The organism is Streptomyces sp. NPDC051561 (genome assembly GCF_044454195.1).
In the GTDB taxonomy this organism is placed as follows: Bacteria; Actinomycetota; Actinomycetes; order Streptomycetales; family Streptomycetaceae; genus Streptomyces.
On sequence record NZ_JBITDM010000020.1, the window covers coordinates 1 to 57671 of the forward strand.

41 protein-coding genes, 2 tRNA genes, 1 pseudogene and 1 riboswitch (1 of these 45 running past the window's edge) are annotated in these 57671 nt (G+C 70.3%); of the genes and pseudogenes, 13 read left to right on the plus strand and 31 right to left on the minus strand.

Annotation, left to right across the window (positions count from 1 at the left end; translation table 11 throughout):
• Nucleotides 1-116: 116 nt before the first annotated feature.
• The 6 genes from ACIA73_RS32050 to ACIA73_RS32075 form a co-directional block, all read right to left on the minus strand.
• The gene (locus ACIA73_RS32050) at nt 117-512 is read right to left on the minus strand and encodes a nuclear transport factor 2 family protein (RefSeq protein ID WP_399442384.1); all 396 of its coding nucleotides are present in this window, start codon (nt 510-512) and stop codon (nt 117-119) included.
• Nucleotides 513-599: 87 nt separating this feature from the next.
• Nucleotides 600-2105 (minus strand): FAD-dependent monooxygenase, encoded by a 1506-nt coding sequence (locus ACIA73_RS32055; RefSeq protein ID WP_399442385.1) that lies wholly within the window; start codon nt 2103-2105, stop codon nt 600-602.
• Nucleotides 2102-3034, minus strand: a complete 933-nt coding sequence (locus ACIA73_RS32060; RefSeq protein WP_399442386.1) for a DMT family transporter — start codon at nt 3032-3034, stop codon at nt 2102-2104. Before ACIA73_RS32060 ends, ACIA73_RS32055 begins: the two co-directional genes overlap by 4 nt.
• 39 nt (nt 3035-3073) lie before the next feature.
• On the minus strand, nt 3074-3502 hold the full coding sequence (locus ACIA73_RS32065) for a nuclear transport factor 2 family protein (RefSeq protein WP_399442387.1): 429 nt from the start codon (nt 3500-3502) through the stop codon (nt 3074-3076).
• Between the two features lie 201 nt (nt 3503-3703).
• On the minus strand, nt 3704-4306 hold the full coding sequence (locus ACIA73_RS32070; RefSeq protein WP_399442388.1) for a flavodoxin family protein: 603 nt from the start codon (nt 4304-4306) through the stop codon (nt 3704-3706).
• 53 nt (nt 4307-4359) lie between these two features.
• Nucleotides 4360-5070, minus strand: coding sequence for an AAA family ATPase (locus tag ACIA73_RS32075; protein ID WP_399442389.1), 711 nt, complete (start codon nt 5068-5070; stop codon nt 4360-4362).
• 298 nt (nt 5071-5368) lie between these two features.
• Between ACIA73_RS32075 and ACIA73_RS32080 the strand changes: the two genes are divergently transcribed.
• A complete protein-coding gene (locus ACIA73_RS32080) occupies nt 5369-5941 on the plus strand; it encodes a TetR/AcrR family transcriptional regulator (RefSeq protein ID WP_399442390.1) in 573 nt (190 codons plus the stop codon).
• Between the two features lie 183 nt (nt 5942-6124).
• Here ACIA73_RS32080 and ACIA73_RS32085 read toward each other — a convergent pair.
• Nucleotides 6125-6207, minus strand: a tRNA-Leu gene (locus tag ACIA73_RS32085).
• 420 nt (nt 6208-6627) lie between these two features.
• Between ACIA73_RS32085 and ACIA73_RS32090 the strand changes: the two genes are divergently transcribed.
• Both ACIA73_RS32090 and ACIA73_RS32095 read left to right on the plus strand, forming a co-directional pair.
• Nucleotides 6628-7404, plus strand: coding sequence for an ABC transporter ATP-binding protein (locus tag ACIA73_RS32090; protein ID WP_399442391.1), 777 nt, complete (start codon nt 6628-6630; stop codon nt 7402-7404).
• Between the two features lie 187 nt (nt 7405-7591).
• Nucleotides 7592-10129: an ABC transporter permease gene (locus ACIA73_RS32095; protein ID WP_399442392.1), complete on the plus strand. Its 2538-nt coding sequence runs from the start codon at nt 7592-7594 to the stop codon at nt 10127-10129.
• A 103-nt stretch (nt 10130-10232) separates the two neighbouring features.
• Here ACIA73_RS32095 and ACIA73_RS32100 read toward each other — a convergent pair whose 3' ends face one another.
• The 9 genes from ACIA73_RS32100 to ACIA73_RS32140 all read right to left on the minus strand — a co-directional run bounded on the left by ACIA73_RS32100 (nt 10233) and on the right by ACIA73_RS32140 (nt 21147).
• Complete coding sequence (locus ACIA73_RS32100; protein ID WP_399442393.1) at nt 10233-11450, minus strand: phospholipase D-like domain-containing protein; 1218 nt, start codon at nt 11448-11450, stop codon at nt 10233-10235.
• A 164-nt stretch (nt 11451-11614) separates the two neighbouring features.
• Entirely contained in the window at nt 11615-12919 is a 1305-nt protein-coding gene (locus tag ACIA73_RS32105) for a class I SAM-dependent methyltransferase (protein WP_399442394.1), read from the minus strand.
• A 228-nt stretch (nt 12920-13147) separates the two neighbouring features.
• Nucleotides 13148-14554: an NAD(P)/FAD-dependent oxidoreductase gene (locus tag ACIA73_RS32110; protein WP_399442395.1), complete on the minus strand. Its 1407-nt coding sequence runs from the start codon at nt 14552-14554 to the stop codon at nt 13148-13150.
• Between the two features lie 358 nt (nt 14555-14912).
• The gene (locus tag ACIA73_RS32115; protein WP_399442396.1) at nt 14913-15833 is read right to left on the minus strand and encodes an exopolyphosphatase; all 921 of its coding nucleotides are present in this window, start codon (nt 15831-15833) and stop codon (nt 14913-14915) included.
• On the minus strand, nt 15830-16372 hold the full coding sequence (locus ACIA73_RS32120; protein ID WP_399442397.1) for a DUF501 domain-containing protein: 543 nt from the start codon (nt 16370-16372) through the stop codon (nt 15830-15832). Before ACIA73_RS32120 ends, ACIA73_RS32115 begins: the two co-directional genes overlap by 4 nt.
• 79 nt (nt 16373-16451) lie before the next feature.
• A complete protein-coding gene (locus tag ACIA73_RS32125; protein ID WP_399442399.1) occupies nt 16452-16925 on the minus strand; it encodes a septum formation initiator family protein in 474 nt (157 codons plus the stop codon).
• A gap of 232 nt (nt 16926-17157) precedes the next feature.
• Entirely contained in the window at nt 17158-18450 is a 1293-nt protein-coding gene (eno, locus tag ACIA73_RS32130) for a phosphopyruvate hydratase (RefSeq protein ID WP_399442400.1), read from the minus strand.
• A gap of 368 nt (nt 18451-18818) precedes the next feature.
• Nucleotides 18819-19517, minus strand: coding sequence for a transglycosylase family protein (locus ACIA73_RS32135; RefSeq protein ID WP_399442401.1), 699 nt, complete (start codon nt 19515-19517; stop codon nt 18819-18821).
• A gap of 4 nt (nt 19518-19521) precedes the next feature.
• Nucleotides 19522-19724: riboswitch (cyclic di-AMP (ydaO/yuaA leader) on the minus strand.
• A 298-nt stretch (nt 19725-20022) separates the two neighbouring features.
• The gene (locus ACIA73_RS32140) at nt 20023-21147 is read right to left on the minus strand and encodes a transglycosylase family protein (RefSeq protein ID WP_399442402.1); all 1125 of its coding nucleotides are present in this window, start codon (nt 21145-21147) and stop codon (nt 20023-20025) included.
• Nucleotides 21148-22000: 853 nt separating this feature from the next.
• Here ACIA73_RS32140 and ACIA73_RS32145 point away from each other — a divergent pair.
• A complete protein-coding gene (locus ACIA73_RS32145) occupies nt 22001-23260 on the plus strand; it encodes a cytochrome P450 (protein ID WP_399442403.1) in 1260 nt (419 codons plus the stop codon).
• 162 nt (nt 23261-23422) lie between these two features.
• Here ACIA73_RS32145 and ACIA73_RS32150 read toward each other — a convergent pair whose 3' ends face one another.
• The 3 genes from ACIA73_RS32150 to ACIA73_RS32160 form a co-directional block, all read right to left on the minus strand.
• On the minus strand, nt 23423-24442 hold the full coding sequence (locus tag ACIA73_RS32150) for a nucleoside triphosphate pyrophosphohydrolase (RefSeq protein ID WP_399442405.1): 1020 nt from the start codon (nt 24440-24442) through the stop codon (nt 23423-23425).
• 94 nt (nt 24443-24536) lie between these two features.
• On the minus strand, nt 24537-25277 hold the full coding sequence (locus tag ACIA73_RS32155) for a SurA N-terminal domain-containing protein (RefSeq protein ID WP_399442406.1): 741 nt from the start codon (nt 25275-25277) through the stop codon (nt 24537-24539).
• A 78-nt stretch (nt 25278-25355) separates the two neighbouring features.
• Nucleotides 25356-26360 carry a glycosyltransferase family 2 protein gene (locus tag ACIA73_RS32160; RefSeq protein ID WP_399442407.1) on the minus strand — a complete coding sequence of 335 codons (1005 nt, stop codon included), beginning with the start codon at nt 26358-26360 and terminating at the stop codon, nt 25356-25358.
• 123 nt (nt 26361-26483) lie between these two features.
• Between ACIA73_RS32160 and ACIA73_RS32165 the strand changes: the two genes are divergently transcribed.
• A complete protein-coding gene (locus tag ACIA73_RS32165) occupies nt 26484-29285 on the plus strand; it encodes a YfhO family protein (protein WP_399442408.1) in 2802 nt (933 codons plus the stop codon).
• Nucleotides 29286-29493: 208 nt separating this feature from the next.
• Here ACIA73_RS32165 and ACIA73_RS32170 read toward each other — a convergent pair whose 3' ends face one another.
• From ACIA73_RS32170 to ACIA73_RS32190, 5 genes are all read right to left on the minus strand, one after another.
• A complete protein-coding gene (locus ACIA73_RS32170) occupies nt 29494-29850 on the minus strand; it encodes a GtrA family protein (RefSeq protein ID WP_399442502.1) in 357 nt (118 codons plus the stop codon).
• A gap of 119 nt (nt 29851-29969) precedes the next feature.
• Complete coding sequence (locus tag ACIA73_RS32175) at nt 29970-30899, minus strand: class I SAM-dependent methyltransferase (RefSeq protein ID WP_399442409.1); 930 nt, start codon at nt 30897-30899, stop codon at nt 29970-29972.
• Nucleotides 30900-31082: 183 nt separating this feature from the next.
• On the minus strand, nt 31083-32666 hold the full coding sequence (locus ACIA73_RS32180) for a protein kinase (RefSeq protein ID WP_399442410.1): 1584 nt from the start codon (nt 32664-32666) through the stop codon (nt 31083-31085).
• Nucleotides 32663-33478 carry a hypothetical protein gene (locus tag ACIA73_RS32185; protein ID WP_399442411.1) on the minus strand — a complete coding sequence of 272 codons (816 nt, stop codon included), beginning with the start codon at nt 33476-33478 and terminating at the stop codon, nt 32663-32665. The genes ACIA73_RS32180 and ACIA73_RS32185 overlap by 4 nt, the downstream gene beginning before the upstream one ends.
• 158 nt (nt 33479-33636) lie before the next feature.
• The gene (locus ACIA73_RS32190) at nt 33637-35751 is read right to left on the minus strand and encodes an N-6 DNA methylase (protein WP_399442412.1); all 2115 of its coding nucleotides are present in this window, start codon (nt 35749-35751) and stop codon (nt 33637-33639) included.
• A gap of 230 nt (nt 35752-35981) precedes the next feature.
• Here ACIA73_RS32190 and ACIA73_RS32195 point away from each other — a divergent pair, with 230 nt between their 5' ends.
• Nucleotides 35982-36875 carry a DUF4352 domain-containing protein gene (locus tag ACIA73_RS32195; protein ID WP_399442413.1) on the plus strand — a complete coding sequence of 298 codons (894 nt, stop codon included), beginning with the start codon at nt 35982-35984 and terminating at the stop codon, nt 36873-36875.
• A 105-nt stretch (nt 36876-36980) separates the two neighbouring features.
• Here the strand turns inward: ACIA73_RS32195 and ACIA73_RS32200 are convergent, their stop codons facing one another.
• The 4 genes from ACIA73_RS32200 to ACIA73_RS32215 form a co-directional block, all read right to left on the minus strand.
• Nucleotides 36981-37727 (minus strand): HNH endonuclease family protein, encoded by a 747-nt coding sequence (locus ACIA73_RS32200; RefSeq protein WP_399442503.1) that lies wholly within the window; start codon nt 37725-37727, stop codon nt 36981-36983.
• Between the two features lie 399 nt (nt 37728-38126).
• Nucleotides 38127-41675, minus strand: coding sequence for a transcription-repair coupling factor (gene mfd / locus ACIA73_RS32205; protein ID WP_399442414.1), 3549 nt, complete (start codon nt 41673-41675; stop codon nt 38127-38129).
• Nucleotides 41676-41944: 269 nt separating this feature from the next.
• Nucleotides 41945-44539 (minus strand): ABC transporter permease, encoded by a 2595-nt coding sequence (locus tag ACIA73_RS32210; protein WP_399442415.1) that lies wholly within the window; start codon nt 44537-44539, stop codon nt 41945-41947.
• Nucleotides 44536-45354, minus strand: a complete 819-nt coding sequence (locus ACIA73_RS32215) for an ABC transporter ATP-binding protein (protein ID WP_399442416.1) — start codon at nt 45352-45354, stop codon at nt 44536-44538. Before ACIA73_RS32215 ends, ACIA73_RS32210 begins: the two co-directional genes overlap by 4 nt.
• A gap of 242 nt (nt 45355-45596) precedes the next feature.
• Here ACIA73_RS32215 and ACIA73_RS32220 point away from each other — a divergent pair, with 242 nt between their 5' ends.
• Nucleotides 45597-47279: an MDR family MFS transporter gene (locus ACIA73_RS32220; RefSeq protein WP_399442504.1), complete on the plus strand. Its 1683-nt coding sequence runs from the start codon at nt 45597-45599 to the stop codon at nt 47277-47279.
• Between the two features lie 200 nt (nt 47280-47479).
• Here ACIA73_RS32220 and ACIA73_RS32225 read toward each other — a convergent pair whose 3' ends face one another.
• The 3 genes from ACIA73_RS32225 to ACIA73_RS32235 form a co-directional block, all read right to left on the minus strand.
• Complete coding sequence (locus ACIA73_RS32225; RefSeq protein WP_399442417.1) at nt 47480-48367, minus strand: cellulose-binding protein; 888 nt, start codon at nt 48365-48367, stop codon at nt 47480-47482.
• Nucleotides 48368-48651: 284 nt separating this feature from the next.
• Nucleotides 48652-51468, minus strand: a complete 2817-nt coding sequence (locus ACIA73_RS32230; RefSeq protein WP_399442418.1) for an SUKH-4 family immunity protein — start codon at nt 51466-51468, stop codon at nt 48652-48654.
• A gap of 7 nt (nt 51469-51475) precedes the next feature.
• Nucleotides 51476-52459 (minus strand): SMI1/KNR4 family protein, encoded by a 984-nt coding sequence (locus tag ACIA73_RS32235; RefSeq protein ID WP_399442419.1) that lies wholly within the window; start codon nt 52457-52459, stop codon nt 51476-51478.
• 706 nt (nt 52460-53165) lie between these two features.
• Here ACIA73_RS32235 and ACIA73_RS32240 point away from each other — a divergent pair.
• The 6 genes and pseudogenes from ACIA73_RS32240 to ACIA73_RS32265 form a co-directional block, all read left to right on the plus strand.
• Nucleotides 53166-53654: pseudogene (locus tag ACIA73_RS32240) on the plus strand (YwqJ-related putative deaminase); the annotation flags it as partial.
• A 10-nt stretch (nt 53655-53664) separates the two neighbouring features.
• On the plus strand, nt 53665-54183 hold the full coding sequence (locus ACIA73_RS32245) for an SUKH-3 domain-containing protein (RefSeq protein ID WP_399442420.1): 519 nt from the start codon (nt 53665-53667) through the stop codon (nt 54181-54183).
• A gap of 108 nt (nt 54184-54291) precedes the next feature.
• Nucleotides 54292-55629, plus strand: coding sequence for a sensor histidine kinase (locus tag ACIA73_RS32250; RefSeq protein ID WP_399442421.1), 1338 nt, complete (start codon nt 54292-54294; stop codon nt 55627-55629).
• A 99-nt stretch (nt 55630-55728) separates the two neighbouring features.
• Nucleotides 55729-55800: transfer RNA gene (locus ACIA73_RS32255), tRNA-Gln, on the plus strand.
• 112 nt (nt 55801-55912) lie between these two features.
• On the plus strand, nt 55913-57361 hold the full coding sequence (glmU, locus tag ACIA73_RS32260; RefSeq protein ID WP_399442422.1) for a bifunctional UDP-N-acetylglucosamine diphosphorylase/glucosamine-1-phosphate N-acetyltransferase GlmU: 1449 nt from the start codon (nt 55913-55915) through the stop codon (nt 57359-57361).
• 124 nt (nt 57362-57485) lie between these two features.
• Nucleotides 57486-57671 carry the 5' portion of a ribose-phosphate diphosphokinase gene (locus tag ACIA73_RS32265; protein ID WP_399442423.1) on the plus strand. The gene runs 792 nt beyond the window's last position, so 186 of the gene's 978 nt are visible here — the first part of the coding sequence; its start codon is at nt 57486-57488; its stop codon lies beyond the right edge, outside the window.

Genomic DNA, 57671 nt, shown 5'->3' on the forward strand with positions numbered 1-57671 from the left:
GATGAGACGTCGAACACCTCCCTCAACGGCACGGGAGCCCTGTCCGTTGCTCACACCGGCCCATCACCCGATCAGTGGCCACTCTGAAAACACTCACTGACCGGGCACGGTCCGGATCAGTGCTCCTTGCCGAGCTGAGCGCTGAAGACCCCGTGGTGGAAGTACGCCGAAGCCTCCGCGATCAGGCCTTCGTCATCAAGTCGGTAGACGGTGATGCCCGACCAGTTGACCGGGTTGCCCTCGGTGGAGACGACCGCTCCGCGCCAGAGCACCGCGGTCTGGCCGCCGGTGGTGAAAGCCTCGACCGGGGTGATGCCCAGGAACGGGTCGAAGAGCGGAATCACCTTGCGGAGCCTGGCCAGGATCGCTTCACGGCCACGGATGGGCTCGCTGCCGACCGGGTCGTGGAACAGGCCGTCCTCGGCGAACGCCCCGGCCCAGAGCTCGGCATCGGCAGCCTGGGAGCCGGCGTAGAACTGGTGAACAGCCTTGGGCATGGCGGGAAATGTCATGTGATTCTCCTTGTTGCGCAGAATTAACGGCGAGCCCACACGGTCACGACCGTGCGGAAACCCGATGACGACAGAGTGGAAGTGCGGTTACGGCAGCGCGGACGCCGTCTGCCGGTGCGCCGCGGCGGGGACGGTCGCGTCCTGGTGGCGCAGTACGTGCGCGACCCGGCGGTCAGGACGTACCAGAAGCCCACGAGCCCCTTCGGGCACGGTGATCCGGCCGTCGGCCGGGCGGGGGATGCGGAGCACGTCCCGCACCGGAGGAATCGAGGAGCCGTTCTTCGGCACTCCGGTTTCGGCGCCGTCGAACAGCAGCAGGGTGGAACCGTCGATGCGGTCACTCGGGGCGAGGAACGGAACCGCTCCCTCGGCGGTCCTGATCCGGGTGGGCACCCGCGCCCCGGCGGTCAGTTCATAAGGGGCGCCGGGGCGGCTCTCCCGGCCGGGATACAACTGGCTCCAGCTCAGAGCCAGTTCATCGACTTCGTCCTGGACCGTCAAAGCGGTCGTGCCGTTCCCCGGCACATTCTCCGCCGCGTTCCCCGCCCGAATTCGCTCCACGAGCGGTGCGAGGAAAGTGGTCCGCCCCACTTCCGCCGCGAAGGGACGGCGTTCGGCATCGTATCCGGCGAGTACGCTCGAATCATCTTTCTTCAATGCTTCGAGAAGGCGCCAGGCCAGGGAAACAGCATCCCCGATACCGAGGTTGAGCCCTTGTCCACCGGCGGGGGTATTCAAGTGCGCGGCGTCACCGGCCAGTACGACATTACCGGCCACGAATCTTTCTGCAACCCTCAGTTCGACGGAATAGTGGCTCGTACGCGTGGCTTTTGCCAGTCGTAGCCGGTCACCGAATCCCAGTGTCTCGATGGCCTCGCCGATTTCGCGCCAGGGCACCTGTGCCCCACGCTCCAGCGACAGCCCGGAGACCACGGGCCCGGCCATGAGTACCTGGTCGCCCGGGATCGGCATCATGGTGACCATGCCGGTCAGCCCGACGTGCACCCCGACCTCGTCCCGCCCGACGAGCTCCTGCGGGACTCCTTCGACCAGCAGGTAGCTCGTGGTCAGGCTGCGGCCGGCCATCGCGATTCCCAGCGCCTGCCGGACGGCGCTGCGTGGCCCATCGCTGCCGACCAGGTAGGAACAGCGAACAGGTTCACGTCCGTCGAAGCGGACCGTGATCCCGGCCTCGTCGGCCTGGTGGGACAGATAGCCCACACCGTGATCGATCCGCGCACCGTGGGCGACCGCGTACTTTTCGAGCAGCCCTTCCAGGACCGGCTGCGGAAGGTTGCGGTACCCGTCCAGATAGCTGTCCAGCCCGGTCATTTCGGCGGCGTACTTGTCCGCCCCGTTGACGTGGAAGGCGAACCGCTCCAGGGGAATGCTGCGGGCACGTACGTCGTCCAGCAGGCCGAAGGAGTCGAGGAGTTCCAGCGTGGGGGCGTGCAGCACCACCGCCTTCGGCCGGTCGCCGCGGTCGGGCCTGCGCTCCACGGCCAGCACCTTCACCCCGGCCCGGGACAGCAGGCCCGCCAGTACCAGACCGGTCGGTCCCGCCCCGACCACGACGACGTCGACGTCCTTCATGACTGGGCCGCTGGTGCTGGTGTGGGTGCCGGTGCTGGTGTGGATGCCGGTGACGGTTCGGCCCTGGTGAAGAAGCGGCCCAGGATGTCCGGGTTTGCGACCAGGATGATCGCGGCGCAGACCAGCAGTCCGCCGAGCAGCTGGAGCGGGGTGAACCGCTCGCCGACCGCCACCCAGCCGAGCAGGGCCGCGGTGACCGGGTTCATCAGGGTGAGCGGCGCCGTCAGGGAGACCGGCAGCCGCTGGACGCCCGAGAGGTAGAGGGCGAAGCCGAGCGCGCCGACCCCGAAGGCCGCCCAGGCGAGGCCTGCCAGCTGCACTCCGGAGAAGCTCGGCGGCGCACCCTCGAAGAGGAACGCCAGCGGCAGCAGGAAGACGGCGGCACCCAGCAGGGTCCAGCCCGCCGTGGTGAGGCTGTGCACCCCCTCCGGGCGACCCCACTTGCGGGCCAGCACCGTACCGACACCCATGCTGGACGCGCTGCCGATGCCCGCCAGGATGCCGATCGCGTCCAGTTGCGCCGAGCTGCGCAGCACGAGGAGCGCGACGCCGACGACTCCGACCAGACAGGCGATGTAGTGGTGCGGCCGGATCTTCTCCTTGAGGACCACCGAGGCGACCGCGATCGCCACCAGGCTCGACATCGCGTTCAGCGTGGCGGCGACGCCGCCGGGCAGCCGCTGCGCGGAGATCAGCAGCAGCACGGTGAACAGGCCCATGTTGAGCGTGCCGAGCACGAGCGACTTCCACCACCACGAGCCGCGGGGCAGCGCGGGGCGGATCGCCAGCAGCAGGATGCCTGCGGGCAGTACCCGGAAGAAGCCGTCCCAGTAGGGCGTGGGCGGCAGGAAGTGGGCGGCGACGAAGAAGAGGGTGCCGCCGATGGCCGGCCCCAGTCCGGTGCGGACGAGGAGTGCTGAGTTTTTCATCTGGTGGGCTCCGTGGGAGGTGCGGCCGGTCGCTGGATCTCAGGCGTGGGCGACGAAGGCCTCGGCGATGGCATGGCTGTCCTCGTACATGTGATAGCGGCGGATGCGGCCGCCGGAGATCGTGAAGTGGAGCGCGTAGTGATTGGTGAACTTCCGTTCGGTGGCGAGCACTTGGAAGACACACCTGGCCATCACCACGGCGTCCTCGCCCTGCGCCAGCCGTCCGGTGATCTCGAACGACTCCGGCGCCGAGAGGACCTGGCCGAAGGTGCCGAAGAACTCGGCGATCTGATCCTTGGTGGAACGCACGCCGGTCCAGGGGACGTTCGGTGCGCCCAGGACGCGGAAGTCGACCTCGTCGGCGAACAGCGCGACGGTCGCCTCCAGGTCGCCGGAGCCGAAGGCGGCGAAGAAGGCGTCGACGGTTTCAGAGGTGGCCTGCGTGGCGGAGCCCTGAGTAACGGACATGAGTTTCCCTCCCGTTGGGTGATGCGGTGACGCGTGAGCACGTCGGCGCGTGAGCGCGGGACGCGTGAATGCGGCGGCGCGTGAATACGGCGGCGCGTGAATACGGCGGCGCGTGAATACGGCGGCGCGCAGATGCGGTGACGCGTGAGTCACGTGCGTGCGGTGAAGCGTGAGTACGGTGAAGCGTGAGTGCGGTGCCGCTCAGGCCGCCGTCGCGGCCAGCGCCTCGCGGCCCGCCAGGACGACCGCGGTGTGCCGGGCCACCCGCTCGCCCAGGTACTCGGCCGTGGCGATGTCGGCCTTGGAGACGGCCTCAGGGGGCAGGTCTGCCGGGGTGCTGGCCGCGGCTCCGTTGAAGTACCCGAGACGGTTGAGGTCGTTCTCGCTCTCGGTGCTGGTGTGCCAGCCCGGCAGCAGGCCGAGATTCACCCAGTTCATCTGGTGCTGGGCGCCCAGGGTCGCGAAGTAGCCCAGGGTCGAGTGCTTGTCGCCGGCCTTGCACGCCGCGTTGGTGAATCCGGCGCCGACCTTGTCCGACCACACCTCGGCGACCCAGCGCTTGCTGGTGGACTCGGCGAAGACATGGAACTTTCCGGCTGCCGAGCCCATGTAGGTGGGAGAGCCGAAGACGATCGCGTCGGCCGCGTCCAGCACCTGCCACTGCTCCTCGGTGATGGTGTCGACGCGGATCAGGGTGACCTCCGCCCCGGCCTCGACCGCTCCGGCCTCGACCGCCTTCGCCAGTACGGTCGTGTGGCCGTACCCGGAGTAGTAGGCGATGGCTACCCGCGGCTTCTTCGTCATGATGGTCTTCCTCACTGGAATACGTACTTCAGTTCGAATAAAGAGAAAACGACTCAGGCGGGAACGGCGGTCCGCTCGGTCTCCATACGGAAGTCCTGGCGCCCGTAGTCCTGCCAGGCGTGCTCGATGGCCTCGTCCACGTCCATCACCGGAGTGAGCCCGAAGATGCCGGAGATGGTCCGCAGCCGCTCCGGCATCGAGCCGCTGACCACGTGGTACGGAATCTCCAGCTCATCGAGCGTCTGCAGCAGCATCGTGTCGATGGTGGCCCGGAACCCCTCGTTCATCGGGCGGTGGCCGTCGGCGGCGATGGGCAGTTCGTGCTGGAGGTGGACATAGGCGTCGAAGGTGTTCTTCACGTGCGCCTTCAGGGCGTGGCCGTACTGCTCGACGACCTTCCCGAAGAACCGCATCTCCTCGGAGAGTTCGGTCGCCCGTCCCCCGGCGTTGTCCGCCGTGGCGTTGGGGTTCATGCCGTGAATGACCCGGCCCGCCCCGTACAGCCACTCCTGGAGGGAGGACCCGTCCGAGATGAACCGGTCGCCCAGCAGCGCCTCCTGGACCGCTCGGCCGGTGTGCCTGCGGAGCATCAGCTGAAGGAACTCGGCCGGCGCCACATCGGCGAGCGCCCTTCCGGGGAACGTCTCCGGCAGGATCTCCCGGATCGTCCGCGCCAGAGTGCGCGGAACCCCGGTGTAGTGCGACAGAGCCATCACCGTCGAGGTCTTCCCGGCGGAGTACGTCCCCGATATCGAGATCTTCACTGGCAGCCATCCCTTGGTTCATGGACACAGGACTCCCCACGAGGAGGCGACCCATCCAACCTGTTGGTTGGATATTGGCATGCTTTTCGGCTCGCCGTCCAACCTGTTGGTTGGGATCCTGCCACACCCTTCGCGGAACCGTCCAACCTGTTGGTTGGTCATGGCCAACCCTTGACCAAGCCATGACGAATCCCGGGGGGCCCCGGGCGCCGCACACGCCTCGCCCACCCCGTGGAGGCGCGACGCAAACTTTACGAAGATTCCAACCAACCGGTTGTAAGGCCCTACTCTGGGTCACATGGGACGCGATACAGAGAAGACGAAAAGGCTGCTGCTCGACGCCGCACGAGCCGAGTTCGCGCAGTACGGAATCGCCGGCGCGCGGGTGAACCGGATCGCCGAGAACGCAGGCATCAACAAGGAGCGCATCTACGGGCACTTCACCAGCAAGGAAGGACTGTTCCAAGCGGTGCTCGCCGAAGCCATGGCCGAGCTGGCCGAGGCCGTGAGGCCGGGCGAGGGGCCGGTGGGCGAGTACGTCGGGCGGATCTTCGACTACCACCGCAGCGATCCGACGCTGCTGCGGCTGCTGATGTTCGAAGCGCTCCAGCACGGCAACACACCGCAGGAACAGGACTCGTCGCGCGCCGAGTGGTACACCAGCGCTTCGAGGGCTCTGGCCACCACCACCGGCTACTCCCCCGCCATGGCCAACCAGCTGCTGCTGACCCTGATCGGGCTCGCCGCATGGCCGGTCGCGATGCCCCAGCTGGCCGAGTTCGCGCTGGCCGCGCAGGGCGACAGCGCACCGGGAGACGTCGACCTGCGCGAGTTCCTGATCTCCTTCGCGGAACGCGGCACGGCGCTCTGAGCGGAGCGCCCGCACTCCGCACCGGGCCCACCGCATTCGCACGTCCCGTCGGGCGGCGCAGAGCATGGGGAACGTCAGGGACCTCAGCAGCTGCGGCGCCCGACGGGACGAACACTCCCGGGCCCACGCACCACCGGCAGGCCGGTCGCCCGCCCGCGGCCTCCGGCCGCCAGGCAGAAGATGTGCCCGGAACCGGACTCGAACCGGTACGCCCCCGAGGGGCAGCGAGGTTTAAGCTCGCCGTGTCTGCATTCCACCATCCGGGCAAGGCGCGCGGGCCGCGACAATGGCTCAGAGCCTATCCGGCGGCATCCCCCGAACAGCGGCAGATCGCCCCAACGCTGTCTTATTTTATGGGCGCTTGATGGACCGTCATACATGGGTCACCCGCCTCGCTGCCCGCCCGAGCTGGTAGGGAGCCGTACCGCCCGCTGTCGGTGCATGCACGGGAATGACGGAAAGTAGCCCTCTTGTGCACGGGTCGGTACGGAGAGAAAGCGTTTCCCACGGCCGCCCGCCGACCCCGCCCCCACTCTCGGGGTCGCCGTCATACTCAAGGAGGACCCGGACCTCCTGGGGTCCGACCGGAGAGGGCCCCGGGAACGGGCACGCGGGCTGACTCGCGGAAGTAAAAGCGACGTGAGGATGGGAGACGTCCCCCCAAGCGTCCCGACAGGAGCACCACCGTGACCACGTACCCCCATGCCACGCAGCACCGCGCCACGGCGGTCGCGGCCCGCGCCACCGAACTCTCCAAGGTCTACGGGCACGGCGAGACCCAAGTCGTCGCGCTCGACCGGGTCTCGGTCGACTTCCGGCAGGGCGAGTTCACGGCGATCATGGGCCCCTCGGGCTCCGGCAAGTCGACGCTGATGCACTGCGTCGCCGGTCTGGACTCCTTCTCCTCCGGTTCGGTGCGCCTCGGTGAGACCGAGCTCGGCACCCTCAAGGACAAGCAGCTCACCCAGCTGCGCCGGGACAAGATCGGCTTCATCTTCCAGGCGTTCAACCTGCTGCCCACCCTGAACGCCCTGGAGAACATCACGCTCCCCATGGACATCGCCGGCCGCAAGCCCGACCAGGCCTGGCTGGACAAGGTCATCGAGATGGTCGGCCTGTCCGGGCGCCTCAAGCACCGGCCCTCCGAGCTGTCCGGCGGCCAGCAGCAGCGCGTCGCCGTGGCGCGTGCCCTGGCCAGCCGCCCGGAGATCATGTTCGGCGACGAGCCGACCGGAAACCTGGACTCCCGCTCGGGCGCCGAGGTGCTGGGCTTCCTGCGCAATTCGGTACGTGAGCTGGGCCAGACCGTCGTGATGGTCACCCACGACCCGGTCGCCGCCTCCTACGCGGACCGCGTCATCTTCCTCGCCGACGGCCGCATCGTCGACGAGATGCTGCACCCCACCGCCGACGGCGTCCTCGACCGCATGAAGGACTTCGACACCAAGGGCCGCACGAGCTGACCGGCTCCACCCGCCGGCCGGCCCCGGCTCCGCCCACCCGGGGCCGCACGAGCCGACCCCGGCTCCGCCCCCCCCCAAGGGCCGTACGAGCTGACCACCCGCTCCGGCTCCCCGGGACCCGCGTGCCGTGATCGGCGCCGGCCCCTCCCCCACTCAGGCTTCTCGAACCCTCCAGGACGTAACTCCCATGTTCCGCACCGCCCTGCGCAATGTGCTCGCGCACAAGGCCAGGCTGCTGATGACCGTGCTCGCCGTCATGCTCGGCGTCGCCTTCGTCTCCGGCACCCTGATCTTCAGCGACACCCTCCACAACGCCTTCCGCCAGCAGTCGGGCAAGGGGCTCGAAAAGGTGGCCGTCGGCATCAACGACTACGGCACCCCCGCCGACGCCGCCGAACAGCGCCCCGGCATCAGCCAGGCCCAGCTCACCAAGATCGCCACCGTGCCCGGCGCCGACAACGTCACCGGCTCCGTCGAGGGCTTCGCCGGTGCCGCCGACCGCGACGGCAAGCTCATCGCCCAGGGCTGGTCCAACAAGGGCGGCAACTTCTACCCCGGCAAGGACGGCAAGGACTGGCGCTACGCCTTCCCCGGCGGCCACGGCCCGGCGAACTCCGGCGAGATCGCCCTGGACACCAGGACCGCCGAGAAGGGCGGCTACAAGGTCGGCGACAAGATCCGCATCGCCACCAACCGCCCGGTGAAGGAGTACACCCTCTCCGGTGTCTTCACCACCGACCAGGGCACCGTGAACTCCGGCGGCAGCCTGGTGCTGTTCGACAACAGGACCGCGCAGGAGCTCTTCCTCAAGCCCGGCTTCTTCTCCTCGGCCACCGTGACCGCCGAGCCCGGCACCGAGCAGGGCGCACTGCAGGACGCGATCGTTCCGCTGGTGTCCAAGGACGCCACCGTGCAGACCGGCAAGCAGCTCGGTGACGCGGAGGAGAAGGTCGTCGCGGAGTCGACCAAGACCCTCACCCAGATCCTGCTGGGCTTCGCCGGGATCGCGCTGTTCGTCGGCGTCTTCCTGATCTCCAACACCTTCACCATGCTGGTCGCCCAGCGCACCAGGGAACTCGCGCTGATGCGGGCGGTGGGCGCCTCCCGCAAGCAGATCACCCGCTCGATCCTGGCCGAGGCCGGAATCGTCGGCCTGATCGCCTCGGTGATCGGCTTCGCCATCGGCATGGGCATGGCCGCGGGCCTCGGCCCGGTGATGGACGCCATGGACGCCCAGCTCCCCTCGGGCCCGCTGGTCATCGGTGTCACTCCGGTGCTCGCCTCGCTCGCCGTCGGCGTACTCATCACCATGTTCGCCGCCTGGCTGCCCGCCCGCCGGGCCGCCAAGATCCCGCCGGTCGCCGCGATGAACAGCGTGCACGCCACCCCGTCCATGAAGTCCCTGGTGGTACGGAACGTCATCGGCGCCATCATCACCGCCATCGGCGCGGTCACCGTCGTCGGCGGCGCGGCCGTGGGCAAGGAGACCGGCCGGCTGCTCATCGGCGGCGGCGCGTTCCTCGCCCTGATCGGCATCATCATCCTGATCCCACTGCTGTCGCGGCCGGTGATCGCCCTGGTGCGCCCGCTGCTGCACCGCGTCTTCAAGATCTCCGGCAAGCTGGCCGGGCTGAACTCGGTCCGCAATCCGCGCCGCACCGGCGCCACCGCCTCCGCGCTGGCCATCGGCCTGACCCTGGTCACCGGCCTGACGGTGCTCGGCGTGACCATGGGCCAGGCCATCGACAAGCAGACCACCGACGTGGTCACCGCCGACTACATGGTCAACATGGCCAACGGCTCCTCGCTGGACAAGTCCGTCGTCGAGACGCTCGCCAGGACGAAGGGCGTCGCAGCGGTCTCCCCGCAGCAGTTCGGCTCCCTCAAGGGTGCGGGCGACACCTACCAGGACGCGGTCGGTGTCACCCCCGGCGACGTCGAGAAGGTCCTGAAGCTCCCTGTGGTCAACGGCTCGCTGAGCCCTCTGGCCCGCGGTGAGGTCGCCGTCGACGAGAAGACCGCCAAGGCCGAGGGCTACCGGGTGGGCCAGACCCTGGACCTGGCCTACGAGGACGGCAAGAAGACCAAGCTCACCATCGGCGGCATCTACGGCCGCAACGAGTTCGTCTCCGGCATGCTGATCGACACCAAGCTGCTGACCGCGCACTCCCAGGACCCGCCCACCTACTCGGTGTACGTCGCCATGGACGGCGGCCCCAGCGCGGCCAACGAGCAGACCCTGGTCGACTCGCTCGGCAAGAACCCGGCGATCGTCTTCATGGACAGCGCCGACATCCGCAACGTGTTCGGCGGCGTCGTCAACCAGATGCTGAACATCATGTACGGCCTGCTCGCGATGGCACTGGTCATCGCCGTGCTCGGGGTCGTCAACACCCTCGCGATGTCCGTCTTCGAGCGCCAGCAGGAGATCGGCATGCTGCGGGCGATCGGCCTGGCCCGCACCAAGGTCAAGACCATGATCCGCCTGGAGGCCGTGGTGATCTCGGTGTTCGGCGCGGTCGTCGGTGTGGTCCTGGGTACGTTCCTGGCCTGGGCCATCGGTCAGACCATCAAGGACCAGGTCGTCGGCTACTCGCTGGTCATCCCGTGGGACCGGATCGGCATCTTCCTGCTGCTGGCCGGCGTGGTCGGCGTACTGGCCGCCATGTGGCCCGCCCGCAGCGCGGCCCGGCTGAACATGCTGTCCGCCATCAAGGCGGAGTAGCCCGGGACACGGGACACGGGGCGGCCCCCGCGACGTACACACACGTACGTCGCGGGGGCCGCCTCCTTTGTCCGCCGGGTGTCCCGCCGGGTGTCCGCCGGGGTCAGGAGCCCTTGCAGTAGCTCATGATCTGGGCGTGGTTCGCCTTGAACTGGTCGTAGAGCGCCGCGTTGTCGATCTTCAGCAGCGTCTCGTCGTTGGCGCGCAGCGCCGCGTAGCTGTAGTTGTGACTGCCGGTGAAGACCAGCTTGCGGCCGGTCTTGCCCTCGTAACTGCCGTTCACCAGAACGTACTTGGAGTGCAGTCCGACCGGGTTCTTGCCAGGGCGGGCCTCCGCGCACTCGACGCGCTCGGTGAGCTTGCCCGCCAGGATGGAGGAGACGTCCGCGCTCATCGACGTACCGCCGTCGTTGGCGAGGATCACCTTGCAGCCGGCCGACTTCATCGACACCAGCTTCTCGGCGACCTCACGGCGCGAGAAGAGGTTGGCGGCCACCCGCACCTCGGTGCCCGCGCCGCAGTCGACGTTGCCCAGGATGAGCGAGACGGTGTCGGTGGAGGCGTCGTCGTTCCACTTCTTGCCCGCGGCTTCCTTACGGGGGAAGAAGTAGGTCTTGTAGGCGCCCGCGGAGGGGGTCTTGTAGTAGTCGTTGTTCACCTGCCGCTTCGACAGGTCGGCGAAGTAGTTCTGATATACGCCGTACAGGGCGGCGTCGACGATCGTCACCGCGTTGTTGAACAGGTCGGTGCGCTGCAGGCTCGTCATGTTGGCGGAGGCCTGCACGACCACGTTCTTGGTGCCGCCGGTCTCGGAGAACAGCCAGAACTTGTTGTGGTTGATCGAGCCGTCGCCGGAGCCCGACACCAGCTCGCGCGAGCCGATGCAGCCGCGGTTGACGCCGCAGTTGGTGACGAACGAGCCCTTGGACTGGTCCGTGCCGAGCGCGGTCTTCAGGGCGTTGTACTGGCCACCGTCACCGGTCGCCGCGTTGTCGATGACGATCTTCACGTTGACGCCGCGCGCCTTGGCGTCCGCGAGGGCGCCGGAGACCTGGGTGTCGGTGAAGGAGTAGAGCCCGGCGGTGATGGTGGAGCCCGCCGGGGCCCCGGTGATCAGGTTCTTCACGTGGTCGCGGATCCGGCTCTGCGCGGCGCTGTCGCCGGCCGGGTCGTTGAAGGTCGCGCCGGTGGTGACGGCTGCCGCCGCCTCGGGCGCGCCGCCCGCGAAGGCGGTGCTGACCGGTACCGCGAGTGCCACCACGGCGGCTCCCGCCCCCCACAGCCACATCCGCTTCGTCCGCGCGTGCTTCGGGTGCTGCACGTCGCATCCCCTCTTTCTCTGACGTGTGCAGAAACGGCCCGTTAAGGCCAGAAACGACGGAACTCCACGCCCCGGAGTCCCGAAAGGACTCTTGGAGCACGGAGTTCCGCAATCTCTGAACATATCTGTGTCAGAAACGGAAGGAAGGTATCTCCCCCAGGTGGTTACGCACTCCTTTCACTCCACACACGGGCCCGCAGTGGCATCCCGGACGTCCCCGACGACTCGGGCCTCACCGCCAGCACCTGGTTCACACCGATCTTGTTTCGCTCGAAGGAGAGCGCGGAGGCCGCCATGTAGAGCCGCCAGACGCGGGCCCGGCCGGGGGTGACCATGCGGCGGGCGGCGTCCCAGTTCTTCTCCAGGCGGGCCACCCAGTGGCGCAGCGTCAGCGCGTAGTGCTCACGGATCGACTCCAGGTCGCGGACCTCGAAACCGGCCTCCTCCAGCAGCTCCACGGTCCGCCCCACCGGGGCGAGTTCACCATCGGGGAAGACGTACCGGTCGATGAACTCGTCCACCTGGTACGCCCCTTCGTCGCCCACCGGGCGCCGGGCGATCTGGTGGTTGAGCAGCCTGCCGCCCGGCTTCAGCAGGGCGTACAGATCGGCCGCGTACTCGGCGTACTGCACCGAACCGACGTGCTCGGCCATCCCGATCGAGGAGATCGCGTCGTAGGGGCCGTCGCATACGTCGCGGTAGTCCTGCACCCGGATCTCGATGCGGTCGGTGAGCCCCTCCTCGGCGATCCGCTTGCGGGCGTACGCGGCCTGTTCGGTCGACAGGGTGACGCCGGTGACCTGGACGCCGTACTGACGCGCCGCGTGGATCGCCATCGACCCCCAGCCGCAGCCGACGTCCAACAGCCTCTGCCCGGGCCCCAGTTCGAGCTTGCGGGCGATCAGGTCGAGCTTGTCGCGCTGGGCGTCCTCCAGGGTGGCGGACTCGTCGGGGAAGTAGGCGCAGGAGTAGACCATGGACGGGCCGAGGACGAGGGCGTAGAAGTCGTTGCCCACGTCGTAGTGGTGGCTGATGGATTCCTTGTCGCGGCGCTTGGTGTGCAGCGGTCCGGTGTGGCGGCGCAGTTCCTCGGCGGGTGCGGGCGGCGGCGGCAGGGGGCCGCCCAGCTTGAGCAGTTCCCTGGCGGCGGCGCGCAGGGCGGGGTCGCGGAGAGGGTGGACGGAGCCCTTCGCTTCGTCGTCGCGTTCCCAGATCAGCCCGGCGAGGACGCCCAGGGCCTCGTACAGATCCCCCTCGATGTCCAGCTCACCGGCCACCCAGGCACGCGCGAGCCCCAGCTCGCCGGGCTTCCAGAGCAGCCGACGCAGCGCCTTGCGGTCGCGTATCACCAGGACGGGTGCACCCGGTGGTCCCGCTTCGCTGCCGTCCCAGGCGCGGATGCGGACCGGGAGCGGGGTGGAGAGGAGTTCCTCGGCAAGAGTGGTCAGCCGCTGCGCGGCATCGGCCATGGTGCACACCTCCGTTGTCTTCGTCGACGTACCTCTCGAATAACACCGGAGGACGGCTGCCGCATCCCGGTTCACGGCAACGAGAAGGCAAAGTGGATGGCCAGTGCATTTAAAACTGTGCGCGGGCGTTTCCTGCGAAGGGACGGCGGTACGCCGAAGGGGCCGCCCGCACCACGGATGGCGGGCGGCCCCTTCGGGACGTGCGTGACTACGGGCGGGGCCGGGGCGTCAGGACGCCTTGGCCTCGGTCTTCTCGGGCTGCGCGGCGGCCGGGACCTTCACCGCGTCGACCGGACGGGGCGCCGGCTTGGCGGCCTCGTAGAACTCCTCGCGAGGAGTCTCCATGGCGCCGAGCGAGACGACCTCGCGCTTGAGGAACATCCCCAGCGTCCAGTCGGCCAGCACCCGGATCTTGCGGTTGAACGTCGGCATCGCCATGCCGTGGTAGCCGCGGTGGGCGTACCAGGCGAGACGGCCCTTGAGCTTGATCTTCATCTTGCCCATGACGATCATCGCGACGCCCTTGTGCAGGCCGAGACCCGCGACCGCGCCCTTGTTGGCGTGGCTGTACTCCTTCTGCGGGAAGCCCCGCATGCCGGAGACCACGTTGTCGCCGAGGACCTTGGCCTGACGCAGCGCGTGCTGGGCGTTCGGCGGGCACCAGGCGTTGGGGTTGCCGGCCTTGCGGCCGACCATGTCCGGGACCTGGGCGTTGTCGCCGGCGGCCCAGATGTAGTCGCTGCCCTGGACCTGGAGGGTGGCCTGGGTGTCGACGTGACCACGCGGGCCGAGCGGCAGACCGAAGCGGGAGAGCGCCGGGTTGGGCTTGACGCCCGCGGTCCACACGATGGTGTTGGACGCGACCTCGACACCGTTGTTCAGCTTGACGTCGCCGTCGATGCAGGAGTCCATGCCGGTCTTGAGGTAGACCTCGACACCGCGGGACTCCAGGTGCTTCTTGCCGTACTCGCCGAGCTTGGGACCGACCTCGGGGAGGATCTTGTCGGCGACGTCGACGAGCAGGAAGCGCATGTCGTCGCGCGACACGTTGCTGTACTGCTTGGCGGCGTCGCGGGCCATGTCCTCGACCTCGCCGATCGTCTCGGCACCGGCGAAGCCGCCACCCACGAAGACGAAGGTCAGCGCCTTGCGGCGGACGTCCTCGTCGGTCGTGGAGTCGGCCTTGTCGAGCTGCTCGATGACGTGGTTGCGCAGACCGATGGCCTCTTCGACGCCCTTCATACCGATGCCCTGCTCGGCGAGGCCGGGGATCGGGAAGGTGCGCGAGACCGCGCCCATGGCGATGACCAGGTAGTCGAAGGGCAGCTCGTAGGCCTCGCCGACGAGCGGCGAGATCGTGGCGACCTTGCGGTCCTGATCGATGGTGGTGACGCGACCAGTAAGCACCTCGGCCTTGGGGAGGACGCGTCGCAGCGGTACGACGACGTGCCTCGGCGAGATGTTGCCGGCGGCGGCTTCGGGCAGGAAGGGCTGGTAGGTCATGTACGAGCGCGGGTCGACGACCGTGACGGTCGCTTCCGCATAACGCATCTTCTTGAGAATGCGTCGTGCCGCGTACAGGCCTACGTACCCACCGCCTACTACGAGGATCCTGGGACGCTCCGTGGTGCTCATGCAATCGAGTATCCACCCCCTCCGAGGGGGTACCTCGTGAGCCCCTTCACAAGCTCCGCGACCCCCTCTGCTACACTCCGCCGCCCGCGTGACATTGATCATGCCGCGAAGGGGAACCATTGCACACAGTGAGGGCCCGAAAACCGCTCCCCAGCAGGCCCGATGGCCTCTCGTGCCCACTGGACCACTTATCTTTTTCCTACGCCGACCACCCGCCCGGAACCGTCCGTTATGCACGCACTAGGGCCGTCCGGCCCGCCCGAGTGGCCCAGGCGCGTAAAAAAGGGGCCCGATGGGCCCCTTTTCCTTGTGAAGAAGTTCACGAAGTTCGTTCCGCGCGGTGCCGGGCGGGCCTCCGTCAGGCGATCGACCAGCCGATGCCGTCCAGAATGTCGTGCTCCGAGACCACCACTTCGCCGGCGCCCGTCCGCTCCATGAGGGCGAGCAGGATGAGCGAGCCCGCGACGATGACGTCGACCCGGCCGGGGTGCATGGCGCCGACCGACGCCTTCTCCTCGTGGGTGGCGGCGATCAGCGACTCGGTGATCTCACGGACCCGCTCGTACGGGATCCGGGAGTGGTGGATGGCCCGGGTGTCGTACTCGGGCAGCCCCAGCGCGATCGCGGCGACCGTGGTCACCGACCCGGCGAGACCGACGAGCGTACGGCCGCCCCCGTCCAGCGGGACGCTCTGCCCGGCCAGATCCAGGGCCGCCTCGATGTCGGCACGGATCGCGGCCACCTCGAACGGGGACGCCGGAGCGGCGGGCGAGTGCCGCTCGGTCAGCCGTACGCAGCCGATGTCGACCGACCGCGCGGCCTCCACCGACTCCCGGCCCGCCACGATCTCGGTGGACCCGCCGCCGATGTCCACCACCAGATAGTCCTGGCCGCTGCCCGCCAGCTCCTTGGTCGCCCCGGTGAAGGAGAACTCCGCCTCCTGGTCGCCGGTGATCACCTCGGGCTCGACGCCCAGGATCTCCAGCACCCCACTGACGAACTCGTCCCGGTTCTCCGCGTCCCGGGACGCGGAGGTCGCCACGAAGCGGACCTTCTCCGCCCCGAGCGACTTGATGATCTCCGCGTACTCACGGCACGCGGCGAAGGTCCGCTCCAGCGCCTCGGGCGCCAGCCGTCCGGTCCTGTCCACGCCTTGGCCGAGCCGGACGACGGTCATCCGCCGGTCCAGGTCGACGAGCTCACCCGTCACGGGGTCCGCGTCGGCGACCAGCAGCCGGATCGAGTTCGTACCGCAGTCGATGGCCGCGACGCGCGTCACTTGTCACCCTCCGTCGACTTGTCGGCACAAGGGGTCACGCACGCGCCCTTGGCCCACCACTCGGGCAGCAGCGCGAGCGCCTCGTCACCGAAGGGGTTCACACCGGGGCCCGCGACCAGCGAGTGGCCGACCAGTACGTGCAGGCACTTCACCCGGTCGGGCATCCCGCCGGCGCTCGGAAAGCCCACCAGCTCCTCGATCTCGTCGCGCCGCTTCAGGTAGTCCTCGTGCGCGGCCCGGTAGGTGTCGGCCAGCTCCTGGTCCGTGGACAGCCGCGCCTGCATCTCCTTCATCAGGCCGGAGCCCTCCAGAGTGCCGATCGCGCCGGTCGCCTTGGGGCAGGTCATGTAGTACAGCGTCGGGAACGGCGTGCCGTCCTCCAGCCGCGGGGCCGTCTCGACCACGTCCGGGTTGCCGCAGGGGCAGCGGTGCGCGATGGCGCGCAGCCCGCGCGGCGGGCGGCCCAGCTGGAGCTTGAACGCCTCGATGTCCCTGTCGGTGGGCTCGGTGCGCGGCGTGGTCGGGGGCGGGGTGTCCATGCGTGCCTTCTGTCGCTTCTGTTCTGCCGGTGAGGGGTGGTGCGGTGGTACGGGGAGGGGGCCGGTCGGCGTTCCGGGGCTACGGCTCCTGGCGGTCGGCCTCGTCGACGCCGCCCCAGAGGTTGGAGTACCAGGGCTGGTCGGCCGCCTCGTCGTGGCCGGGCCGCTGGGGGGCACCCGCGTTCGGGTCGTACACCGTGAAGCCGGTCTCGCCGGGCTTCACATAGTGAAGGTGCTCACGGGAGAGCCGCACGATGTACGCGTCGTCCTGGAGCCTGGCCTTGGCGTCGCGCAGCTGCTCCACCCGGCGCTCCGCCTCGTTCCTGGCCTGCTCGGTGTCATTGATCTCGGTGCGCTGGGAGAAGTACTGCCGTATCGGATAGGCGAGCGCCACCACCAGCGTGCACATCACCAGGACCAGCAGCGCGGCACGGCCGGTGAGCCGGGAACGGCGGGCCTGCCGGCGGGTCTGGGAACGGTAGACACGGGCGGCGGTCTGCTCGCCGAGCAACCGAAGCCTGGTCGTGGTGGAGAACCGGTCCTTGCCTGCCACTGCCTGCCGCCTCCCCGATGCCTCTGTACGCACCTACGTCCCCGGACACGGTACGGGACCGTGGCCGGGGACGTAGGGACGACTGGCGTGCCAGCCGGGGCGCTTAAGAGGTCTTGGCCTCAGCTGCGCCTATTGGTTGTCAGAGCGCTCTGCGTCACTAGTTCGCAGAGCGCTGAGCCTGACTAGTTCGCAGAGCGCTGAGCCTGACTAGTTCGCAGAGCGCTGTGCCTGACTAGTTCGCAGAGCGAAACCGCGGGAACGCCGAGCGACCGGCGTACACCGCGGCGTCGTCGAGGATCTCCTCGATGCGCAGCAGCTGGTTGTACTTGGCGACGCGGTCCGAGCGGGCCGGGGCGCCGGTCTTGATCTGGCCGCAGTTCACCGCGACCGCGAGGTCGGCGATGGTGACGTCCTCGGTCTCGCCGGAACGGTGCGACATCATGCACTTGAAGCCGTTGCGCTGGGCGAGCTCGACGGCGTCGAGGGTCTCGGTCAGCGAACCGATCTGGTTGACCTTGACGAGCAGCGCGTTGGCGGAGCCCTCGTCGATGCCGCGGGCCAGACGCTCCGGGTTGGTGACGAAGAGGTCGTCGCCGACGATCTGGACCTTGGCGCCCAGCTTGTCGGTGAGGACCTTCCAGCCCGCCCAGTCGTCCTCGTACAGCGGGTCCTCGATGGAGACCATCGGGTACGCGGAGACGAGCTCCTCGTAGTACTCGGTCATCTCGGCGGCCGAGCGGGACTTGCCCTCGAACTCGTACTTGCCGTCCTTGTAGAACTCGGACGCGGCGACGTCGAGCGCGAGCGCGATCTGCTCGCCGGGGATGTAACCGGCCTGCGTGATGGCCTCGACGATCAGGTCGAGCGCGGCGCGGTTGGACTCCAGGTTCGGGGCGAAGCCGCCCTCGTCGCCCAGGCCGGTGGACAGGCCCTTGGTCTTCAGCACCTTCTTGAGGGTGTGGTAGACCTCGGCGCCCCAGCGAAGGGCCTCGGAGAAGGACTCCGCGCCGATCGGGGCGATCATGAACTCCTGGATGTCGACGTTGGAGTCGGCGTGCGACCCACCGTTGAGGATGTTCATCATCGGGACGGGCAGCAGGTGCGCGTTCGGGCCACCGAGGTAGCGGAACAGCGGCAGGTCCGAGGCCTCGGACGCGGCGTGCGCGACGGCGAGGGAGACACCCAGGATGGCGTTGGCGCCGAGGGAGCCCTTGTTCTCGGTGGCGTCGAGGTCGAACATCGCCTGGTCGATCAGGCGCTGCTCGGTCGCGTCGTAGCCGACGAGCTCCGGGCCGATCTGCTCGATGACGGCGAGGACGGCCTTCTCGACACCCTTGCCCATGTAGCGGTTGGGGTCACCGTCACGAAGCTCGATGGCTTCGAAGGCACCGGTGGAGGCGCCGGACGGAACAGCAGCACGACCCGTGCTGCCGTCGTCGAGGCCGACCTCGACCTCGACCGTGGGGTTGCCTCGGGAGTCCAGGATTTCCCGGGCTACGACGACGTCGATGGACGGCACGAGCATCTCCTTATGGGATGTGACGCGTAAGGGGCGCCCGCTGAGGGCGCGCAGTGCAGGGTCGCTTTCGGCCTTGCGACAAGAGCCTAACGTGACCGGGGCCATCGGCCAGCCGATCGACCGTCCCGTGGGACGAAAAGATGCCTGAATGCCTGTAATACAGGACGAAAGACTCTGTGCGTCGCAACTTTCCGTGGCCCGCGCGTTCACCTTGTGTACGGATGCGGGCCGCGAGACGCAGCGGATCGAGACGCAGCGGATCAAGGCGTAGCGGATACGGAAAAGACCCCGGCCCGGCGCGTACGGGGGGAAGTCGCGCCCGGCCGGGGTCCGGCATGGGGGTCGGCGGGGGTGGGCCGCCGCCCCCACGGGGGTCAGCTCAGGTGGAGCTGCTGACCCGGGTAGATGAGGTCGGCGTTGGAAACGACGTCCTCATTCAGGTCTGCGATGTGCTGCCAGCCGCCCTTGACGCCCTTGGCCTCGGCGATCTTCGAGAGGGTGTCGCCGGACTTGACCTTGTACTCGCCGTCACCCTTCTTGATCTGGCCACCGGCCTTGGACTCGACCTTGGGGACCTCGACCTTGGGGGCCTGGCGGGTCTCGCTGCGGGAAGCGGGCGCCTCTTCGCGCTTCTTCTCCACCTTCGGGGCGGACTGCTTGGCGGAGCCCGAACCGGTGCTGACGCCCGGGTCGACACCGTCGTTGCTCAGGTTGCCGGCGCCGGCGCAGGCCCAGGCACCCGGGCCCTGGATGGCGAGCAGCTTCTCGGCCGCGGCTATCTGCTGGCCCTTGGAGGCCTGGTCGGCGCGCGGGGCGTACTGGGTACCGCCCGCGGCGGCCCAGGAGGACTGCGAGAACTGCAGACCGCCGTAGTAGCCGTTACCGGTGTTGATGGACCAGTTGCCGCCGGACTCACACTGGGCGACAGCGTCCCAGGTGTCGACGGAGGCGGCGGAGGCCGAGGTGGCCCCCATCAGCGGAGCGGCTACCGCCACACCGGCGACACCGGCGTAGGCGGCGACGCGGGTGGCCTTGGACGCACGGCGGTGCTTGCCCTTGCTGAAAAGCGACATGGAAATATCCCCTCACCGACGCCTTCGAGGTGAGCTGTCGGGTTCGGGCTGTGAGTTCGCCCGGCCGCTTCGCGTCCCGCAACTGCCTTACCGGCACTCGCGTTCCACTCTTCGGCTTCACCCCAAGCCGTTCCTCGCACGTCCTTCGACGTCCGGGCCCGGCACTTACCTTGGGTCCCCCGCTCCTGCCTACGGCGCTTACGCGACGACTGCTCCCGAGGCCCGCCGGCAGGATTCGGCGTGACGGGCTCCGGTGCTCACCGGTGGCGAACGAGGACGACCGTAAACACACAAGTCCCCGATGTTCAAAGACGAACATCGGGGACATCTCACCCCTACTTGCCCTTCCGCACCGCCCGTTTATGCAGGTCAGAAGGGCCACGGCAGGAGCACCCGGACGGGACACGCCAGTTGGGGCGAAGAGACTCATGTCTCACTCGCACGAAACCGGACATAAACCCTCGAACTACCCGAGTTTTGTGAACGTTTCCGGGTTGCTTACGGGTTACTTCGCGCCCAGCTCAAGGTGCTGGCCAGGCAGGATGAGGTCCGGGTCGCCACCCAGCTCGCCACGGTTGGCCTCGTAGAGCGCCGCCCAGCCGCCGGGCACCTTCTCCTCGTCGGCGATGTGCCAGAGGTTGTCACCGGCCCGCACGGTGTACGTCGCTTCCTCGCCGGGCCCCGCGGGGGACTTGCCGCCCCCGCGCGAGGCGTGGCGGCCGGACTCGCGGTCGTCGGCGCCGGGAGGCGCGGTGGGGTCGGCGGACGGGTCGGCCGACGGATCCTGGGTCGGGTCCTGGGCCGGATCCTGCGACGGGTCGGCCGACGGATCCGCGGAACTGCCCGTTCCGGGAAGGGAGTTCTCCGGGGCCGGCGTACCGCGGTGCTTGCCGTTGCCCGTGGAGGCGTCCGGCTGGCCCGGGGTGGCGGGAGTCTCCGTGCCGGGCGTGGCACCCGGAGCGGGCCGCCCGGTGCTCGGGTCGGCATCCGGGTCCGTGCCCTCGCCCGGAGTCGCGTTCGGGCCCGTGCTGGGCGAGACGCTGGAGCCGGGGGTGGGCTCGGCGGGAGTGGTGGGAGTGGCCGGTGCGGTGGCCCCGCCGGACGGAGTACCCGCGTCCGGCGTGCCGTCCTGGGCGTCCCCGTCGGTCGGGTGCCCGGCCGGCGGTCTGGTCTGCGCACCGGAATCCGTACCGGCGTCCGCGCCCGGGTCGGCGGCGTCCACGCCCCCCGTACCGGAACCGGAGGCATTGCCACCGCCCGGCGCCAGGCCGGATATGACCGCACAGCTGGGCCACGCCTGCGGGCCCTCGGCCGCGAGCATCTTCTCGGCGACCCTCACCTGCTGCGCCCGGCTCGCGAGGTCGGCCTGCGGCGCGTACTCCACGCCGCCGTACTGCTCCCACTTCTCCTGCGAGAACTGGAGCCCGCCGTAATACCCGTTGCCCAGGTCGGCACTCCACATGCCACCGCTCTCGCACTCGGCGACGCGGTCCCAGGTGTTCGCATCCGCCGCCGAGGCGCTGGTCGCACCCAGCAGCGGAATCGCGAGCGCGGACCCGGTCACCCCGGCCGCGACGATGAGAGCGGGTGCCTGACGCGGACGACGGTGCCGACCGTTCCCGGAACGCATGCGGTTGCCTTTCAGCTGACGACGACTCGGATTTCGGACCATGACTACCGAGTCGCCCGTGAACGTAGCCCTACTCGAACACCCGTCACAAGTCGATGCAGTGCAGATCACGCGAAGGTCACATTGCTGAACAAGCGTCAGATCCTGTGTGCTTCAGCCCACCTCGCGCCGTACGAAAAGCGCGCGACGTCCGTCCATGCCGCGCCCATCAGGCAACTTCGGGCGCAGCAGCCCCAAAGCGGTGTCGCACCGCGATAGTGAGCGGCGGAATCGCCGGACGACGGTGTGCCGGAACTCCTCGGCTGCTCGCGTGCAGCGTGCCCAGGACCACGGGCCAGCGTGCCCAGGACTACGGGCCACTACCCCGACTGCCATGACATCAACTGCCGTTTCCTGATGGGGTGCCGTGCCCTGATGTCGGGTCCCGAAGAGCCCCTTGCGCCCGTCACGTGACATGGCGGCCGGCCCCTCGCCGCCTCTGCTCGGCGGCCCTTTCGCCCAACTCGATGACACGGCGCTCGTACGTGCTGTTGTCACCGGGATGGCTGCGACCCCGGTCCGTGGCCTGTCTGCGACAAGCCGGTCCGTCCCGGGGCGGCTTTCGAGAGCCCCGGAGACTGCTTTCTCTACGTACTTGCCGAAGAGAGTGACTGAAAGGTGGCTCTTGAGCCGGCCTTCGCAGATTCCGCCCTGGGCTATGAGACCGAAGCCGCGAGCTGATTAACCGATCCCCCACGTCGCACACCACACATACGGTCGAACTCACAAACGCATTCGCGTGGAGTACGGCACATCGTGGGCCGCCCGTCGCACTGCCGAAGCCCCGTGTCAGCGGGCCGGGTACCGTCGTGGCGTGAACACGCTGCATCCCACGCCGGAACTCTTCACCTGGGAGTTCGCCACCGACCCGTATCCCTCGTACGCATGGCTGCGAGAGAACTCCCCCGTCCACTGGACCACCCTGCCCAGCGGAGTCGAGGCGTGGTTGGTCACCCGGTACTCCGATGCGCGGCAGGCGCTCGCCGATCAGCGGCTGAGCAAGAACCCCGCCCACCACGCCGAGGACGCCGCGGGAAAGAGCAGGACCGGCATCCCTGGCGAACGCAGCGCCAACCTCATGACGCACCTGCTCAACATCGATCCCCCGGACCACACCCGGCTCCGGCGGCTCGTCTCCAAGGCGTTCACCCCACGCCGAGTCGCGGAGTTCGCGCCCCGGGTGCAGGAGTTGGCAGACGAACTCCTGGATCAGTTCGTGGCCAAGGGCGAAGCCGATCTCATTCACGAATACGCATTCCCGCTGCCCATTTACGCGATTTGCGATCTCCTGGGTGTGCCCCGTGAGGACCAGGACGACTTCCGCGACTGGGCCGGAATGATGATTCGCCACGGGGGTGGGCCGCGGGGCGGGGTGGCGCGATCCGTGAAGAAGATCCGGAATTACCTTGCCGAGTTGATTCACCGTAAACGTGAAACCCTCGGGGCCGACGGGTCGGAGGACGACCTGATCTCCGGATTGATCCGGGCCAGCGATCACGGCGAACACCTCACCGAGGAAGAAGCCGTGGCCATGTGCTTCGTGCTTCTCTTCGCGGGATTCGAAACCACTTTGAATCTCATCGGCAATGGGGCACTCGCCCTCATGAAGAACCCCGCACAGAGGAGCCTTCTCCAGGAGAGTCTCGACCGTGGCGAAACGGCTCTACTGGAAACGGGGGTCGAGGAACTGCTCCGATTCGACGGCCCGGTGGAGATGGCCACGTGGCGATATGCGACGGAACCCCTCGAAATCGGTGGCATCTCGATCGCCGTCGGGGACCCCGTCCTCGTCGTGCTGGCCGCCGCCGACCGCGACCCCGCGAAGTTCGACTGCCCCAACACCCTTGACCTCGCCCGCAAGGACAACCCGCACCTGGGCTACGGCCATGGCATCCACTACTGCATCGGCGCTCCGCTAGCCCGGCTGGAGGGCCAGACCGCGCTGGCCACGCTGCTGCGCCGGCTGCCGGACCTGGAGTTGGCGGTGGCTCCGGAGGAGCTGCGCTGGCGCGGTGGGTTGATCATGCGGGGGCTTCGGGTGCTGCCGGTTGCTTTCACGCCGCGCCGAGCGTGAAGAGGCACGCCCCACGAGGACCGAAGGCTCTCGAAGGTTGGCCGACCGGAGTGCCGCTTCGTGGTCGCCCGCCTCGGCAGCGGCGCGCAGTCAGCACTCGGTGCGGTCCAGTAGGACACGGCCGAGCAGCACGGCCGACTTCTGGGCGCCACATGGGCGACCCTACTCAGCCCCCGCCCGCTCGGCGGCGACGATCGCGTCCCGGTAGGTGCGGGCGGCGGCCCTGAGCGCCGTCTCCGGGTCCGTCCCCGACTCCTCGGCCCGTGCCGCCAGTGCCAGCAGCTGGTAGCCGATGCCGCCGTCGCCGCTCGGGAGCGGCGCTTCGAGCCCCGCCGTGCGTACCCGGGAAGCCAGCTTGGCCGCCAGGGCCAGGGCGGGCTGGCCGAGCGGGATGCCTTCGGTGATCGAGTCGCGTTGCTTTTCGACCGCCTTGGTGCGGAGCCAGTGGGCCTTGACGTCGGCGGGGGTTTCGGCGGTGGCGTCGCCGAAGACATGGGGGTGCCGGTGGATGAGCTTGTCGATGAGGGTGGCGGCGACGTCGTCGATGGAGAAGGGCTCGTCGCCTTCCTCGCCGGAGGCCTCCTGGGCGATGCGGGCGTGGAAGACGACCTGGAGGAGGACGTCACCGAGCTCCTCGCGGAGTTCGGTGCGGTCGCCGGTCTCGATGGCCTCGACGAGTTCGTAGGACTCTTCGATGCCGTACTTGGCAAGGCCCTGGTGGGTCTGGGTGGAGGACCACGGGCACTCGCGGCGGATCCGGTCCATGACGTCGACCAGGTCGAGGAACCGGGCGCCGGGAAGGTCGTACGAACCGGGGAGCAGCTCCAGGTCGGGCATCTGGACCCGGTTGGATCCGGCGAGGCGGGCGAGGCCGTCGGTGAGACGCTGGTCTCCCTCGCCGGAGGGCAGGACGACGGCGGTGCGGTCGCCCTCGGTGCAGTAGGCGACGAGTTCCTCGGCCGTCGGGACGTGGTGCTCGACGGTGACGCCCGCCTCGTGGAGGTACGGCAGCTGCGGGTGGCGGGTGTCGGCGCACAGCACCCGGTCCGCGGCGCGCAGCGTCTGCCAGGCGGGCCAGGACAGCAGGCCGGGGGCGACCCGGTGACTGGCGGTGAGCAGGACGATGCGGCCGGGGGCGGGAGCGTCGGCGGCGGCGCGGGCGTCGGGTGTTTCGGTGGTCACGTCTTCGACGGTACCCGGGGGGTCCGACAACGCCCGCCGCGGTGGGGTGCGGGAGGGAGGAGGGCGGCTGGGGGACGGCGGGGGGCGAGGACGGTTACGGCGCCTGCTGGGGCTCCGGTGCCTGACCCTCGCCCGGGCCCTGGCCCTGACCCTCGCCCGGACCCTGGCCCTCGCCCGGCTGTCCCGCCGCCTCGGCGTCGTCGGTGGTCTTGGTCTTCTGGGTGATCCACGGGGTGCGGTACTCGCCGAGGCCGATCTGCTCGTTGTTCCAGGAGCCGTAGCGCGGGTTGACGTTGATCTTCAGGGCCTTGGAGGCCTTGGCGAGGACCGCGGTGATCTTCTGCTGGCCCTCGGGGGTGGCGAGGTCGGCCTGGTTGGCGGCGGAGAGCTTGGTGAGCAGGATCTCCTGGCGCAGGGCCTCCTCGATCTGGTCCGGCGCGTAACCGCGGCCGAGCAGCTTGGCGGCGACCTTGTCCTCGCCGCCCTCGTAGGAGACGGCGGCTGCGCGGGTCTGCTGGATCTCCTTGCGGGTGACGGTGATCCCCGCGTCCTTCGCGGCGCGCTCCACGACCATGGCGAAGATCATGCCGTGCAGCTTGGCGCGGCCGAGCTGGCCGGTGCTGCTGACCAGCTGGGCCGCCTGCGGGGTCTTCGCCTGCGCCGCCCGTACGTCCTTGACCTGACTCTGCAGGGACGACACCTCGATGCGTTCGCCGCCCACCAGGGCTGCCGCGCCGGGATGCGCGTCGCTGCCGCACGCGGTGAGGAGCGGGGCTGCGGCGAGCAGTCCGGCAGAGAGGAGGAGTGTGGTGCGGGTGCGCGTGCGGCGGTGCAAAGGGTGCCTCCCGGGGCGGTGATCGCAGCTCGGTGAAGTGGAGTGTCGGGTGGGCTAACTGGCCTTGCGGAGTTGATGTTAGGCAGCCGGAGTGGTCCGGGCCACTGGTTCGACCAACGAGTCGCCGGGATACGGGGATGCGCCGGGGGCGGGGCGCGGGCTGGTGTTCGTCTCGCTCACCAGGAAGTGGGGGCGGCGTTTGGCCTCGTAATAGATCCGGCCGACGTATTCGCCGACGACTCCGAGCATCACCATCTGTACGCCGGCGAGTGCGGTGACGGCGACGAGCAGGGTCACATAACCGGGGGTTTTCACTCCGTTGACGAGGGCGTCACCAACAATCCACGCCGTGTATGCGAAGGCGAGAGCGAGCAAGAGCAGGCCCAGGTAGAGGGCGGCTCGGAGGGGTTTGTTGTTGAAGGAAAGAACGCCGTCCAGGCCGTAGTTGAGGAGTTTCCCGAAGGTCCAGGTGGAGCGACCCTGTTCGCGGGCGAGGTTTTCGTAGGTGAAGGTCGCCGTCGGGAATCCGATCCAGGCGAAGAGGCCTTTGGAGAAGCGGTTGTATTCGGTGAGCTGGAGTACGGCGTCGACGGCGCGGCGGGAGAGCAGGCGGAAGTCACCCACTCCGTCGACGAGTTCCACGTCGACAAGTCGATTGACGAGACGGTAGTAGGCGCGGGCGGTGAGGGTGCGGGTGACGCGGTCGCCGGTGCGGGTACGGCGGGCGACGACCTGGTCGTGGCCCTGGTGGTGGAGTTCCAGCATCCGGCCGATGAGTTCGGGTGGGTGCTGGAGGTCGGCGTCCATGATGACCACCGCGTCGCCCTCCGCGTGCCGCAGGCCGGCCAGCATGGCGGATTCCTTGCCGAAATTGCGGCTGAAGGATACGTAGCGGACGCGGTGGTCGGTGGCGGCGATGTCGCGGAGATGGCCGAGGGTGGCATCTCGACTTCCGTCGTCCACGTACACGAATTCGAATTCTGCGGTGGGGGCGAGCGGGGCGATTTCCCGTGCCACATGGGAATGGAATCGCCGCACGATGTCCGCCTCGTGAAAACAGGGCACAACGAGGGAGATGAGCATGAGTCATGGCAGCGCGGGCAGATGACGTTCTTTCAGGGCCTGAGTGACCGGCGAAGGGCGATTTGGTTAACGGAATTGCGGAGTGCTGGTGAAAGGCCTGGCGAGGTGTTTACGGTCGGCCTCATGCGCCCCCTTCCCCGCCTGCTCGGACTCTCCCGGCGGCGTCCCGTCGCGGCGGCTTCGCTGCTGGCCGCCGCCGTCGCCGCTTTCACCCACTGCCTGGGCTCCGCACTGGCCGGCAGCCAGCCGTTCGGGACGATGAACCGGAACGTGAACGACCTCGGCACCCAGTTCGTCCCCTTCCATGCCCATCTGTGGGACGTACTGCACGGCCGCGCGGACGGCGGCTGGCTGATCAACTGGCAGTCCGGATACGGCTCCAGCTTCCTTCCGGACATGGGGACGTATCTGTCGAGCCCGTTCGCGTTCCTGGTCGCCCTGTTCCCACGCGAGCAGATCGACCTTGCGGTGTACGTGTCGTCGGTGGCGCGGATCGCGACGGCGGCGGCGGTGATGGCGTGGCTGCTGATGACGATGCGGGGGGCGTGGGGGGCACGGGGGGCTTCTACGGTGCATGGGAGTGGGGCCTCTACGGCGTATGGGACTGAGTCCCTTACGGAGTACAGGGGTAAGCCCCTTACGGCGTACAGCGATAAGTCGACAGCAGCTGACGGTGACAACCCTTCTACGGCGTATGGGGGTTGGTGGCTGGCGGGTGCGCTCGGAGCCGCGTATGCGCTGTGCGGGTGGTCGGTGATCGAGGCCTCGTACAACCCGATGTGGCTGGACGGGCTGATCGCCTTTCCGTTGCTGTGCCTGGTGGGGGAATGGGTGCGTACGGGGCGCCGGCTGCGGGTGTGGTTCGGGGGCGGGGTGCTGCTGGTCGCACTCGTGTGGGTCGCCAACTTCTATACGGCGTACATGGCGACGGTCGGTGCCGGGCTGGTGCTGGTGGCACGGCTGCTGATGGACGGCGGGCCGGTGCGGGACCGGTTGCGGACGGTGCTGCGGGCGGGGGCGGCGGTGGCGCTCGGGATCGGGGTGTCGGCGCCGGTGCTGTTCACCGTCTTCGCGGGGACGCGTCGGGCGTACCCGGGGATGGGGCTGACGTTCCGGCAGGCCGGGTGGGGGGAGGTGCTGGCGCGGTTGCTTCCGGGGACGTACGGCTTCAGTTCGCCGGCCATGTATGTGACTGCGCTGGTGCTGGTGCTCGCCTTCGCGCTGCCCTTCCACCGGAGGGTCGCGGCACGGGTGCGGGTGGGGTGGTGTGCGCTGGCAGTGGCGGTGCTGGTGTCGATGCAGTGGGGGCCGACCCATCTGGCGTGGCACGCCTTCGCGGAGCCGAACGGCAGCCCATACCGGCAGACGTTCGTGCTGAGCGGGGTGCTGGTGATGGCGGCGTGGGTGTCGTTGAGCGGTGGGGCGCATGTGAGTGGCGGGGCCCCGGGGAGTCGCGGAGTGCAGGCCGCGAGGGAAGGGGCGGCCGGCGCCCCGCTGCCGGGGAGGTGGTCGCTTGCCGGTGGGGTGGGGTGTCTGGTGCTGGTGGGAGTGGTGGGGGCGGCGAGTCCGTACGGCGGGCGGTGGGTCTGGCTGGGGGCGGGGGCCGGATTGGTGGCGGTGGTCGGGGGGCTGGTGCTGCTGAGGTCCGGGGCCAGGGGGCGGCGGTGGTACGTCGTGGGGGCGGCCGTGCTGCTGATCGGGTGCACGGTCGGGCAGTCGGCGCTGACCACCGCCTGGGCGGCGAAGCGGCGGGTCGCCACCCAGGACGATCACGCACCATACGGTGTAAGGCAGGTGGCACAGAGCCGGACGATAGCGGCGCACGACGACTGGCCGCGCCACCGCACCGACCCCGGCCGGGCGCAGACCGTGCACAACGACGCGATGGTGGTCGGCGGCCAGGGCGCCTCGTACTACAGCAGCATGACCTCCGCCGTTCTGACCCGGACCCTGGGTGCCCTCGGCGACGGCTGGAACGGCAGTGGGCGCGCCCCGCACAGTCTGGACAATCCGGTGACGGACGCCCTGTTCGGAGTGGGAGTACGACTCAGGTCGACATATCGGCAAGGGGCGGACGCCGAGTTCACGGTCGTACGCAGGGAGGCCGCACCGCTGGTGACGGTGCGGAGTGGGGGTGGCGGCCGGGTTCGTTTCGGCCGTTCGGCGTTCGCCAATCAGGAGTTGCTGCTGGGGGCCAAGGTGTACGAGCGGTTGTCGGGGACTGCGGGGTCGTGCACTGCGGGCGCGCCGGTGTTCCTGTGGGCGCCGGGGTTCAAGGGAACGGCCCGGCTGGCGGCGACCGACGCGAAGGACATCCACTTCGACGCCAAGCGGGGCCGGGTGCGGGCACCCATGCAGCAACTGGGAGTGGCGGGCACGGACGGCAGCGTGCGGGTGGCCCTGACGGGGTCGGGGAAGCGTGGGGCGGAGGTGGCGTGCCTGCGGGAGGACCGGTTGTCGGCTGCGGTACGGGAGTTGAGGGCGGCCGGCGCGGTGTCCGTGGAGGTGGGTGACGGTTCGGTGCGCGCGGTGTTCGCGGGGGCCGGCCGACGTCAGGAGGGCGGACCGGCGGGTCCGGCCGCCGGTACTGCCGTACTGGCGGTTCCCCGGATCGCGGGGTGGCAGTGCGCGGCGGACGGCGGTGACCTGCGGCCCGCCGACAGCTACTTGGGGCTGATCGCGGTCCCGCTGGGCGGCGGCGCGCGGGAGATCCGCTGCGAATTCCGGCCGCCGGGGCTGCGGGCGGGGCTGGCGGTGGGCGTGGGATCGGTCGGGTTGATGGGAGTGGTGGGGGCCATGGTGACGCTGCGGGGGAAGAGGCGTGCGGGGCGCGTCGGTGGGGGCACGTCAGCCGCCACCGGGGGTCCCACCGGGGGTGCGTCGGGCGACACCCCGGCGGACACCCTCGCCCCCTCCGGCGTGTGACCCGCCGGACGTGTAGCTCGTCGCTCCTGTACGCCGTAGAGGAACCTGTACGTCGTAGAAGGAACCTGTACGCCGTAGACGCGGCTGCTCGGCGCACCTGTACGGCGTACAAGGCACCTGTACGGCGTGCAGGAAGCCTTGTACGCCGTACATGGCTCCCTGTACGGCGTACAACCGCGCAACCCACCCCCGCCCCCTACCCCTACCCCTACCCCGTAAGAATCCTCCGCGAGAGCACGAACGTCACCGGGATCGCCGCCACCGCCGCCACCAGCGGCGCGACCCCCTCCCCCACTCCCCACCACTCCACCAGCACGTACACGCCCACCGAAGTGACGGTGAAATTGGTGAGGTTGGTGAGAGGGAAGAGCAGGAACTTTCGCCAGGTGGGCCGGGTGCGGTAGGTGAAGTACGTGTTGAGGAAGAAGGAGCCCACCATGCTGAGCAGGAAGGCCAGCACATAGGCGGGGTAGTACGGCAGCCATCGGTTCAGCAGCAGGTAACAGCCGTAGAAGGTGCCGGTGTTCACCGCCCCCACCAGGCCGAAACGCACCACCTGCAGCATCCGCGAGGACACCGCTGCCGGCCCGGGCACCCCCTCCCCGACCGCCACGCCACCCTCGCGACCCTCGCCACCTTCGCGACCCTCCCGCCCCGCAGGCACCGCATCGCGCACGTCCCGGTTCACACTCGCCTGAGGAAGGCGGACGTCGCCACCCGCCCCAGCATTTCCAGCCGCGTATCCCCGCTCGCGAGGTGCGCCTCCCACGCCTCCCGCACTCCGGGCCACGCCGCGTCGCCGTAGTCGTCGAGCACCACCACTCCTCCGTCGGCGACGATCCCCTCGACCCACCGGAGGTCGTCGAGCACCCCGTCCCTGGAGTGGTCCCCGTCGACGACGATCACGCCGTACTTCCGGTCCGAGGCCGCCGCTCGGATCTCCGGGTCCTGCGAGAACCCCTTGAAGATACGGGCGGTCGGGCTGCCACCGTCACCCGGCACCAGGCTGGCCCCGGCCAGCGCCAGGTTCGCCCGTACGACGTCCTCACGGACCGGGGTGCCGGTCGGGTCGGCGTTGTCGCGGACCGCGTCCGGCTGGAGCTGCGAGCCGATCAAGGGGTCGACGACGGTCAGCCGGGGCTCGGTGCCCTCGCGGTGCATCATCCGGGTCAGGGCGGTGGCGAACAGGCCGTGCAGGGTGCCGATTTCGAGCACGTCGGGGTTGGGCGGGGCGAGCAGCGGGATGGTGGCGAGCTTGCCGCAGACGTTCGAGGTACCGCCGGCGAGGCGCCCGACACCGAGTGCTTCGAGGGCGACGACGGTACGGAAGGCCGAGGTGACCGCCCGTCGCGCGTGCGGGTTGCCGCTGACCTCGGACACCTGCGCGACCAGGGTGGCGATCTGCTCCTCGGACGGCATCCTGTGCGCGCCCCTTCCGGTCCGGTCGAGCAGCATGCCCACCGCGTAACTCTGCTTCCTGAGCCCGTCGAGTTCGGCCCGCAGTGCGGCGATCTCGCTGCTGGTGGAGCGGGTCTGGATGCGTACGCGCTGGTCGACCAGGGCCGCGAAGGGGCGCAGGGCGCGGCGGGCGAGGGGGTGGGTCAGCAGTGGCATGGGCGGGACGCTATGCGGCCCGGCCGAGGAGGGCATGACCCTGGGGCGACGGCGGGACGAACCGGGGGTGACGGGAGGTGCGGGGCTTTGCCGGGCAGGGCGGCAGACGGTGCGGAGCTTCGCCGGGAAGACCGGCGGCCGATGTGGGGCCCTGCCGGGCGGACCCGCCGTACCGGGTCCGCCTCACCTCCTGCCACCCCCCAGCCGATGCTGCCGCTCCACCGCCCGGCGCACCTCCGTCACCAGCGGGTGGTACGCCCCGTACACCCGCTCCGCGTCGTACAGCAGCCCCTGCAACAGGCGGGCGGCCTCCGCGTGATCGCCCAGCGCGAGCAGCAACTGGGCGATGCGCAGCCTCAGTTCGAAGGCGCGCGACGGGTCGCTCCCGGAGACGTAGCTGTTCTCGTGGTACGGGAGCAGGGCCCGGTATTCGGCGAGCGCGGCGGCGGGTTCGCCGAGCTGCTCCAGGCACTGGGCGGCGTCGTACCGGAACTGGAGCGCCTGCGGATCGGCCGGTCCGCTCTCGTGCGCGCGGTCGTCGGCGAGGCGGCGCAGCTCGGGCAGGGCGCGGCGGTACTGGCCGTCGTCGAGCAGGGTCGCCGCGTACTGCTTGCGCAGGATCCTTACCACCGGGGAGCGTTCGCCGTGCTCGGCGGCGGCCGCCGGAAGGATGTTGCCGAGGATGTCGACGGCCTGGGTGATGCGGCCCTCGCCGAGGAGTTGCTTGACCTCGTCGACGGCGGCCGCGACATCGGGCCTGGTGGGCGGGGGCGGTGTGTGCGCTGCCGGTGCGTGGTGCGGTGGCGGGGGTACGGAGCCGGGCGCGGGCACCTGTACCGGCGGCGGCACGGTCGTCGCCCGGTCCGGCCAGGGGGCGTGCGGACGCAGGAAGGGGCGCGTGGGGTCGAGGGGGCCGCTCATCGGCATTCCGCGCGCCGGGAGCAGCGGCGCGAGCCGCTCGTACACCTCCTGCGCGGAAGCCGGCCGGTGCTGGGGGTCCTTGGCGAGCAGGTCGAGCACCAGTGCTTCGAGCGGTTCCGGGACCTCCGGGCGGCCCTGGCGGATCGGCAGCGGCGGCTCGTAGAGGTGGCGGTGCAGGATGCCGAGCGCGGTGGTGCCGGCGAACGGGACGTCTCCGGTGAGGAGTTCGTGCAGCAGCACACCGAGTGCGTAGACGTCGGTGTACGGGCCGACGGCGCCGCCCATCGCCTGCTCGGGCGCCATGTAGGCGGGCGTGCCGATGGGGGTGCCTGTGTGCGTGAGGCGGGTGGTGTCGGTGTCGAGTACGGAGGCGACGCCGAGGTCGAGGACGGTCAGTGTGCCGTCCGGTTTGACCATGACGTTGCGGGGCTTGAGGTCGCGGTGGACGATCGGCACCGCGTGCACGGCGGAGAGCACCGCGCAGAGCTGGGCGGCGACCGAGACGGCCCACTGCCAGGGGTAGGGGTCGTGTTCGGCGAGGTGATCGGCGAGGTCGGAGCCCTCGACGTACTGCATGACCAGGTAGAGGTCGTCGTTGTCGCTGCCCGCGTCGTGCACGGTGACCAGTCCGGGGTGGTCGACCTGCGCGGTGACCCGGCACTCGCGCACGAAGCGGCGGCGCATGTCCTCGGCCTCGGTGGCGGCGGCCATCCGGTCGGGGCGCAGCAGCTTGACGGCGACGCGACGGTCCAGGCGCTGGTCGTACGCCGTCCAGACCTGGCCCATGCCGCCCTGGCCGATCAGGGTGGAGAGCTCGTAACGGGCGGCGATGACACGGCCGTTCACCGGGAGTGCCCTCCGGCGCCGTGCTGGTCCTCGGGCTTGTCCTTGCGGAGGAGCTCACTCAACTCGTCGAGCTCGGCACGGACTTGATTGATGCGGGGCGGGGGCGGGAGGGGCGACTGGGGCTGGAGGGGCGGCTGTTGGGTCTGGGGTTGCGGCTGCGATTGCTGGTGAGGCTGCGATTGCGGCTGTTGGGGTGGCTGCTGGTGCTGGGACCGCTGCGGCTGCTGGGGCGGGTAGCCGTACGACGGCCCCGGGGCCGGGCTCTGCTGCTGCGGGTGCGGGTACGTCGGCCGGTCCTGCTGGCCTGCCGCCATGGGGTGCTGCGGGCCTGCCACCATGGGGTGCTGCGGGCCGGTCGGCCTGGAGTGCTGCGGTCCCGCGTACGGGCCGGCTTGCGCGGGCCCGTCGATGGACCCCCAGCCGCGCGGCGCCTCGCCCCAGGGCTGCGGGCGGGCGGTCCGGTAGTGCTTGATGTCCGCGACCAGGTAGTACGCCGTCACGGCGGCAGACATGGCGAGCAGCAGCAACATGCCCACCGTGTCCACGGTGTTGAACTCGGTCTCCCCGCCGTCCGGCGGCGGCGGGGCCCCGAGGGTGCCGACGATCATCAGGGTGCCTATCCCCAGGAACGCCACGGCGGAGAAGATCACCCAGTCCGTCGCCCGCTGCCTCAGTATCGCGATCCGCAGCGGCGCCGCCCAGGTCAACAACCCGCAGGTGCACAGGGCGAGCACGGTGAAGACCACCCTCAGCGTCACCAGGACGGCGGGGCTGGGCTGGCTGCGCGGCGGCGTGTGGCCGTGGCCGGGCATGGTTGCTCCTGGGGGACGGCGTCGAAACGGGGACCTGGGGCGGCGGATGCCAAGGACGTACATCGAGCGTATACAGCGACTCCGACAACGGCCCCAGGGTTGTACGGATCGGACGACTTCCGCGACAACCTCGCTCCCCCACCCCGGGGGGGGCGGCGCTAGTCCGGCCGTACGCTGCCGTCGGCCAGCCCGTCGTACAGCCCCTGCACCAGCTGTTCGCCGAGCCGTCCCGCCACCCGCAGGGCGTCCTCGAAGGCGGCGAGGGTGCGGAAGCGTTCGCCGTAACGCTGCTGGTCGGCGCGGGGGAGCCGGGGCAGTTGGAGGCGGCGGACGTCGAGGCGGGCGGCGGTGGAGGCGTAGCTGCTGGCGCGGCGGTTGTTGGCGGTGCCGCGCAGGAATCCGGCGAGGAACCAGGGGTCGACGGCGGCCGGGTCGGGTCGCAGCAGATGGAGGTTGCGGCCGAGGACCGCTCCGGCGCCCGCCTCGTCGATCACTCGGGCGACGGCGCCGCCGCCGAGGACGGGCACGACGACATCGCCGGGGGCGGTGAGCACCGTGTCTGCGTCCGGCGCGTCCGGCGGCGTACCCGCACCCGTACCGGATCCAGTAATTCCGGAAAACGGGCCTGCGGCGACGGCGGTTCCGGAGGGCGCACCTCCGGTCAGTACGTCCTGTTCGGTGAGTACCGGCGCACCGTCCGGGCCGTTTCCGGTGCCCGCCGTGCGGAGCGACAGCGCGCCCGCCCGGGCGAGTTCGCCGACCGTGGTGAGCGGCCAGTGGGCGGGTGTTCCGGGGGTGGTGCCGGGGTGCGGGTTGAGTTCGGCGGTCAGGCGCAGGGTGTCCGCCAGCCGTTCCCGTACGGCGGCCAGCTCGGCCGTTCCGCCACCGAGGGCCGGGGGCGGCAGGTGACGGGCGGGGGCGAGGTCGACGTCGTCGTCGAGCAGGTCGACGACGGGCACGGAACGGCAGACTCCGGGGCGTTCCTCGACAGCACCGTCCTTCTCGAACGCCTGCCAGGTGTCGAGGACCACGGTGTGCAGGGCAGCCCAGTCGAGCTTGTCGCGCCCGGCGGCGGAGAGGTCCGCGGTGTCGACGACGAGCAGGTCGGCGGCGGGCCGCGTGGACGGGTCGGGCTTGCGCAGCACCCACAGATGCAGGGGTACGCCGTAGGGCGGGGCCGCCCCGGCGGGCAGCGCGACCACCGCGCGCAGGGCTCCCCGGCGCAGCAGATCGGCGCGGATCCGGCGGCCCGAGCGGCGGGACGCGGCGGCGGGCGGCATCAGCAGTACGGCGGTGCCACCCTCGCGCAGCCTGGCCAACGCGTGCTGTACCCAGGCCAGTTCGGATTCGGTGCGGGCCGGGAAGCCGTACTCCCAGCGGGGGTCGTAGGCCAGCTCGTCGTGGCCCCAGTTGCGTTCGTTGAACGGCGGGTGGCTGACCACCGCGTCGACGCTGACCTGCGCGAACGCATCGGTGCGCAGGCTGTCGGCGGCGGCCGCGCGCACCTCGGTGGCGCGGGCGTCGGTGTGCAGGGCGAGGCGCAGTGCGCCGAGGGCGGCCAGGTCGGGGTCGGCGTCCTGGGCGTACAGGGTGGTGGGGTGCTCGCCGTCGGGGGCGTCCAGCGCGCAGAGCAGGGAGGCGGTGCCGGAGGCCGGGTCCAGGGCGGTGCGGGGGCGGCCGAGCAGGGCGGCCATGAGCGCGGCCGGACCGGGTGGGGTGAGGGTGTACTGGCGCGGGTTGGCGTCGAGGTGCCGGCCGAGCAGGAACTCGTACGTCTTGCGGGCTCCCGACTCGGCGGCCAGCTCGGCGGCGGCGCGCAGCAGCGGCACGGACGGGGCGAGCTCGTGGGCGGTGAGGGCCGGTACGGCCCAGGGCGCGGGCCCGAACCGGCCGAAGAGCACCAGCTCCACCGCTTCCGGCAGCCGCTCGGCGCACTTCGCGTCGGAGACCGCGGCCAGCTTCAGCCAGTCCGTGGGCCGGTCCTGTACGAGGGCGAGTACACAGCCGGTGTGTACGAGGGCGGTGGCCGCTCCGGCCGGGTGACCCGCCACCTGCTGCCAGACCCGCTCCCGCAGCGGCACGTCGGCGAGCTTGCCCTGGGCGCGCAGCCACTCCTCGACCTCGGTGAGCGCGAAGGAGGGGCTGGTCTCGGTGCCTCCGACGGGCTTGGGGAAGTCGGGGTGGCGGCGCCGCCAGTTGCTCACGGCGGCCCGGCCGACCCCGGCCAGCCGGGCGATCCCGGCGGCGGTCACCTCTGTTGCGTGGTCCGACACCGGCCCACTCTCCCTTCGTACCCCTGCATCGCGCGGTACCTGCGGATGCACCTGCTGTGGACCCGAGCATAACGGCACCCCCCGACAATCGACTTCACAGCGTGAATTCGTGAACCTTCGTGAATCGTGTTGACTCGGTTCACAGCTTCTGTTGTCATTGACCCATCGCACCACGGGGCGGCCGAAAGTCCCGGACACCGATACCGCTCTGTCTTTGTCGGAGGACACCCATGTCTCAGCACACGAACCAGTCGCCGTACCCGCAGGGCGGCCCGCACCCGGCGGACTCCTACCAGGACGGCCAGTACGGTCGGCCCCCGCAGGCACCCCAGCCGCACCACGGCCGCCCGGCCCGCAACGGACTGGGCACCGCGGCACTGATCCTCGGCGTGATCGGCGCCCTCTCCGGTGTCATCCCGCTGCTCTTCTGGCTGGCCGGCATCCTCGGCCTGATCGCCCTGATCCTGGGCCTCAGCGGCCGGGGCCGCGCCAAGCGCGGTGAGGCCACCAACAAGGGGGTGGCGCTGACCGGCGCGATCCTGGGCCTGGTGGCGCTGATCCTCTCGGTGGTCGGCGCGGTCATCACCTTCACCGCGGTGGACTCCGCGCTGAAGGAGGTCGACAAGGCGCTCTCCGGGCAGGAGGCGACCACCCCCGGCGCGAAGCCGGACGCCAAGGGCGACGGCAAGGGCGACAGCAAGGGGGACGGCGCCGGCAAGGCGGGCGCGAAGGCGCTCGCGGGCGGCGCCACCGCCGAGTACGCGGACAAGCTGAAGGTCACCGTTGGCGCGCCCACCGCGTACACGCCCTCCGAGTACGCGATCGGTCACACCAAGGGCAACAAGGCCTACAAGGTGAAGGTGACCATCGAGAACACGGGAGGCGAGAAGTTCGACAGCGCCCTCTCCCAGGTGGACGCCCGCTCCGGCGCCGAGGGCACGGCCGCCGAGCAGATCTACGACGGCGAAACGACAGGTGCGGACTTCACCGGTTCGATCCTGCCGGGCAAGAAGGCCACCGCGGTGTACGCCTTCGACGCCCCGGCCGCCGCGAAGAACCTGACCGTCGAGGTCACCCCCGGCTTCCTCGACTTCAAGTCCTCCCACTGGGAGCTCAAGCTCTGAGCGCCCGGCCACCCCGTGAGCAGGGCCCCGGCACCTTCAAGGTGCCGGGGCCCTGCTCACGTCGTACCTCCACTCGATCCGCCCGTACCGCCTACCGCCTACCGCCTACCGGCCACCGACCCGCGCCTCCGTCGGATTCCCCCCGACGGGCAGCTTCTCCTGCGGGCATCCGCCCAGCACCTTCTTCATGGCCTCCTTCTCGGCGGCCGTCACCCACACCCCGTACTTCTTCTTCACGCCCACCTGCCCGGCGACGTACACACACCGGTAGGCCTTGTTGTCCGGCAGCCAGGTCGCCGTGTCACCGTCGCCCTTCCTCCGGTTGGCCGAGGCCTCGGCGGCGATCAGGTTCAGCGGGTCGTTGGCGAAGGCGAGGCGCTTGGCCGGCTTCCACTGCTGGGCGCCCTTCTGCCAGGCGTCGGACAGGGCGACCAGGTGATCGATGTCGATCTTGCTGCGCCCGCGCGCGAACTCGATCCGGCCGCCGGTGTACGGGTCCTTGACCAGCACCCCGGAGGAGACCTTGCACGACTTCTTGTCGCTGAACCTCACACCCTCCAGGTCCCGCTTGAGGATGTCGTCGCGGGTACCGCAACCGTTGTCGTCGGTGTCGGCCCAGGCGCGGCCGAACTCCGAGCGCTCGTAACCGGTCTTCGGCGCGCGCCCCTTGACCGTCAGGCCGTCCACGGCGGCCAGCGCGGATCCCGCCTTTCCGACCGGCCCACCCTGCCCTCCGGTACCGCCGTTCCCCGCCAGGTCATTCGCACCACACCCCGCGGAACCGAGCACCGCCGCCGCCCCAAGTCCCGCGATCGTCAACGCTTTCCAGGTCTTCCTGGCCGTACGAGATATCAAGGCACGCCGCCCCACCGAGAGTTGCAAACGGAAAACACCCCACCGTAGGAATGACTGCCCCGAACGAACCGCTCGACCCGCGACAAACCGCCGAAATGTGGTCCAGTCCACAAACGCGCAGCTCCGGAGGTTCGGCATGCGCATTCCCACGCCCCGGCGTAGCGTCTGGAATGTCCAGAATTCTTCTGCGGAAGGAGCCCGCCCATGGGGATCTTCGACAGGTTCAAGGACCAGGCCCGGCAAAAAGCCGAGGACTCACGCGGCATGGGCGACAAGAAGGAAGACCTGGCGCCCTGACCCGCGCGCCGGTCCCGCCTTGCGCCGGACCCCCTGAACCCCCGCCCGCGAAGCCGATCAACTCGGCATCGCGGGCGGTGTGTTAAAGCCCTCAGCTCCTCAGCTCAGGATCGTCGTCAGGAACTCCCCGGTCCAGGCCAGCAGCTCCCGTCCCACCACCGGCTTCCCGCCGATCTTCCCGCTGGACGGCCTCGGCACCAGGATCTGCTGGGCCCCCGCCTTGATCACCGTTCGCGGATACAGCCGCTTCAGCCGCAGCTCCTGCGACTCCCGCAGCTCCACCGGTGCGAACCGGATGTTCGGACCCTGGAGGACGATCTCGCCGACCCCGCACGCCCGCGCCAGCATCCGCAGCCCGGCGACCAGCAGCAGGTTCTCCACCGGCTCGGGCAACTTGCCGTACCGGTCGGTGAGTTCCTCGCGTACGGCGGCGACATCGGCCTCCGTGTTGGCCGAGGCGATCGCCCGGTAGGCCTGGAGCCGCAGCCGCTCGCCCGGCGCGTAGTCATGCGGAACATGCGCGTCCACCGGGAGTTCGATCTTGACCTCCAGCGGTGCTTCCTCCTGCTCACCGCCCTCGACGGCCGTCCGGTAGTCGGCCACGGCCTCGCCGACCATCCGGATGTAGAGGTCGAAGCCGACGCCCGCGATGTGACCGGACTGCTCGCCGCCGAGCATGTTTCCGGCGCCGCGGATCTCCAGGTCCTTCATCGCGACGTACATGCCCGCGCCCATTTCGGTGTGCTGGGCGATGGTCGCGAGCCGCTCGTGCGCGGTCTCGGTGAGCGGCTTCTCCGGCGGGTAGAGGAAGTAGGCGTAACCGCGCTCGCGGCCACGGCCGACCCGTCCGCGCAGCTGGTGCAACTGGGAGAGGCCGAAGTTGTCGCCGCGCTCGACGATCAGGGTGTTGGCGTTGGAGATGTCGATGCCGGACTCGACGATCGTCGTCGACACCAGCACATCGAACTTCTTCTCCCAGAAGTCGACGACAACCTGCTCAAGGGCCGTCTCCGACATCTGTCCGTGTGCGGTGGCGATGCGCGCCTCGGGCACGATCTCGCGCAGTTTGGCCGCTGCCCGGTCGATGGACTCGACCCGGTTGTGGATGTAGAAGACCTGGCCCTCGCGCAGGAGTTCACGGCGGACGGCCGCGCCGATCTGCTTCTGCTCGTACGGGCCGACGAAGGTGAGCACCGGGTGGCGCTCCTCCGGCGGGGTGGTGATGGTCGACATCTCACGGATGCCGGTCACGGCCATTTCGAGCGTGCGGGGGATGGGGGTCGCCGACATGGTCAGGACGTCGACGTTCGCCCGCAGCTTCTTCAGCTGCTCCTTGTGCTCGACACCGAACCGCTGCTCCTCGTCCACGATGACCAGGCCCAGGTCCTTGAACTTGGTCTCCTGGGAGAAGAGGCGGTGGGTGCCGATGACGAGGTCGACCGACCCGTCCTTGAGCCCTTCGAGGGTCGCCTTGGACTCGGTCTCCGTCTGGAAGCGCGACAGCGCGCGTACGTTGACCGGGAACTGGGCGTACCGCTCGGTGAACGTCCCGAAGTGCTGCTGCACGAGGAGCGTGGTCGGTACGAGAACGGCGACCTGCTTGCCGTCCTGGACCGCCTTGAAGGCCGCCCGTACCGCGATCTCCGTCTTGCCGTAACCCACGTCGCCGCAGATCAGCCGGTCCATCGGGACCGACTTCTCCATGTCCTCCTTCACCTCGGCGATGGTGGACAGCTGGTCGGGCGTCTCCATGTACGGGAAGGCGTCCTCCAGTTCGCGCTGCCAGGGGGTGTCGGGGCCGAAGGTGTGGCCGGGGGCGGCCATCCGTGCCGAGTACAGCTTGATCAGGTCGGCGGCGATCTCCTTGACGGCCTTCTTGGCGCGCGCCTTGGTCTTGGTCCAGTCGGCGCCGCCGAGCCGGTGCAGGGTGGGGGCCTCGCCACCGACGTACTTGGTGACCTGCTCCAGCTGGTCGGTGGGGATGTAGAGGCGGTCACCGGGCTGGCCGCGCTTGGCCGGGGCGTACTCGACCAGCAGGTATTCGCGGGTGGCGCCCTGGACGGTGCGCTGCACCATCTCGATGTAGCGGCCCACACCGTGCTGTTCGTGCACGATGAAGTCGCCGACCTGGAGGGTCAGCGGGTCGACGGACTTGCGGCGGCGGGCCGGCATCCGGCCGAGTTCCTTGGTGGCGGTGCGCTGGCCGGTCAGGTCGGTCTCGGTGAGGACGGCGAGCTGGAGGGCCGGGTCGACGAAGCCGTTGTCGAGGGTGCCGCAGGCGACGTGCACGACGTTCGGGGAGATCTCGGCGAGGTCGCCCTTCTTCGCATCGGACACAGCCAGGCGTGCGGCGATGCCTTCGCCGGAGAGGACTTCGACCGTACGGGAGGCGGGGCCGTGCCCCTCGGTGACGAACACCGTCCGCCAGCCGTCGGCCAGCCAGCCCTTGGTATCGGCGAGCGCCTTCGCGGTGTCGCCCCGGTACATCTCGGGGGCGTGCATACCGAGCTTGAGGGTGTCGTCCTCGAAGTCCGCGTCATCGGCGGCGAACGGGGAGACGGACCACCACATCATGCCCAGCTCGCGCGCCCGGTCGCGTACGTCCGCGATGCCCCAGAGGGAGGCGGCACCGACGTCGATCGGTGCCACGCCGCCGCCGGCGGTGGCCGCCCACGAGGCCTGGAGGAACTCCTGCGAGGTCGCGACCAGGTCGGCGGCTCGTGTGCGTACCCGCTCCGGGTCGCAGACGACCGCCATCGAACCCTGGGGCAGCACGTCGAGCAGCAGCTCCATGTCGTCGACCAGGACCGGAGCGAGGGACTCCATACCCTCCACGGCGATCCCCTCGGCGATCTTGTGGAGGAGTTCGCCCAGCTCGGGGTGGGCCTCCGCGAGCGCGGCCGCTTTTTCCCGCACGTCGTCGGTGAGCAGCAGCTCGCGGCAGGGCGGCGCCCACACCCCGTGTTCCGCGACTTCCAGGGAGCGCTGGTCGGCGACCTTGAAGTAACGGATCTCCTCGACGTCGTCGCCCCAGAACTCCACCCGCAGCGGGTGCTCCTCGGTCGGCGGGAAGACATCCAGGATGCCGCCGCGCACCGCGAACTCGCCGCGCTTCTCGACCAGTTCGACCCGCTGGTACGCCGCCGCCGCGAGGGCGTCGGTCAGCCGGCCCAGGTCGGCGCTCTGCCCTGACCTGATGGATACGGGAACCAGCTCACCGAGCCCCTTGACCTGCGGCTGAAGCACGGAGCGCACCGGTGCGACGACCACGCTGACGGGTCCGGCCGCGGGGTCGTCCTTGCTGGGGTGCGCGAGCCTGCGCAGTACGGCGAGCCGGCGGCCGACGGTGTCGGAGCGGGGCGACAGCCGCTCGTGCGGCAGGGTTTCCCAGGCGGGGAACTCGGCGACCGTGTCCTCGGGCAGCAGGGTGCGCAGGGTCGCCGCCAGCTCCTCGGCCTCTCGGCCGGTCGCGGTGACGGCCAGCACCGGCCGTCCCGCGTCCCTGGCGAGAGCGGCCAGGGCGAAGGGGCGGGCGGCCGGGGGGCCGACCAGGTCGATGTGCATGCGGTTGCCGTCGACCGCGGCCTTCACCGCCTCGGCGAGCGCCGCGTCTCTTACCACTGCATCCAGCAGGCCGTGCAGGCTCATGAAAGCTTCCGTCCGAACGCGTGAGAACTCTTCTGTGGTGGCGTTGGCACGCGCGGAGGGCGCCGGGCGGGACCGGAGCGGGCAACGCGAGCCGCCCGACACGTCTCACGGGCCGGGGGTCTCCCAGCCTACGACGCGACACCGACAGCTGCTGGCGGAAGCGGTTGCCGGTGGGGCGGGAACGGGGCCGGCCCCGGCAGCCCCCTTGGGCTGCCGGGCCGCCCCCGACGGAGTCGCGCCCACCCCGCCCCGGCGCCGTGTCCACCCCGCTATTCCGTGGCTATGGCGTTGAGCACGTTCATTCGGCCGGCGCGGAACGCCGGGACCAGGGCCGCCAGCAGACCCACCAGGGCGGAGGCCGCGAAGACGGTGAGGATGGTGGGCCAGGGGATCTCCAGGACGGCTATCCCCTCCAGCGCGAGGAGCTTCTGGGCGGCGGTGCCCCAGGCGAGCCCCAGTCCCAGCCCCAGCAGGGCGCCGAAGAGGGCGATGGCTACCGATTCCAGGCGGATCATGCGCCGCAGCTGGCGGCGGGAGAGACCGATGGCGCGCATCAGGCCGATCTCCCGGGTCCGCTCGACGACCGACAGGGCGAGGGTGTTCACCACGCCGAGGACGGCGACCACGATGGCCAGGCCCAGCAGCCCGTAGACGATGTTGAGCAGCTGGTCGATCTGCGCCTTGAGGTCCTTCTTGTAGTCGGTCGCGTTGAGCACCTTGTACTGCGGGTAGGGCGCGACGGCCGCCTTCAGTGCCGCGTACGCCTTGTCCGCCTGGCCGTCGGCAGCCTTCGCGAAGAGCATCAGGTCCTGCGGCATCCGGTCGGCGGGTATGTGTCCTGCGGCGGTGGTGATGTTGAGGTACATCGCCCCCTTGTCCGCGTTGACGTCGTCGGAGGTGATCGCCGCGACCTTGAGCTTCGCGCTCTTACCACCGGGGAAGGCCACCGTCAGCGAGTCGCCGACCTTCACCTTCCGCTGCTTCGCGTAGTCCTCGCCGACCGACAGCGCACCGGGTGCGTAGGCGGCGGCCAGCTCACCGGCGACCGTTTCGCGTCGCAGGTCCTGCATGTAGGAGGGGTTGGTGGCGGTCAGGGCCTTGCGCTCGGTCCTGCCGTCCGGGGTGGTGATCTGCGCGTCGACCAGCTTGTAGTGGGTGACGCGGGCGATCCCGTCGGCCTTGGCCAGGGCCTGCTGGGCCTGGGGCAGCACGGGCTGACCGTTGTTCGCCCGTACGGTGAAGTCGGCGCCGACCGAGCGGTCCAGCTCGTCGGTGGCCGAGGCGACCATCGACGAGGCGCCGACCGAGAGGCAGGCGACCAGCGCAAGGCCGATCATCAAAGCGGAACCAGTCGCTCCGGTACGTCGCGGATTGCGCAGCGCATTGCGCTCGGCCATCCGTCCGACCGGCCCGAAGACCCGCAGCACCACCGCGCTGATCCCCTTGACCACGAACGACACGAGCAGCGGTCCGACCACCACGAATCCGACGAGGGTCAGCACCACACCGCCCGCGAGGTACACCGCGCCCTCGCTCGCCTTCGCCGACTGCGCGGCCAGATACAGGCCGCCCCCGCCCAGCAGCGACAGCGTCACCCCGATCACCGCGCGGATCCGCCCGGACTTTCCGTCCGCCGGCGTACCCGAGTCGCGCAGCGCCGCCATCGGCGACACCTTGCCGGCCCGTCGGGCGGGCAGATACGCCGCGACGACGGTGACCACCACTCCGAGCACCAGCCCGATGACGGGGGTGGGCCACTTGAGCGTGAGATCGGCCGTGGAGAGGTTCATTCCGATGGCGCTCATGAACTTCATCAGCCCGACCGCCAGACCCACGCCCGCCGCGATGCCGAGCAGCGAGCCGATGACACCGAGCAGCAGCGCTTCGAGCAGCACCGACCGGTTGACCTGCCGACGGCTGGAGCCGAGCGCCCGCATCAGCCCGATCTCCCGGGTGCGCTGGGCGACCAGCATCGAGAAGGTGTTGATGATCAGGAAGACACCGACCAGCAGCGCGACCCCGGCGAATCCGAGCATCGCGTACTTCATCACGTCGAGGAACGAGGCCAGGTCGTTCTTGCTCTCCTCGGCCGCCTCCGCATTGGTCTGGATCTTGTACGTCGCGGTGGCCGCGCCCGCCCCGGTGCCGAGCGCGGTGCCGACCTTGGCCTTCAACTGCTCGTCGGAGACGCCGGCTTGCGCGGTGACATTGATTCCGGTGTAGCGGTCGGCGCCACCGAGCAGCTTCACCTGTGCGGTGCGCTCGTCGAAGAAGACGATGGTCGCGCCGGGGTTGGTGGTGCGGAAGGAGGCGATGCCGCTGATCTTCGCCGTGAAGTCGCCGGTGACGGCGATGGTGCGCAGCTCGTCGCCGAGTTTCAGCCCGTGCTTCTCGGCGGTGTCGGCGTCGACCATGACCTCGGTGGGGCCGCGCGGCGAGTTCCCGCCAGTGATGTCCATGGAGCGGGCGTCACTGGCGGACCAGCTGCCGGCGATGGTGGGGGCGCCGGTGTCGGAGCCCATGTTCTTGTTGGCGCTGTTGACGACGGTCACCGACATGCTGCTGACGGTGCCCTCGGCGTCCTTCACCCCATCCGTCTTCCCGACCGTGGCGACGGCGGAGGCGGGCAGGACCAGCGGGCGGCCGGAGTTCGCCGCCGAGCTGTCGTTCTTCTCGGCCTTGGGGGTGATGGTGACGTCGGCGGACGTGGTGGCGAAGAGCTTGTCGAACGTCGTGTTCATGGTGTCGGTGAAAACCAGCGTGCCGCAGACGAATCCCACCGAGAGCAGGACGGCGACGGCGGAGAGCGCCATGCGGCCCTTGTGCGCGAAGAAGTTGCGCATCGAGGTCTTCCAGACGGTCATGCCCTCCGCCCCCGCTCGTGTGCCACGGGAGTGCCCCTGCCCGCCTCGGAGAGGCTGAGCATCCGGTCCAGGACCCGCTCGGCGGTCGGGTGACGCATCTCGTCGACGATCCGCCCGTCCGCGAGGTAGAGCACCCGGTCCGCGTAGGAGGCGGCGACCGGGTCGTGGGTGACCATCACGATGGTCTGGCCCAGCTCGTCCACGGAGCGGCGCAGGAAGGACAGCACCTCCGCACCGGCCCTGGAGTCCAGATTGCCGGTCGGCTCGTCACCGAAGATGATCTCCGGTCGGGCGGCCAACGCCCTTGCCACCGCGACCCGTTGCTGCTGGCCGCCGGAGAGTTCGGTGGGGCGGTGGGTCAGCCGGTCGGCGAGCCCGACAGTCTCCACCACCTGCTCCAGCCAGCCCGGCTCGGGGCGGCGGCCCGCTATGTCCATCGGCAGCGTGATGTTCTCGATCGCGTTCAGCGTCGGCAGCAGGTTGAACGCCTGGAAGATGAAACCGACGCGGTCGCGGCGCAGTTGGGTGAGCTGCTTGTCCTTGAGGCCGGTCAGCTCAGTGTCGGCGAGGTGGATCTGCCCCTCGGTCACCGTGTCCAGTCCGGCCAGGCAGTGCATCAGCGTCGACTTGCCGGACCCGGAGGGGCCCATGATCGCCGTGTACTCGCCGCGCATCATGTCCACGTCGACGTGGTCGAGCGCGACGACGCGGGTCTCCCCGGCTCCGTACGCCTTGACGACCTGTCGTGCGCGGGCCGCCACGGCCGTGCGCTCGCCCGTGCCCCCGTGCTGGGGTACGCCCACTGCCGTTGTCATACCAAGTCCCCTTATGCGGTCCCGTATTTACCCGTAGGACCAAGCTAAGGAAAAACCCTTCCGAACACCTCGGCCCACGGTACGAAGCCCGCCTCCACCTAAGTAGGGGAAACCCCGAGAGCCCCTCAACCCGTGGGTGGAGCGCACCCCTGGTCCCCGTCCACCCGCTCTGCACCCTCCCCCGCGCGACCTGCGGATGAGACGCTGTGCCGAGAAAATACGTGCAGAGGGAAGGGATCTCGGTGGACGGCAGCGGCGGCGGGGACACGGGGCACGGCGGGGGCACGGGAGGCATACCTCCGGCACCTCCGCCCCCTTCCTCATCCCCCGCCTCTTCCGCAACTCCCGTACGGGAAGACCGTCGTGGGCCCGTCGTCGCCGCCCTCATGCTGGGCATGGCACTCGCCGCCCTGGACGGGACGATCGTCTCCACCGCCGTCCCCCAGATCGTTTCCGATCTGGGCGGGTTCACGGTCTTCTCCTGGCTCTTCTCCGGCTATCTGCTGGCCGTCACCGTGACCCTCCCCGTGTACGGCAAGCTGTCGGACACCTTCGGCCGGAAGCCGGTACTCATCACCGGCATCGCCCTCTTCCTCCTCGGCTCGGTGCTCTGCGCCCTGGCCTGGAACATGCCGGCCCTGATCGCGTTCCGCATCGTGCAAGGCCTGGGCGGCGGCGCCATCCAGGGCACCGTCCAGACCATCGCCGCCGACCTCTATCCGCTCAAGGAACGGCCCAAGATCCAGGCCAAGTTGTCCACCGTTTGGGCCGTTTCGGCGGTGGCCGGGCCCGCGGTGGGCGGACTGCTCGCCGGGTACGCGGACTGGCGGTGGATCTTCCTGATCAACCTGCCGGTCGGGGCGCTCGCGATGTGGCTGGTCGCGAAGTACCTGCGCGAGCCGGGCAGGAACCGGGGGCCGGGAAAGGTCCGGGAACTCGGTGCCCCTCCCGTACGTTCACGTATCGACTGGCCCGGTGCGCTCGCCGTATTCGCCTGCGGTGGGCTGCTGTTGACGGCGCTGGTGCAGGGCGGGACCGCCTGGCCGTGGCTGTCCGCCCCGTCGCTGGCACTGTTCGCGGCGAGCGCGGTGCTGATCGTGGTCGTCGTGCTGGTCGAACGGCGGGCCGCCGAGCCCATCATCCCCGGGTGGGTGTGGCGGCGCCGGACGATCGCCGCGGTGAACATCGCGCTGGGCGCGCTCGGGCTGCTGATGGTCGCGCCGACCGTCTTCCTGCCGACGTACGCCCAGTCCGTCCTCGGCCTGGACCCGACGGCGGCCGGGTTCGTCCTCTCGATCATGACGCTGAGCTGGCCGCTCTCCGCGGCGCTGAGCCAGCATGTGTACGGGAGGATCGGGTTCCGGCAGACCGCGATCATCGGCATCGTGCTGGCCACCCTGATCCTGGCGGCTTTTCCGCTGCTCCCCTTCCCCGGGGCGGCCTGGCAACCGGCGCTGATCATGCTGCTGCTGGGGGCGGCACTGGGCCTCTTCCAGCTGCCCCTGATCGTGGGGGTGCAGTCGACGGTCGGCTGGTCGGAGCGGGGGACGGCGACGGCGTCCATCCTCTTCTGCCGACAGCTGGGGCAGAGCGTGGGGGCGGCCCTCTTCGGGTCGGTGGCGAACGCGACGCTGGCCTCGCGGCTGGCAGAGGCGCCCGATGCCATCCGGGGCGGGCTGCCGACGGACCTCGACTCGGTCTCGCACGCGCTGACGGATCCGGGCTCGGCGTTGCCCGCTGCGGCGGCGGACTATCTTCGCCGGGCGGTGGACACGGCGGTGGACCATGTCTATGTGGGCGCGGCGGCGGCGGGGGTTCTCGCCTTGCTGGCCCTGCTGTTCCTGGCTCCGCGGCGGTTTCCGGTCCTGACGGAGGGTGAGGTGGGGGGTGACGCGGGGGCGGGGCAGCCGCTCACCGAGCGGTGACCTTCCCGGGGGGGCGTGACCGGGACCAAGGCGGGCCGGGACGGCAAGAGTGGCGACTCCGTGAGGGGCCGCCCCCTTGCCCGCCCGTCCCGCCCCCGGGGGGCGGCCCCGCCGCCCAAGCGGGCGGGGGTAACGCGACGAGGTGGCGGCCCCGCCGCCCAAGCGGGAGAGGCATAGCGAGGGGGCGAGCGCCCGCCCCCTTACCCCTCCGCCGTCGCCCTTCCCGTCAAGGTGGACAGGCTGTTGCGGACGTGCGTCATGTGGGCCTGCATCTCGTCGCGGGTTTCTGTGTGTTCGCGGAGGATTCGGTCGGTTTCACGGAGCGTGCGTTCCTCGGTGACGCGGGCCTCCGCGATCAGCTCCGTGGCACGGGCCTCCGCATCCTCCTGGCGGTGGCGGGCCTCCTCCTCGGCCTCGGAGAGGGACTTCTTGGTGGCGGCGACGAGGCCCTCCGCCCGTACCGTCAGCGCCGCGAAGTGTGCGTCGGCCGCCGCCTCCGCCTCGGCGATCTCCCGCTCGGCCGCCTCCCACCGCTCGGCCTGCTCCTGCTGGAGATCGGCGAGGATGCCGTCGGCGTGCCGGCGCATCTCCTTGAGCGCCGCCGTCGCCTCGTCCCGCCACTGCTTGGCGTCCGCGCGCGCCCCTGCCCGGGTCCCGTCCGCCGTCGCCCGCGAGGTTTCCAGTACCCCGGCGGCCCACTCCTCCGCCTCACCAAGCCGCGCCCCGGACGCCGTCCGTGCCGACTCCCGTACCGCACTCGCGGCAGCGTCGGCGGCCTCCCGTACCGAAGCCGCCTCCTCCTCGGCGGACTCCCGCAGCTCCTGCGACTCCTCCTCCGCCAGCGCCAGCAGCGACCGGGCCCGCTCGCCCAGCGACTCGTACGTCTGCGGCGGCAGCTGCTCCACCCGCTCGCGCAGTTCCTCCGCCGCCGCCTCCATCTCCTTGGCGAGGACGGTCAGCCTGGCGGCTCGCTCCCACGCCTGGTCGCGGTCCAGGGACAGTCCGGCGATCCGGTGGTCCACCTGTTCGGGGCGGTAGGCGCGGCCGCGCACCGTGGTGAAGCCGTGGGGTGACGTCGATGCACTCATCCTGTTTTCCCCTTACTCCGGTCTTCGGAAGAACTCCGGCACATCCTGATGTATCGGACTCCAGTGTCCATAACGCGACACTCCACCGGGCAGGCGCCCCCGCCGAGGCGGGCCGCAGTCACGCAGCGGCAGCCGGGAGTCACGTACGGGGAGGCGGTGCGGGGAGGCAGGGGTCACGCACGGGCAGGCGGGAGTCGCGCACCGCCGGGCACGCAGAGGGCCGGGGCGGCGACCCCGTTCACGGATCGCGCGCCCCGGCCTCGTACCGGCAGATCACCCAGCCTCTACAGCAGGCCGTCCCACATCTGCTCCAGCAGCACCGACCACCAGCTCTCCGGCGACGCCAGCGCCGCCGGGTCGAGGCCGGCCAGCTGGGCCTGGAAGTCGACGGTCCAGCGGCCCGCCTGCTCCGGGTTGAGCCCGTACCTCAGTCGCCACATCCGCCCCAGCAGGGCCAACGACCGGACGAATTCCGGCAGTCCGCTGTTCACGAACTGCGGCGGCACCGGCTGCCCGCCAGGACCTGCCTCCACCGGCACCGCGACGATGTTCGCCGTGCCGTACTGGACGCAGATCGCCCGGCCGAAGTCCGAACCCATCACGAGGTACGAGCCCGCGTCCGAAGCCGGCTGCACCCCGCGCTGCTGCGCGAGCTCCGCGAGCGTCGGCACCGGCTGGCCCGGCACCGCCTGCGCCCAGAAGAACGGGCCGAAGTCGACCGGCAGACCGGCCCACATCAGCGTCACCGCGACCGCCTCGGGCACACCCTGGCGCGACACCGCCTGCTGATCGAAGCGGAATACCGCCTGCGGCCCGAACGCCGAGACCAGCTCGTGCGCGACACCCTCCGGCGGAACCGGCGGGATCTGCATCGGCGGGTTCGGCAGCGGCGCCCGCACCGGCGCCGGACGAGCGGGCCCGTCCGCCACCTGGTGCAGCTCGCCCTGGTGGGTGAGCAGGTGCTGCATGCCCTGCTGGCGCGAGGCGTGATCGGTGCCGTACGGCGCGACGCTGGTGATCCGCACCTGCGGCCAGGTCTCCCGGATCATCCGTGCGCAGTAGCCGCCGGGCAGTTCGCAGGACCCCAACTCGGTGTGCAGTTCGAGCACTTGCTGCGGCGGCACCTGCATCGCCCGCAACTCGTGCAGCATCTGCCACTCCGGGTGCGGGGCACCGGGCGCCGAGCGGCGGATCAACTGCTGCTCGGAACCGTCCTGCGCGCGGTAGCGCAGCACGGCCTGATAGCCGGGCCCGACAGTCGGCAGCCCGGACGGCTGCTGCGGCGGATAGCCGTACGCCGGGGGCTGCTGATGCACCTGGTGCGGCTGGGGCGGCGGCATGTTCGCCGGTGGCGCCTGCTGCGCGTGCGGCGGGGGCATGTGCGGCGGCGGTGCCTGCTGGGCGTGCGGCGGCGGTACGGCGCCGGGCGCACCCGGCATCCCGGGCGGACCGGGGGGCTGCGGAGCCCCACCGGGGATGCCCTGGCCACCATGGCTCGGCGGCGCGAACATCGTCGCGGCGTGGTGAGCTCCCCCAGCGCCGGGCGGGGTCGCACCGGCACCGGGAGCACCGGGCGGACCGGGAGGCTGCGGAGCACCGGGTACGCCCTGACCGCCGTGGCTCGGCGGGGACAACATCGTCGCCGCGTGGTGCACCCCACCGCCGGGGGGCGGGGTCGCACCGGGAGCACCGGGTGCCCCAGGCGCACCGGGAGGACCGGGAGGCTGCGGAGCCCCCGGCACGCCCTGACCGCCGTGGCTCGGCGGGGACAGCATCGTCGCGGCGTGGTGGACTCCCCCACCCGGAGGCGGGGTTGCCCCCGGACCGGCAGGAGCACCGGGCGCACCGGGCGGCCCCGGAGGCTGCGGTGCACCCGGCCCACCGGGTGCACCCTCATTGCCGAGGTGCGGAACCATCGCCGTGGGTACGTAGCCTCCGGCGGGCGCGCCCGGGGCTCCCGGCGACGGTGTGCCCACTCCGTGCCGGGCACCCGGCGTACCGGGGGCACCGGGCGGCGGCGGAGTGGTCGAGCCACCGCCGCGGCGGGCGCCGGGCGGCAGGGTGGCCTTGCTGGTCGCGGCGTCGGCGATGTCCTCGGCACCCTCGGAGAGCCCGGGCCGACGCGCGGCACCGGAGGCCCCGGGGGCACCCGGAGCACCGGGAGCCGCAGGAGCACCCGGGGTCACAGGAGCACCGGGGGCACCGGCGCCCGACAGGCCTTGAGCACCGGAACCCGGCAACGGCTGCGGCGCCGACGGATCCGGCAGGGCGGGTGACACGGCCGTGCTCGGCAGCCGGCTGCCCCCCTGGATCAGCGAGGTCTTGGCCTCCGGGCCGACCCCGGGCGGCGGAGTGTCGTCGTCGTCCGTGCCGACCAGCGGCGGCGCGAACATGGTGGCGGGCAGCGGAACGCCGCCCGCGTCACCGGAGTTGGTGTCCGTACCGGCCCACGGAGTGCCGCCGGCGGGCGGCGGCCCTCCCGGACCCGACCCGGAACCGGGAGCAGAGGCGGACGCGGCGGCCGGTACGCCGTCGGACGCCGTCGGCTCGTAGTCGGCGGAGGCACTGCCCCCCGCGGTCGGCCACGACGTACCACCGGAACCGGAACCGGAACCAGAACCCGAGCCGGACGCCGACCCGGGCCCCGAACCAGACACAGCCCCAGCAGCTCCAGCGACGGAAGGACCGGAAGCACCGGCCCCGGAGCCCCCCTCCCGCCGGTCCGGAATCCCCATCTTGTCCGCCGCCTCCTGCAACCACTCCGGCGGCGTCAGCAGGAACGACGTCTGCTGGAGGTCAACCCGTTGCGGCGGCGCGGGGGCGGGCTCGGCCTCGCCGGGAGTCGTGGCGTACTCCTCCTCGTACCGGCGGATCACCTCACCGACCGGCATTTCCGGCCACAGGGTGGCCTCCCCGCTGTCGCGGGCGATGACCAGGCGCTGTCGGCCACCGTCGGAGACCGGACCGTTCTCCCGGTCCTCGGCCCACACCACGAACCCGAGGTCGAACTCCCGCACCCGCACCTCCCGGTGCTGGTAGGCGGGCACATCTCCGTTGACCCACTCGTCCGCACGTTCCTGAGCCTGCGCGAAAGTCACCATCGGACATTCACCCCTCGTCCGAGCTTGCGACGGCGCGCGCGAAGCCGCCGTCCACCATCAGATCCGCGACCGTCTGCAGCTCCGGCGGGCTGCCCGCCAGCCGCTGCAGGAAGTCGTCGAAGTCGTCGCCGCAGGGCAGCAACAGCCGCTCCACGCGCTCCTGCACCGACCAGCCGTCCTGGTCGCGTGCGTCGTCGTACGCGCAGAACCACACCGAACCGGTCTGCTCGCCGCGCACCTTCACGGCCAGGATCCCGCCCTGGACGAAGGTGACGCCGAGGTAGTCCTTGGTGAGATGGTCACGCAAACACTTGTTGATGTAGACGAGATCGTTGATCCCGGCCTCGTCGCGCACCGTGAAGAACGGCTGGTCGACCAGCAGTCCCAGCTCCGGGTCGAGCGCGGCCCCGACGGGCGCGCACCCGCCGGCCGCCTTCAGGAAGGACCGGTAGGCGCCGGGCAGCCGGTACCCCAGGTCCTCCTCGACACCCAGCACCTGACTCTCCGAGACGGCCACGGTCCCCTTCGGCAGCCCGAAGTGGACGGGGCGGGTCTCCTGGAGCGGACGCGTGCCCCGCTTGTCCTGGTCCACGGCCGTCGTCGCGAGCCCGCCGTGGTGGCGCAAAAGCGCCTTCACCTCAACGGGTACGAGTTCCATGCGACGGGTGTACGGCACGTGGTGCCAGGTCCAGCCGTGCGGGGTGGCCACCGGGTCGAGGGTCTCCCACAGCTCGTGACCCTCGGCGTGCAGCGCGGCGTTGGCCGACACGTAGTCGGTCAGCCGCAGCTCGTCGACGCCGAAGCCCTCGGGGGGTTCGGCGATCTCGGCGGCGGCGCGCGCGTACGGCGCGAAGAGCGGGTAGCCGTCACCGTCCACCCGCACACCCTGGGGGTGGCGGGCGGCCCGGACCGGGTCCGGGAAGTTCACGTGCTGCCCGGCGTAGGCCGCGTTCGGTGGCGCGGCCTGTTGCCCGAGCCGACCTGTCGTCATGGCTGTTGCCCCCTGCTGCGTCTGGCTGATTCACCACAGCCTATGCGGTGGTGCAACAGGGGGTCCTGCCCCTTCACGGCCGCCCCGACGCCTCGGGCACCGGCCCGTAACGGGCGGTCCACCAGCGGTCGACGGGGGGTCACCCGTACCTGCCCCAGCACCCCTCCCACACGTCACCCGCACCCCGGTCGCACGGCACCCGCACCCCGCCCGCCATCCGCCCACTTGCGGGGGACGCGCCCGAACCAGTGCCCCAGCTTCCCCACTACCGGGCACATTTGGCAGGCTGTCCCCCGCAACTCGGGGGATTGCAGGGAGGGAACGCACCACCATGCACACTGCACAAACAACAGGAAAACCGCCCGCACTGACGTCAATGCGGACAACGGGGACGACGAACATCACAGGAGCGGCGGGAGTCACGGGTACACCAGCGGGCGCGGCAACGGGCTCAACGACGGGCACGGCAGCGGGATCAGCGACGGCGACGCCAGGACCGGCGGACCGCCGACCGACCGCATCCACCACAGGCAGCGCCTCCACAGACCCCGCCGGGCCGGGCCCGGTCGCGGGCACAGGCACAGGCACAGGCACAGGCACAGGCACAGGCACAGGCACAGGCACAGGCACAGCCGCAGGTTCGGGGACGAGCACGGGCTCCGGCCCGGCCCCAGCGGGAACGGCCCCGGGCGCATCTCCAGCACCCACCCCCGGCGACCCCCGCCTCAGCTGGAGCAGCAGCCCCACCGAAGCCGCCCCGCCCACCCTCCGTCATCGCCGCGACGGCATACTCCCCACGGTGGCCGCCGCCCTTTCGGTGCGCGGCGCGGACACCCTGACCTGCACCGCGGGCCGGGCCGACCAGCCGCCCGCGCTGCACGCCCTGGTCCAGGACTTCCTGGACACCCTTACCAGCGGCCAGCGCACCCGGTTCACCGGCCGCTGCCCGGAGGCGATCCTGCTCTCCCGGCACATCTCCGCCGCCGAGGCCGACCGCTCCAAGCGCGCCGCCCGCAAGCCGCTCACCGCCAACGAGGCGCGGCGCTCGCTGAAGCACTCCAAACTCACCGCCCGCCGCATCCGCGAGGACGGCGACCCGCTGCACGGCAGTTACGCCCCGCCGTGCCGCTCCTGCGCACCGCTGCTCTCCCACTTCGGCGTACGCCCGGTGGATCCCACCACCGAGAAGGGCTGACCGGCTCCCTATGCCCCCCACGCACCACCAGCCCAACACCAGCACCACCCGTTTCCCGGTCGCGGTCGACGCCGCTCTGCGGGAGGCGGGCTGGCAGCCGGGGCGCTGGGACATAAGGCAGGCCGAGCACTGGGCCGACCTGCTGCGCGAGCACACCTCCCCGGCCGGGCACCGGCACGCCGTCTTCCCGGCGGCGGTCGAGGCCTGGGCCGAGTTCGGCGGCCTGCACATCAATCCGCCGGGGCACGGGCGACAGGTCGCCCCCACCCCCGTACTCCTGGACCCGCTGCACGGCCTGCACCTGGCCCGCACGCTCGCCGACCTCGGCCGGGCCCTGGGCACCGAGGTCTGTCCGCTGGGCCAGGAGATCCACGCCGCCGGTGAGGCCCACGCCACCCTCGCCATCGACGCGGGCGGCCGTATCTACAGCCTCGACCACACCGGCGACTGGTTCCTGGGCCACACCCTCGACCAGGCGCTGGCCACCCTGATCACCGGCGCCCAGCCGCACCGCCTCACCACCGCCTGAGCCCCTCCCCCGCACCTCGTGACCGCCCCGCACCCCTCCCCGGCGCCCGGCGAACCGGGTCCTTAAGTCACAGGAAAAAGGCCCGGCCCCGCCCGTAGGCTGGTCCTTATGACCGTTACGGGGGCAGACCGGATGGACGTGGACCTGACCAGTCCACGCTTCTGGTGGTGGGAGCGACGACGCAGCGTCGTTCTGGACGCGGGACTGGCAGTGGTGTCGGCCGCCGAGTGCTTGGTGGAGGGAATCAGCTTCGCGGGCGAGACCCGGCTGCCGACCGCGCTGGGCGCGCTGATCGGCCTGCTGGTGGGCTCGACCCTGCTGGTACGCCGGCGGTGGCCGATCGCCGTCGTGCTGGTGTCGCTGGCCGTCACACCGGCCGAGATGGGCTTTGTGCTGGGGCTGGTGGGGCTCTACACCCTGGCCGCCTCCGAGGTGCCCCGGCGCGTCATCACCGCGCTCGCGGGCATGTCCTTCGTCGGGACGCTGATCGTCTCGCTGGTACGGATGCGCTCGCTGGCCGGCGACAGCGACGGCGAGTTCGATCCCAGCGCGGGTTACACCGCCGTCATCTCCTTCGTCCTCGCCCTCGGCATGACCGCCCCGCCGCTCCTCCTGGGGCTGTACATAGGCGCCCGCCGCCGGCTGATGGAGAGCCTGCGCGAACGCGCGGACTCCCTGGAGCGCGAACTGTCGCTGCTCGCCGACCGGGCCGAGGAGCGGGCCGAGTGGGCCCGGACCGAAGAGCGCACCCGGATCGCCCGCGAGATGCACGACGTCGTCGCCCACCGGGTCAGCCTGATGGTGGTGCACGCCGCCGCCCTCCAGGCGGTCGCCCTCAAGGACCCCCAGAAGGCGGTCAAGAACGCGGCCCTGGTCGGCGACATGGGGCGTCAGGCCCTCACCGAACTCCGCGAGATGCTCGGCGTGCTGCGCTCCTCCGACCCCGTCACCTCCACCATGGCCCGCGAACCGGCCCCGGTTCCGCTGGCCGCGGTCGGTGCCGCCGCCGCTGCCGCCGCCGAAGCGGCCGAGGGCGGCCCGTGCCTCGACGACGTGGACACCCTGGTCGAGCAGTCCCGGGCAGCCGGGATGACCGTCGAACTCTCCGTCGACGGCGACGCGGTCCCCTGCGGAGCCCTGGTCGAGCAGACCGCGTACCGGGTCATCCAGGAAGCCCTCACCAACGTCCACAAACACGCCCCGGGCGCCAAGACCTGGGTCCGCCTCGCCCACCGCGGCACCGAGATCGCGATGCAGATCGAGAACGGCCCCTCGGACAACACCGCCACCGAACCCGGGCTGCCCAGCGGAGGAAACGGCCTGCTCGGGATGCGTGAACGGGTCCAGTCGCTGGGCGGTGTCTTCGTCGCGGGAGCCACGGATCCGGGTGGCTTCCGGGTCTCGGCGGTGCTTCCGGTAAAGGGGACGGAAGCGGAGGAGTCGTGAAAGAGGCGATCTTTACCGTCGCATCGAGGGGGCTCGGTACGGCATAGTGTTGGGTGCCCATCCGGCGGCCGGAAACAATGTCCGGATTAAGGGCAATATTCCCCCGTGGTGTAATTGGCAGCACTGTGGCTTTTGGTGCCATCTGTTCGGGTTCGAGTCCTGACGGGGGAGCTTGGCGAAATGCGGGTCCCGACCAACCGGTCGGGACCCGCCCTCGTTTCCGCCCCGTAACCCCCCGGTATCCTTCGGAAGTCCACCCCCGTAGTAGCCGAAGGGCACCACTGTGAGCGCCAATAGCCCGGCAGCCGTCGTCGTCCTCGCAGCGGGTGAGGGCACCCGCATGAAGTCGGCCACCCCGAAGGTCCTGCACGAGATCAGCGGGCGCTCGCTCGTCGGCCACGTCACCACCGCGGCACGCGAACTCGACCCGCAGGATCTGGTCGTCGTCGTCGGCCACGCCCGCGAGAAGGTCACCGCCCACCTCGGCGAGATCGACCCGGATGCCCACACCGCCGTACAGGAGCAGCAGCTCGGTACCGGTCACGCCGTACGGATGGGCCTGGAGGCCCTCGGCGGCAGCCCGTCCGGGACGGTCGTCGTGGTCTGCGGCGACACCCCCCTCCTCACCGGCGAGACGCTGACCGCGCTGGCCGCCACCCACACCGCCGACGGCAACGCCTGCACGGTGCTGACCGCCGAAGTTCCCGACTCGACCGGTTACGGGCGGATCGTGCGCGATGCCGCGACGCAGTCCGTCACCGCGATCGTCGAGCACAAGGACGCCAGCGACGAGCAGCGGGCGATCCGGGAGATCAACTCCGGTGTGTTCGCCTTCGACGGAGAGCTGCTGGCCGACGCGCTGGGCAAGGTCCGCACCGACAACAGCCAGGGCGAGGAGTACCTCACCGACGTCCTGGGCATCCTGCGCGAGGCCGGTCACCGGGTCGGCGCGTCCGTCGCCGCCGACCACCGCGAGATCCTCGGCATCAACAACCGGGTGCAGCTCGCCGAGGCCCGCCGCCTGCTCAACGCCCGCCTCCTGGAGCGCGCGATGCTCAGCGGCGTCAGCATCATCGACCCGCAGACCACCTTCATCGACGCGACGGTCACTTTCGGCCAGGACGCGATCGTGCACCCGGGCACCCAGCTGCTCGGTGCCACGCACATCGCCGCGGACGCCGAGGTCGGCCCCAACACCCGCCTGAAGGACACCACCGTCGGCATCGGCGCCCGCGTCGACAACACGGTCGCGGACTCCGCGGAGATCGGCGCCGCCGCCAACGTCGGCCCGTTCGCCTACCTGCGCCCCGGCACCAAGCTGGGCGTGAAGTCGAAGATCGGCGCGTACGTCGAGACGAAGAACGCGTCGATCGGTGAGGGCACCAAGGTCCCGCACCTCTCCTACGTCGGCGACGCGACGATCGGCGACTACTCCAACATCGGTGCCGCCAGCGTCTTCGTGAACTACGACGGCCAGACCAAGCACCACACCACGATCGGTTCGCACTGCCGCACCGGTTCGGACAACATGTTTGTGGCTCCTGTCACGGTCGGGGACGGTGCCTACACCGCTGCCGGGTCGGTCATCACCAAGGACGTACCGGCCGGTTCGCTGGCCGTGGCCCGTGGGCAGCAGCGGAATATCGAGGGTTGGGTGGCCCGCAAGCGTCCGGGCAGCGCCGCCGCCCAGGCCGCTCAGTCGGCCACCCCGAGGACCGACGGCGAAAGCTGACCGGAAACAGGTGCCCCGCGCACCACGTACCGTGTTAGGTGCACACCATTTCGGCGTGAGTGCACACCATTTCGGCTGGCTCGCAGGCTGCTGGCGGCCAGAAACACTCTGAGGAGACCGTGCTGTGACCGGGATCAAGACGACCGGCGAGAAGAAGATGATGCTCTTCTCCGGACGGGCCCACCCCGAGCTGGCCGAGGAGGTCGCACATCAGCTGGGTATCGGTGTCGTGCCGACGAAGGCCTTCGACTTCGCGAACGGTGAGATCTACGTCCGCTTCCAGGAGTCCGCTCGCGGCGCCGACTGCTTC

Bases quoted from the DNA above. Each gene is read 5' to 3' on its own strand.
- ACIA73_RS32050 (WP_399442384.1), bottom strand. From the start codon at position 512: ATGACATTTCCCGCCATGCCCAAGGCTGTTCACCAGTTCTACGCCGGC.
- ACIA73_RS32055 (WP_399442385.1), bottom strand. From the start codon at position 2,105: ATGAAGGACGTCGACGTCGTCGTGGTCGGGGCGGGACCGACCGGTCTG.
- ACIA73_RS32060 (WP_399442386.1), bottom strand. From the start codon at position 3,034: ATGAAAAACTCAGCACTCCTCGTCCGCACCGGACTGGGGCCGGCCATC.
- ACIA73_RS32065 (WP_399442387.1), bottom strand. From the start codon at position 3,502: ATGTCCGTTACTCAGGGCTCCGCCACGCAGGCCACCTCTGAAACCGTC.
- ACIA73_RS32070 (WP_399442388.1), bottom strand. From the start codon at position 4,306: ATGACGAAGAAGCCGCGGGTAGCCATCGCCTACTACTCCGGGTACGGC.
- ACIA73_RS32080 (WP_399442390.1), top strand. From the start codon at position 5,369: ATGGGACGCGATACAGAGAAGACGAAAAGGCTGCTGCTCGACGCCGCA.
- ACIA73_RS32095 (WP_399442392.1), top strand. From the start codon at position 7,592: ATGTTCCGCACCGCCCTGCGCAATGTGCTCGCGCACAAGGCCAGGCTG.
- ACIA73_RS32105 (WP_399442394.1), bottom strand. From the start codon at position 12,919: ATGGCCGATGCCGCGCAGCGGCTGACCACTCTTGCCGAGGAACTCCTC.
- ACIA73_RS32110 (WP_399442395.1), bottom strand. From the start codon at position 14,554: ATGAGCACCACGGAGCGTCCCAGGATCCTCGTAGTAGGCGGTGGGTAC.
- ACIA73_RS32120 (WP_399442397.1), bottom strand. From the start codon at position 16,372: ATGGACACCCCGCCCCCGACCACGCCGCGCACCGAGCCCACCGACAGG.
- eno (WP_399442400.1), bottom strand. From the start codon at position 18,450: ATGCTCGTGCCGTCCATCGACGTCGTCGTAGCCCGGGAAATCCTGGAC.
- ACIA73_RS32135 (WP_399442401.1), bottom strand. From the start codon at position 19,517: ATGTCGCTTTTCAGCAAGGGCAAGCACCGCCGTGCGTCCAAGGCCACC.
- ACIA73_RS32140 (WP_399442402.1), bottom strand. From the start codon at position 21,147: ATGCGTTCCGGGAACGGTCGGCACCGTCGTCCGCGTCAGGCACCCGCT.
- ACIA73_RS32160 (WP_399442407.1), bottom strand. From the start codon at position 26,360: ATGCTCATCTCCCTCGTTGTGCCCTGTTTTCACGAGGCGGACATCGTG.
- ACIA73_RS32165 (WP_399442408.1), top strand. From the start codon at position 26,484: ATGCGCCCCCTTCCCCGCCTGCTCGGACTCTCCCGGCGGCGTCCCGTC.
- ACIA73_RS32170 (WP_399442502.1), bottom strand. From the start codon at position 29,850: ATGCTGCAGGTGGTGCGTTTCGGCCTGGTGGGGGCGGTGAACACCGGC.
- ACIA73_RS32175 (WP_399442409.1), bottom strand. From the start codon at position 30,899: ATGCCACTGCTGACCCACCCCCTCGCCCGCCGCGCCCTGCGCCCCTTC.
- ACIA73_RS32185 (WP_399442411.1), bottom strand. From the start codon at position 33,478: ATGCCCGGCCACGGCCACACGCCGCCGCGCAGCCAGCCCAGCCCCGCC.
- ACIA73_RS32195 (WP_399442413.1), top strand. From the start codon at position 35,982: ATGTCTCAGCACACGAACCAGTCGCCGTACCCGCAGGGCGGCCCGCAC.
- mfd (WP_399442414.1), bottom strand. From the start codon at position 41,675: ATGAGCCTGCACGGCCTGCTGGATGCAGTGGTAAGAGACGCGGCGCTC.
- ACIA73_RS32210 (WP_399442415.1), bottom strand. From the start codon at position 44,539: ATGACCGTCTGGAAGACCTCGATGCGCAACTTCTTCGCGCACAAGGGC.
- ACIA73_RS32215 (WP_399442416.1), bottom strand. From the start codon at position 45,354: ATGACAACGGCAGTGGGCGTACCCCAGCACGGGGGCACGGGCGAGCGC.
- ACIA73_RS32225 (WP_399442417.1), bottom strand. From the start codon at position 48,367: ATGAGTGCATCGACGTCACCCCACGGCTTCACCACGGTGCGCGGCCGC.
- ACIA73_RS32230 (WP_399442418.1), bottom strand. From the start codon at position 51,468: ATGGTGACTTTCGCGCAGGCTCAGGAACGTGCGGACGAGTGGGTCAAC.
- ACIA73_RS32235 (WP_399442419.1), bottom strand. From the start codon at position 52,459: ATGACGACAGGTCGGCTCGGGCAACAGGCCGCGCCACCGAACGCGGCC.
- ACIA73_RS32245 (WP_399442420.1), top strand. From the start codon at position 53,665: ATGCCCCCCACGCACCACCAGCCCAACACCAGCACCACCCGTTTCCCG.
- ACIA73_RS32250 (WP_399442421.1), top strand. From the start codon at position 54,292: ATGACCGTTACGGGGGCAGACCGGATGGACGTGGACCTGACCAGTCCA.